This is a genomic window from Amycolatopsis sp. NPDC004747 (assembly GCF_053601335.1).
Genome location: NZ_JBSGBQ010000019.1, coordinates 46,881 through 102,870, shown reverse-complemented (window position 1 = coordinate 102,870; position 55,990 = coordinate 46,881). Strand labels below are relative to the sequence as shown.

Genomic DNA, 55,990 nt, shown 5'->3' with positions numbered 1-55,990 from the left:
GTGGTGGCGGCCCTCGGCGGGGCCGCGCACGCGGCGCTCGGCCGCGGCGAGCCGGTGCCCGCCGAACGAGCGAGCCGCGACGCGGGTGACCTCGGCACGCTGATCCGGCTGTTCCTGCTGGGCGGCACCGAGCCGGAAACCGCCGTCAAGGCCGCCTTCGCGCCCCTTTCCCCCGAAGACGCCGTTGCCGCCGGCGTGCTGTGGGCCGTCGACGGCGGCTACCGGGCCGCGCTGGACATCCGGCCGCACGGCGACGACGAGGGTTCCTGGTGGGTGGTCGCCGACCTCGACGCCGACCTGCTGGGCCACACCGTGCCCGAGGACCACGTGCTCGGCGTCGGCCACGCGTCGCTGTCGCTGATCCGCGCGACCAGCCGCCGCCCGGTCGGCACCCTGCTCGACCTGGGCACCGGCAACGGCGTCCAGGCACTGCACGCGACCCGGCACGCCGAGCGCGTCACCGCCACCGACGTCTCCTCGCGCGCCCTCGCACTGGCCGCGGCGACCTTCCGGCTGAACGAACTGGACGTCGAGCTCGTCCGGGGCGAGTGGTTCGCGCCGGTCGCGCGGCGGAAGTTCGACCAGGTCGTCTGCAATCCCCCGTTCGTGGTCGGCCCGGCGCGGGTCGACTACACCTACCGCGATTCCGGGCTGGCCGGCGACGACGCGAGCGCGCTGGTCGTGCGGCAGCTGCCCGGCTTCCTGAACGACGGCGGCACCGGCCACCTGCTCGCGTCCTGGCTGCACACCTCCGGCGAGGACTGGGCCGACCGGGTGAGCCGCTGGCTGCCCGCCGAGACCGACGCCTGGTTCGTGCAGCGCGACGTCGCCGATCCGGCGCTGTACGTCGGCACGTGGCTGCGGGACGCGGGCCTCGACCCGCGCTCGCCCGAGGGCCGGGCGAAGGCGGCGGCATGGCTCGACTGGTTCGCCGCCAACGACGTCCGGGGCATCGGCTTCGGGTTCGTCACGCTGCGGCGCGCGGCCGGGCGGACGCCGACCGTCGTGTGCGAGGACCTGCGGCAGGCCTACGACGACCCGCTGGGCCCGGAGGCGGCGGGCTGGCTGGACCGCGTGGAATGGCTGCGCGAGTCGGGGGATTCATTGCTGAATGTCCGTTTTGTGGTGCCCGACACGGTTTTGCTCGAGAGCGTCGAAGAACCCGGCGACGAAGGCTGGGCGACGACCGTCCGGCGGCTGCACCGCACCGACGGGCCGGGTTGGCAGCACGAAGTCGACGACCTGGCCACGAGGTTGCTCGCGGGCTGCCGCGGCGCGCTGCCGCTGGAGGACCTGATCGAGCTGCTCGCGGCCGCTCAAGGGCTGGCGGCCGAAGAGCTGGCGGCCGCGGCGCTGCCCGTCGTCCGGGAGCTCGTCCGGCACGGGATGCTCGTCCCGGCGGGCCGGTGAGGGCGGTCGCGGCCCGCGTCACGCGGGCGGACGTGACGGTCGGCGGCGAGGTCGTCGGCGCGATCAACGAGCCGGGTTTGCTTGTGCTGCTGGGAATTCACGTCGACGACGACGCGGCGAAGGCCGCCGTGATGGCTCGCAAACTGCACGAACTGCGGGTGCTGCGCGACGAGGAATCATGCGCCACGGCGAATGCGCCGCTGCTCGTGGTGAGCCAGTTCACGCTCTACGGCGACACGAAGAAAGGGCGGCGGCCGTCGTGGACCCAGGCGGCCCGGCCGGAGGTCGCCGAGCCGTTGGTGGACGCCGTCGTGGCCGAGCTGCGCGGCCGCGGCGCCACCGTGGCGACGGGCAAGTTCGGCGCGATGATGGCGGTGTCGAGCGTGAACGACGGCCCGTTCACGGTTCTCGTAGAGGTCTAGACCACTTCGGAGTGGTTCACTTCTTGACCCGATTCATATGGAATTCTCAGGTTCCCCGGTCACGGAACGTTCTCAGGAAAAGCTCAGCCTTGATTCAGCAACCGGATCGCTCCCGCAGCCGTCTTCTTCTATGACGAGCCGGGAACGTTTTGGGAACCCGGAGCGTTGTGCCAGATGTCCAGCCAAGCCGGCCGGACCGGCGTACCGGGATCCACAGGCCCCGGTCCGCGGGTACGCACCCGGTGGACGACCGCAGCAGCACGTTCAGCCCGTGACCGGGGAGGCAGAATGTCAGTCCAGACTCTCGAACGCGAGTCGCGCGGGATTCGCGAGCGCATCCCGGCTCAGACGACCGAGGAGCCGTCGATGGGCGTGGGGGCGCTCACCGACGCCGACCTCGACGCCCAGAGCCCCGCCGCCGACCTCGTGCGCGTCTACCTCAACGGCATCGGCAAGACGGCCCTGCTCTCCGCGGCCGACGAGGTCGAGCTGGCGAAGCGCATCGAAGCCGGCGTGTTCGCCCAGCACATGCTGGACACCGCCGAGGAGCTCACGGCCAAGCGCCGCACCGAGCTGGCCGCGCTGGTCCGCGACGGCCACGTGGCGAAGAACCACCTGCTGGAAGCGAACCTCCGCCTGGTGGTCTCGCTCGCCAAGCGCTACACCGGCCGGGGGATGCCGCTGCTCGACCTGATCCAGGAGGGGAACCTGGGTCTGATCCGCGCGGTGGAGAAGTTCGACTACTCCAAGGGGTTCAAGTTCTCGACGTACGCCACCTGGTGGATCCGGCAGGCGATCACCCGGGGCATGGCGGACCAGGGCCGCACCATCCGGCTGCCGGTCCACCTGGTGGAACAGGTGAACAAGCTGGCCCGCATCAAGCGCGACCTGCACCAGCAGCTCGGCCGCGACGCGACGCACGAGGAGCTGGCGGCCGAGTCGGGCATCCCGGCGCACAAGATCTCGGACCTGCTCGACCACTCGCGTGACCCGGTAAGCCTGGACATGCCGGTCGGCACCGAGGAGGACGCCCCGCTGGGCGACTTCATCGAGGACTCCGAGGCCACGGACGCGGAGAGCGCCGTGATCTCGGGCCTGCTGCAGGACGACCTGCGCCGCGTCCTGGCGACGCTGGACGACCGCGAGCAGCACGTGATCCGCCTGCGCTACGGCCTCGACGACGGCCAGCCGCGCACGCTCGACCAGATCGGCAAGCACTTCGGGCTGTCCCGCGAGCGCGTCCGCCAGATCGAGCGCGAGGTCATGTCGAAGCTGCGCCAGGGAGAGCGGGCCGACCGGCTCCGCGCGTACGCCAGCTGATCCGTTTCACAGAAGGGCGGGTGCCTCGTGCACCCGCCCTTTTCTGCGTTCCCGCAACCCGCTGACCAGGCGTTCGGCGCGAACGGAGATTTTTCCACGAAAACGGGGTTTCACCGTTCACGCGCCTGGGTAGCAACCCTCCGGCAGCACCCGTTCGGCGCGTTGACTTATGACCTGCGTCACGCCAGCCTCGTCTGAGGCGCCACCGGAGCGACCGTGCCGGCCACAGGCCCAGCAATCGGGTGTGCACGCACCCGGGCGCTTTCCCCGGGAGGTCGGGTCCGTCGGGGTGGACCCGGCCTCCCGACCATTTCGCCACACCGAACGGACGACACGCGTACCCAGACGGACGACTCGCGCACCTGAACGGACGACACAACCGGGGCACGACAGCGACCCGGTCACGTGGGGTGGCCCACAGTGACCGGATCCTTCTGTCCGGCAAAAGAACGTCCTGCGTAGGGTGGACCGATCCCGGAGCTGGCAAAGGAGCCTGGCAGTGCCGTCCACCACGTTTCAGCACACAGAAGTCCTCCCGCTGGGCAAGGACACCACGACCGAATACCGCTTGGTCACCGACGAGGGCGTCGAGACCGTCGAAGCCGCCGGGCGCACCTTCCTGAAGATCGCCCCGGAGGCGCTCACCACGCTGGCCCGCACCGCCATCACCGACATCCAGCACCTGTTGCGCACGTCACACCTGCAGCAGCTGCGCGCGATCGTCGACGACCCCGAAGCGTCCGGCAACGACCGGTTCGTCGCCATGGACCTGCTGCGCAACGCCGCCATTTCGGCCGGCGGGGTCCTCCCCATGTGCCAGGACACCGGGACCGCGATCGTCATCGGCAAGCGCGGCGAAGGCGTCCTCACCGGCGGTGACGACGAGCGGGCCCTCTCCCGCGGCATCTTCGACGCCTACCAGCAGCTGAACCTGCGGTACTCGCAGATGGCACCGGTCAACTTCTGGGACGAGCGCAACACCGGGACCAACCTCCCGGCTCAGGTCGAGCTCTACCACAAGGACGGCCAGAACGACCCGGCCTACGAGTTCCTCTTCATGGCCAAGGGTGGCGGCAGCGCCAACAAGACGTTCCTCTACCAGGAGACCAAGGCCGTCCTGAGCCCGAAGCGGCTCGCACGCTTCCTGGACGAGAAGCTGCGCAGCCTCGGCACCGCGGCCTGCCCGCCGTACCACCTGGCGATCGTCGTCGGCGGCATGTCGGCCGAGTTCAACCTCAAGGTCGCGAAGCTCGCCTCCGCGCGCTACCTCGACAACCTGCCCACCGAGGGCTCCGAGCTCGGCCACGCCTTCCGCGACCGGGACCTCGAGCAGCAGGTGCTCGAAATGACCCGGCAGTTCGGCATCGGCGCGCAGTTCGGCGGCAAGTACTTCTGCCACGACGTCCGCGTCATCCGGCTCCCCCGCCACGGCGCGAGCTGCCCGGTCGGCGTCGCCGTCTCCTGCTCCGCCGACCGGCAGGCCAAGGCCAAGATCACCGCCGACGGGGTGTTCATCGAACAGCTCGAGCGCGACCCGGCCCGGTTCCTGCCCGACGTCACCGAGGAGGACCTCTCCGACGACGTCGTCGCCGTCGACCTCAACCGGCCGATGGCCGAGATCCGCGCCCAGCTCTCCCAGCTGCCGGTCAAGACGCGGCTTTCGCTCACCGGGCCGCTGGTCGTCGCCCGCGACATCGCGCACGCCAAGATCGCCGAGCGCCTCGACGCCGGCGAGGAGATGCCGGACTACTTGAAGAACCACCCGGTGTACTACGCGGGCCCGGCGAAGACCCCCGAGGGCTACGCGTCCGGTTCGTTCGGCCCGACCACGGCCGGGCGGATGGACTCCTACGTCGAGCAGTTCCAGGCCGCCGGCGGCTCCCTGGTGATGCTGGCCAAGGGGAACCGTTCGAAGCAGGTGACGAACGCCTGCCAGGCCCACGGAGGCTTCTACCTCGGCTCGATCGGCGGCCCGGCGGCGCGGCTGGCGCAGGACTGCATCAAGAAGGTCGACGTCCTCGAGTACGCCGAGCTCGGCATGGAAGCCGTCTGGAAGATCGAGGTGGAGGACTTCCCGGCCTTCATCGTCATCGACGACAAGGGCAACGACTTCTTCGCCAGCACCGGCGATCCAGTGCTGCAGATCAGCTTCCGCTAGACGAGCAATGCGTAACTCGGTCGGTGGCCGGGTGATGCCCCAGATCATGGAGCTGGGTGGTCATCCCGTCGCCTGAGGCCGTCAAATCACTTTGAGCCGGGCCCGCAACCCAAAGACCAACACGAGCTGACAGCGCAAGCTTGCGGGCCCGGCTCAAAGTGATAGGCCTCAATCAGGCGACGGGATGACCACCCAGCGGCCCACCCCTCCAGAAGGCGAGGTGGCAGCGGCAGCCGTGGTCATCCCAGAGCCTGCCCGTCCGGCGAGGACATGCTTTTCTGCTAAGGCCGCGGCAGAAGTGTCCTCTCTGCCGCGGCAGAACGGAACGAAGAAGGGGGACACCGGCCCGCCGCCGGTGTCCCCCTTCTCCGTGCGCTCAGCCGACGCGCTCGATCCGCGCGCGCCGGATGAGGAACTTGCCGGGCTCCCGGACCTGTTCGAACGCCGCGTTGTTGAGCAGCGTGCAGCTGCCCGACACCGACGTCACCTCCACCGTCGTGGACTTCGAGTTGTCCAGGTTGGTCACCTTCAGCTTGGTCCCGGCCGGGAACTGGTTGCTGGACGCGGCCGGCGCGCCGCCCTCGCCCGAGAGCGTCACCGTCGAACCGGGGCAGACGACCTGGCCCACCGCGCCACCGTCGCCCGCGGCCGGTTTCTCCTGCTTCTTCTGCTGCCCGGGCGCCTGCGCCTTGCCGGGCGCGTTGCCGGAGTTCCCGGGCGCGGCCGCGGCCTGGCCGTTGTTCGCCGCGACGTTCGCCGTGCAGCCCGCAACTTGCCGCCGCTGCTGGATCAGGTCCACCACGGCCTGCCGGTTGGCGATCCGCGCGGCCGACTGCGCGTCCGGGTTCGCCTGCTGGCCCGCGATGAAGTTCAGGTTGTTCTGCAGGGCGGTGTCGAGCCCGCCGCAGTTCTCCTTGGGCGCTTCGGCCGCGTTGCCCGCGGGGCTGCTCAGCGCGATGGCGGTCGCGGTGATACCGGAAACACCCAGCAACGCGGCCAATCCGACGGTCGCCTTCTTGCGGTGCCGGCCACTGCTCAACCGGGGCATGGGCCCCTCCTCTCTGATCGCCACCTCACTCGGGGACACGGGCCGGTCACGGCGGCGGTTCAGCGGGAGCGCGGACAATTTTCGACAACTTCGACGCTGAGCGGACCACGCTCAGTCCGTGGTCCGGACCACGGCGCGGCGGTTGTCCACTGCGGACGGCAAGCGGCCCCCGGGGACGTTCCCCGGGGGCCGCGGTCCGGACCGCTACTTCGGCGGCGTGGTCTTCAGCACCACCGTGCGCTGGTCCAGCGGCGCGGCCAGGGTGACCGAGATGACCGGGTACCGGATGTCCATCGTGCACATCTGGTTGGTCTGGGCCTTCGTCTCGCTCAGGTTCACCACGACGTGGTCGCCCGCCTGTTCGGCCGCCTCGCCCAGCGCGTGGCCGCAGCCGCCTTCCTGGGCGCGGATGTTGAGCACCGTGCCGCCGTTGGCGGTCCAGACCTCGCGCGGGAACCCGGCGGGGAGTGCGGTCGCGTCGATCTTGTCCGCCGGGACCGGGGTGCTGCCCTCGGGCACGGTCAGCCGGGGCTTGCCCGGCGGGTTGGGCTCCGGCGGCGCCGGGAGCACCGATCCACTCGGCGACGACGACGCCGGTGCAGGTACCGACACGCTGCCGGTCGAACCCACGGGCTGATTGGCGGGGATGTCCCGGCCGGCACAGGCCGTCACCACCAGCAGGAGCGCGCCTGTTCCGACCACCTTCGCTGAGTACCTCATGCCCCCAAGACGGAACGGGGGCGCCCGGGGGTTGCACCGGAAATGGTCTGGGAGGGCGTTCCCGGGCATCCCGGGACCGCCCTCCCAGCGTCGGTGGTGGTCAGCCCTGCCGGAGGACGACCGTGCGCGTGCCGAGCGGCTCCGCCAGCGTCAGCGGGACCTTGATCTCCTTGATGTAGTCCGGGCACATCTGGCCCTTGGGCGCCGAGAGCACGGTGATCAGCACGACCACCTGCTGGGCCGTCTGCTCGCCGACGCGCGCCGAGATGCGGCGGCAGCCACCCTCCTCGGCCTGCAGGATCACCGTCTTGCCGTCGAGGCTGCGGGTGAGGCTGCGCGGGTAGCCCTCGGGCAGCGCGCGGGCGTCGACCTGGGACTCGGCGATGACGTCGTCGCCCGGCGCGATGCCCTGCGTCGGGCGCCCGACCGTCTGGGACGGCGGCGGGCCGAGCGTGGGCGTGACAGTCCCGGGCGCGCTCGCCGACGTCGTCGGCGTCTCGGGTGCCGGGGTGGTGCCCGCCGGGGCGCCGGCGCCGGAATTCGCGGCGCAGGCCGTCGCCGTGAGCAGCAGCAGGCCCGCGCCCAGCAGTTTCACCGTGGTAGGCATACCTGCCAGACGGAGTGCACCGGCCCGAGGTTGCATCGGTTCACCGATGAGCCACCCGGTCCAGCCGAGTCGTGAAGCTCAGCCGGTCGCCGCGGTACAGCGACCGCACCCGCTCGAACGGCACCCCGTCCGGGCCCCACGAGACGCGGTGGGTCAGCAGCATCGGCAGCGCCGGGTTCGTCCCGATCAGCAGCGCCTCGCGCGGCGTGGCCAGCACCGTCTCGACCCGCTCCTCCGCACCGGCGGGCTCCACGCCGAGCTGCTCGCTCAGCGGCTGCTCCGGGGTGAACACCTCGAGCAGGTCCGGGCATCGCGACGCCAGGAGATATGTCGACTCGAGCCCGACGCGCTCGTCGCCGGCCAGCAGGACCCGCTCGAGGTGGAACACCTCGGCGTCCGGCGTCACCTGGAGGTCGGCGGCCAGTGCCCGGCCGGCCACGCGCCGCTCCAGGGTGATCACGCTGCGGCCCGGCCGGATGCCCGGCCGCCGTCCCGCCGGGACCAGCGGCTGGACGAGCTTCGGGCCGGCGATGTACGTGCCGCTCCCCTGCCGACGGCTGAGCCTGCCCTCGAGCACGAGCTCCGCGACCGCTTGCCGTACGGTCGCCCTCGACACTTCGAACCGTTCGCACAATTCCCGTTCCGTGGGCAGCGCCGCGCCTTCGCCGAGTTCCTCGATCACCGCCAGCAGTTCGACCTTGACCGCGTAGTACCGCGGGACGCGGCCGTGCTCGGGAATCCCGTCGAGGACGGGACCGTCGGCGGACAGGCGGGAATGGCGCGAAGGGGCGGGCACGGAACCGACCCTATTCGGTTTCCGGTGCGCCGTGGTTCGCTGTGGCACGCAACACGGCCGACCGCTGGAGGATCACCCGGATGCCCCCGACTTCCCTCAACCGCAGGCTCGGTCTCGCCGACGCCGTTTTCCTGGGCCTGGGCTCGATGATCGGGGCCGGGGTGTTCGCCGCGTTCGCCCCGGCCGCGCGCGCCGCGGGGGCCGGATTGCTCATCGCATTGGTCCTCGCGGCCGTCGTCGCCTACTGCAATGCGACGTCTTCGGCACGGCTCGCCGCGATTCACCCGGAATCCGGCGGCACTTACGTTTACGGCCGGGAAAGGCTCGGTGAATTCTGGGGATATCTCGCCGGGTGGGGATTCGTCACCGGGAAGACGGCCAGCTGCGCGGCGATGACGCTGACCGTCGTCGCCTACGCCGCGCCCGGGCTCGGGCAGCCGTGGCGCGGGCTGCTCGCGGTCGCGGTGGTCGCCGCGCTCACCGCCGTCAACTACTTCGGCGTGCACCGCTCGGCGCTCGCCACCCGGGTGATCGTGTCGGGCACCCTGCTCGTGCTCACCGCGGCCGCGGTGGCGATGGCCACCGGGCCGTCCGCCGGCGGCCCGCTCGTCGCCTGGCCGGGCGGCGGGGGCGTGCTCGAAGCGGCCGGGCTGCTCTTCTTCGCCTTCGCCGGGTACGCGCGGCTCGCCACCCTCGGCGAGGAGGTCCGCGACCCGGCCCGGACGATCCCCCGCGCCATCCCGCTCGCCCTCGGCATCACCCTCGTGGTGTACGCCGCGCTCGCGGTGCTGCTGCTCGTCCGGCTCGGCCCGGCCGCGCTCGCCGCGAGCCCGGACCCGATCGCCGCGGCCGTCCCCGGGTGGCTCGCGCCGGTCGTCCGGGTGGGCGCGGCCGTCGCCGCGCTCGGCTCACTGCTCGCGCTCATCCTCGGCGTCTCGCGCACGACGCTGGCGATGAGCCGCGACGGCCACCTCCCCCGCTTCCTGGCCGCCGTGCACCCGCGCTACCGGGTGCCGCACCGGGCCGAGCTCGCGGTCGGGCTCGTCGTCGCCGTGCTCGCCGCGTCGATCGACCTGCGCGCCGCGATCGGCTTCTCGTCCTTCGCCGTGCTGACCTACTACGCGATCGCCAACGCCGCGGCGTTCACGCTGCGCGGGACGGCCCGGCCGGTCGCCGTCCTCGGCCTCGCCGGCTGCGTGGTGCTCGCCTTCAGCCTGCCGCTGCCTTCGGTGCTGGCCGGCTGCGGTGCACTCTTGCTGGGCGGTCTGGCCTACGGCGTTCGTCGGATCCGCCGGTGAGAAATCACCCAACCGCCCGAAAGATCCGAAGAAAGTCGGTTGTCCCGGTCTGCGCGCACCTGGTGTAGTCGTGGGGCCACCGTCGGCACCTGCTTCCACTGTGGACACTGGAAGGACTGATCCCCTTGGCTCCCAAGCGCTGGTTCACCCTGCTCAGAAACGCCACCACCACGCTGGCCGCGGTCGCCGCGGCCGCGTCGTTCGCCACCCCCGCGATCGCCACCGCGGCCCAGCCGCCGTCCACGAACGTCGTCGGCGGCACCCGGGCCGCCCAGGGCGAATTCCCGTTCATGGTCCGGCTTTCCATGGGCTGCGGCGGGGCGCTGTACACCAAGCAGATCGTCCTGACCGCGGCGCACTGCGTCAGCCGCACCGGGTCGAACACCTCGATCACGGCGACCGTCGGCGTGGTCGACCTGCAGAGCACCAGCGCGCAGAAGATCAAGTCCACCTACGTCTACCGGTCCCCGACGTACGGCAGCTCGACCGGCGGCGACTGGGCGCTGATCAAGCTGGCCAGCCCGGTGAGCGGCCTTGCGACGCTGCCGATCGCGACGACGTCGGCGTACAACACCGGCACGTTCACCGTGGCCGGCTGGGGCGCGGCGACCGAAGGCGGCTCGCAGCAGCGGTACCTGCTCAAGGCGACGGTGCCGTTCGTCGACGACGCCACCTGCGCCGCCCAGGGCGGCAGCTACCCCGACCTGATCCCGAGCGCGGAGATCTGCGCGGGCAACCTCGCCTCCGGCGGTGTCGACACCTGCCAGGGCGACTCCGGCGGCCCGATGTTCCGCAAGGACAACGCGGGCGCCTGGATCGAGGTCGGCATCGTCAGCTGGGGTGACGGCTGCGCCCGGGCGCACGCCCCCGGCGTCTACACCGAGGTGAGCACGTTCGCGTCGAAGATCGCCGCGGCCGCCGCCACGCTGTAACCGCTTCCGCACGACGAAGAGGCCCCGCCGCGGCGGGGCCTCTTCGCTCGTCTTCAGCGGGTCTTGTCCAAGCGGGACAACGCTTCTTCGTAACCGGACACGAGCTCGGCCACGACGTCGGCGACCGGGCGGACGCTGTTCATCCGGCCGACGATCTGCCCGACCGGCATCGACACCAGGCCGGGGTCGTTCGTCGCGTGGATCCGGTTGTGCGCCGGGGAAACCAGCAGGTTCTGCAGCGGCATCGGCAACGGCTCGGGCGCGTCGGGCGCGGCCCACGCCTCGGTCCAGCGGGTCTTGAGCAGCCGGGCCGGCTTGCCGGTGTAGATCCGCGTGCGCACGGTGTCGGACGACGACGCCGCCACGAGCGCCTGCTGGATCGCTCCCGAGGTCGCCATGGTCTGCAGGTACTCCTCGGTGGTGAGCCACGTCGAGCCCATCCAGACGCCGGACGCGCCGAGCGCGAGCGCCGCGGCCACCTGGCGGCCGGTCCCGATCCCGCCCGCGGCGAGCACCGGCACGTCGACCGCGTCGACGATCTCCGGCACCAGCACCATGGACGCGATCTCGCCGGTGTGCCCGCCGGCCTCGTAGCCCTGCGCCACCACGAAGTCGACGCCGTTTTCGACGTGCCGCACCGCGTGCTCGGCCTTCCCGGCCAGCGCCGCCACCGGTACGCCCTTGTCGTGGCACTGGCCGATCACGTCGGCCGGCGGTGAGCCGAGGGCGTTGGCGATCAGCTTGATCGGGTGGTTCAGCGCGACCTCGACGTGCGAGCGGGCGACCGAATGCAGCCAGCCGAGCACGCCCGCGCGCTCGTCGGTGTCGTCCGGCAGGGGCGGGACCGAGAGCTCCTTCAGGACGCGGTCGACGAACGCGCGGTGCCCGTCCGGGATCATCTTCGCGAGGTCGACCTGAGTGCCCTCGGCGGGAATCTTCGCCGGCATGACGATGTCGACGCCGTACGGTTTCCCGCCGGTGTTCTCGTCCATCCAGGTGAGCACCCGGTCGAGCTCGGCGGCGTCGTTGAACCGCACGCAGCCGAGCACGCCGAGCCCGCCGGCGCGGCTGAGCGCCGCGGCGACGTGCTCCGACGGGGTGAACCCGACGATCGGCAGGTCGATGCCGAGCCGGTCGCACAGGGGTGTCCGCACTGGTGCTTTCCTCTCAGACGGGCTGGGCCGTGGCCGGTTCGTGCCCGGCCGCGTAGCGCTGGGCCCACGGGTAGTCCGGTTTGCCGCTGGGCGAGCGGCCGATCTCGTCGGCCAGCCAGATCGTCCGCGGCACCTTGTACCCGGCGATCTCGCCGCGGACGTGCTCCTCCAGCGCCGCCAGGTCCGGCGAAGCGCCTTCGCGGAGCTGGACGACGGCGGCGACGCGCTGGCCGAGCCGCTCGTCCGGGACGCCGATGACGAGCGCGTCGAAGACGTCGGGGTGCGACTTGAGCGCCCCTTCGACCTCCTCCGGGTAGACCTTCTCGCCGCCGGTGTTCACGCACTGCGAGCCGCGGCCGAGCAGCGTGACCGTGCCGTCCTCTTCGTAGCGGGCGTAGTCGCCCGGCACGACGTACCGGACGCCGTCGACCTCGACGAAGATCTTCTTGCTCTTCTCGGGATCGCCGTAGTAGCCGAGCGGGACGTGCCCGCGGCGGCCGATCAGCCCGGTCGCGCCCGGCTTCTTCTCGACGATGTTGCCGTCTTCGTCGAGCAGCACGGCGTCCTGGCCGAAGTTCACCCGCGGGCCGGCGCTGTGGTCGGCCCCCTTGGCGACCGCGCCGATCCCGGTGAAGCCGCTCTCCGACGCGCCGATCGCGTCGGTGACCAGCGCGTGGGGCGGCACGAGTTCGACGAACTGCTGCTTCACCGACTGCGAGAACAGCGCGGCGTGGCTCGACACGGCGACGATCGACGAAGCGTCGTAACCGCCCTCGTAGTAGGCCTCGATGAGCGGCCGCGCCATCGCGTCGCCGACGATCGTGAGGACCTGGACCTTGTGCTCCTGCACGGCTTTCCAGATCTCGTGGGCGTCGAAGCGCGGCACGAAGATCACCGGGCTGCCGGTGAACAGCGCACCGAACGCGGCCCACTGCGCGGCACCGTGGATCAGGGGCGCGCACGGCAGCCGGCTCAGGCTGCCCAGCTTGCCCTGCTCGGCGAGCGTCCACTCGTCCGGGACGTACTCGCCGGTGACGAAGTTGATCCCGCCGCCGAGCGCGCGCCAGACGTCCTCCTGCCGCCAGAGCACGCCCTTCGGGTAGCCCGTGGTGCCGCCGGTGTAGAGGATGTAGAGGTCGTCGCCGGAGCGCTCTTCGAAGTCGCGCTCGGGGGACTGCTCGGCGAGCGCCGTCTCGTAGTCGACGCCGCCGTAGCGCGCGTAGTCGCCGTCCTCGCCGTCGTCGATCACGACAACGTGTTGCAGTTTCGGCGCTTCGGGCAGCGCCGCGGCGACCTTGTCGGCGTAGCTGCGCTGGTGCACCAGCGCGACGATCTCGGCGTCGTTGAAGAGGTAGACGAGCTCGCCGTGCACGTACCGGTAGTTGACGTTGACGGCGATCGCGCGCAGCTTGTACGCCGCGATCATCGCCTCCAGGGCCTCGATCGAGTTGCGGGAGTAGACCCCGATGTGGGATCCGCGTCCCACGCCGTGCGCGGCGAGGTGGTGGGCGAGCCGGTTGGACCGCGCCTCCAGTTCGGCAAAGGTCACTTGCCGGTCGCCGCACACGACCGCGACGCGCTCCGGCACGGCGTCGACGGCGTGCTCCAGAAGATCCGCGATGTTGAGTGCCACGCCCTCAAAGTAGAACATGTTATCGTTCTGGGCAATGGCACTGCTCCTTCAGGAGGTCTTCCGTGGGTGAACCGCACGCGCTGGTGTCGCAGGAGGGGCAGACCCTCGTCGTCACGATGAACCGGCCCGAGGCGCGCAACGCGATCACCGGCGAGATGATGTCGATCATGGTCGACGCCTGGGACCGCGTCGATTCCGACGACTCGATCCGCAGCTGCGTCCTGACCGGCGCGGGCGGCGCGTTCTGCGCGGGCGCGGACCTGAAGTCGATGTCCCGCAACTCGCCTTCGGAGTCGTTCGCGTCGGGCAAGTTCGACCCTTCGCGCATCCCGGGGCTGCTGAAGGGCCGCCGCCTGACGAAACCGCTGATCGCCGCGGTCGAGGGCCCGGCGATCGCGGGCGGCACCGAGATCCTCCAGGGAACGGACATCCGGGTGGCCGGCGAGTCGGCCCGCTTCGGGGTGTCGGAGGCCCGCTGGGGCCTGTTCCCGATGGGCGGCTCGGCGGTCCGGCTGCCGCGGCAGATCCCGTACACGGTGGCCGCGGACATCCTGCTGACCGGCCGTCACCTGTCCGCCGCCGAAGCGCTGGCGATCGGCCTGATCGGGCACGTGGTGCCGGACGGGACCGCGCTCGAGAAGGCACTGGAGCTGGCCGCGCTGGTCAACGCGAACGGGCCGGTGGCGGTGCGGGCGATCCTCCGGACCATCCGCGACACGGAGGGGCTGCACGAGGAAGAGGCCTTCAAGCTGGACTCGCAGTACGGGATCGAGGTGTTCGCGTCGGAGGACGCCAAGGAGGGGCCGCGGGCGTTTTCGGAGAAGCGGAAGCCCGACTTCAAGGGCCGCTGACTGAGAACACGTTCTATAGATATCCAGGCGCTCCGCGGAGGAACCTTGTCGCCAGAACGAGAACATGTTTCACTCAAGGACGTGACCGAGACACCGCTTGCGGCACCGCTGAACGTCGGCTTCGACTACACCCGCTCCACCGGGCCCGTCCTCGGGCGGTTCGTCACCGCGCTGCGTGACCACCGCATCGAAGGCGTCCGCGGCAGTGACGGCCGGGTGCACGTCCCGCCGGTCGAGTACGACCCCGTCACCGCCGAACAGCTCGGCGAATTCGTGCCGGTCGCCGAAGAGGGCACCGTCGTGTCCTGGTCGTGGTGCCCGGAACCGCTCGACGGGCAGCCGCTGAGCCGGCCGTTCGCCTGGGCGCTGGTCAAGCTCGACGGGGCCGACACGCCGATGCTGCACGCCGTGGACGCCGGTTCGCCGGACAAGATCCACAGTGGACAGCGGGTGCGCGTGCGGTGGGCCGAGGAGACCGTCGGGCACATCCGCGACATCGCCTACTTCCTGCCGGTGGACGCTCGCGACACCACGCCGACCGAGCCCGCTCCCCCGGTCGCCGACCGCGAGGAAGGCGCGCCGATCAGCGTCGTCATCACGCCGGTGCACCTCAAGTACATGCACTCGGCCTCGCCCGAGGAGAGCACCTACCTGCGCGGGCTCGCCGAGGGGAAGATGATCGGCCAGCGCTGCCCCGCCTGCGGGAAGGTCTACATCCCGCCGCGCGGCGCGTGCCCGACCGACGGCGTGCCGACCACCGAAGAGGTCGAACTCCCTGACACCGGCATCGTCACCACGTTCTGCATCGTCAACGTCCCGTTCCTCGGCCAGCGGATCAAGCCGCCGTACGTCGCCGCCTACATCCTGCTCGACGGCGCCGACATCGCCTTCCTGCACCTCGTCCTCGGCTGCGCCGCCGAAGACGTCAAGATGGGCATGCGCGTGCGCGCCGCCTGGAAGCCGCGCGAGGAATGGTGGACGTCGCTGGAGAACATCAGCCACTTCGAGCCGACCGGCGAGCCGGACGCGGCTTACGAAACCTTCGCCCACCACCTGTGAGGTCCTGATGCCAGACGTCGCCATCGCGGGGTTCGCGAAGGCCCCCAACGTCCGCGAAACGCCGGGCACCACCAACGGCGTGGAGATGCTCGTCCCGATCTTCGCCGAGGTCTTCGCGCAGACCGGACTGTCCAAGCAGGACATCGGGTTCTGGTGCTCCGGCTCGTCGGACTACCTGGCCGGGCGCGCGTTCTCCTTCATCGCCGCGGTCGACGCGATCGGGGCGTTCCCGCCGATCCACGAGTCGCACGTCGAGATGGACGCCGCCTGGGCGCTCTACGAGGCGTGGCTGAAGATCAAGATGGGCGAGGTGGAGACCGCGCTCGTCTACGGCTTCGGCAAGTCCAGCGCCGGGCAGCTGCGCCGGGTGCTCGCCCTGCAGCTCGACCCGTACGTCGTCACGCCGCTGTGGCCGGACTCGGTGTCGATCGCCGGGATCCAGGCACGGCTGGGCCTGGAGGCCGGGCTCTGGTCCGAAAAGGACCTCGCCGAGGTCGCCGCCCGCGGGACCGGCCAGGACGTCGCCGAACTGCTCGACACGCCGTACTACGCGGATCCGTTGCGCAGGCACGACATCGCGCCGATCACCGACGGCGCCGCCGTCGTCGTCCTGTCCACTGTGGAACGCGCGCGGGACATCGTCGACCGGCCGGCGGTGCTCACCGGCATCGAGCACCGGGTCGACTCCCCCGTGCTCGGCGCCCGCGACCTGACGCGCTCGCCGTCCACCGAAGCGGCGGCCAAGGCGCTGGACCTCGACGGCGTCGACCTCGCCGAGCTGCACGCGCCCTTCACGCACCAGGAGCTGATCCTGCGCACCGCGCTCGGGCTCGGCGACGGCGTCAAGATCAACCCCTCCGGCGGGGCGCTGGCCGCGAACCCGATGTTCTCCGCCGGGCTCGCCCGGATCGGCGAAGCGGCGGTCCGGATCCACAACGGCGAATCCCGCAAGGCCGTGGCGCACGCGACGAGCGGCCCGGCCCTGCAACAGAACCTGGTGACCGTGCTGGAGGCCCGATGACCAAGCAGCTCACCGCCGTGCTCGGCACCGGCCAGACGCACCACCGCGCGAAGCGGCAGGACGTGTCGATGCCGGGCCTGCTGCGCGAGGCGATCGACCGCGCGATGCTCGACGCCCAGGTGGAGTGGGCCGACATCGACGCCGTCGTGCTCGGCAAGGCCCCGGACCTGTTCGAGGGCGTCATGATGCCCGAGCTGTTCCTCGCCGACTCGCTCGGCGCGACCGGGAAACCGCTGCTGCGCGTGCACACCGCCGGTTCGGTGGGCGGCTCGACGGCGCTGGTGGCGGCGTCGCTGATCCAGGCGGGCGTGCACCGGCGCGTGCTCACGGTGGCCTACGAAAAGCAGTCGGAATCGAACGCCATGTGGGGCCTGTCGATCCTGCCGCCGTTCCAGATGCCGGTCGGGGCCGGCGCGGGCGGCTACTTCGCGCCGCACGTGCGCTCCTACATCCGCCGTTCGGGGGCGCCTGAGCACGTCGGGGCGATCGTCGCGGCGAAGGACCGGCGCAACGGTGCGCTCAACCCGTATGCGCACCTGCGGCAGCCGGACATCACCGTCGAGTCGGTGCGGGCGTCGCAGATGCTGTGGGACCCGATCCGCTACGACGAGACGTGCCCGTCGTCCGACGGCGCGTGCGCGATGGTGCTCGGTGACGAGGCCGCCGGGGACGCCGTCGAGGGCGGCGCGGCGTGGATCCACGCGACGGCGATGCGCACCGAGCCGACCACCTTCGCCGGCCGTGACCAGGTGAACCCGCGGGCCGGGCGCGAGGCCGCGGCGGCGCTGTGGGCCGAGGCCGGGATCACCGACCCGATGTCCGAAGTGGACGTCGCGGAGATCTACGTGCCGTTCTCGTGGTTCGAGCCGATGTGGCTGGAGAACCTGGGTTTCGCGCCCGAGGGCGAGGGCTGGAAGGTCACCGAGAAGGGCGAGACGGCGATCGGCGGCCGGCTGCCGTGCAACCCCTCGGGCGGCGTGCTGTCCTCCAACCCGATCGGCGCGTCCGGCATGCTGAGGTTCTCCGAAGCGGCGAAACAGGTCATGGGCCGGGCCGGGGACTACCAGGTGGACGGCGCGCGCCGCGCGCTCGGGCACGCCTACGGCGGCGGGTCCCAGTACTTCTCGATGTGGCTGGTCGGCTCGGAGAAGCCCGGCTCGTGAGTGGGAAGCAGGTTAGAACACTGTTGTTCACTCACGACGGCCGCGGCGCAGGCGGAGCGCGAGCAGGGTGCCGAGCACGCCGGTGACCACGCCGACCGTGGCGGGCACGGCGATCGGCGGGTCGACCACGACCGTCGGCTCCAGCACCACCGGCGCCGGCGGCTGGACCGGCTTCGGGGGCGCGTCCGAGCCGGTCGCCGTCCACGCCGTGACGTAGACCAGCAGCCGGGCGACGAGCGAGATGAAGAAGATCAGGCCGATGACCGAGCCGAACGCGATCCCGGTCGGCGAGTCGCCGATGAGCCGCAGGTAGAACCCGCCGGCCAGCTTCAGCACCTCGAACCCGACGGCCATCGCGACCGCGCCGCGGACCGCGCTGCGCACGCCGACCTTCTGCCGCGGCAGCCGGGTCAGCACCCAGAGGAACACCAGCCAGTCCGCGGCCAGCGACAGCGGCACCGAGGAGGCGGAGACGAGCTGGTGCCCCCAGCTCGTGTCGTCCAGGCCGGCGAGCCGGAGCAGCCAGCCGCCGAGCGCGGTGCCGGAGATGGTGAGGGTGAACGACACGATCAGCGCCGCGCTCAGGCCGAGCAGCGCGAGCAGGTCGACGAGGATCAGCCGCAGCAGCGACTGGTCCGACCGGTTCTGCCCCCAGAGCGCGGTCAGCGAGTCCCGCACGGCGTTCATCCAGTTCCAGCCGGAGTAGAGGCCGATGGCCAGGCCGAGCACCCCGACGCTGGTCCGCTGCTCGACGAAGCCGGTGAGCAGTTCGGTGGCCTTGTCACCGAGCGCGCCGGGCAGCGTGGACACGATCGCGTGCACCAGCGTGTCGAGCAGGTGCGGCTGGGTGGCCAGCACGAACCCGGCGACCGACGAGGCGACCATCAGCAGCGGCACCAGCGACAGCAGGCTGAAGTAGGTGATCGAGGCGACGTAGTGGTAGCCGCCGGACTCGATGTAGCGGTTGGTCGCGCGGGCGATGTGGTCCAGCCACCGGTACCGGGCGCGTGCCCGGGCCCAGAGGCTCGGCGCCGTGGGGGAACTCTTCACCAGGACTGTCTACCCAGCCGGGGCCGTCTTTGCGCAGGCAACACGCGGGATCAACCCAGAACGACCAGCCCGGACCCGTCGTCGGCGGGCAGCGCGGCGTCCGTCGTGGCGAAGACGGTGCTGCCCAGGAAGTCGAGTTCGCCGCCGAGCGTGGCGAGGAACGCGGTGTCGGCGGCGTCGCGGCCGGTGGAGATCCGGAGCATGGTCTGCCGCGGCGCGAGCCGGGTGGCGTCGAAGACGTACCAGTGCCCCTCGACGGCGGCTTCGAAGACGGCGTGGAAGTCCATCGGCGCGAGCCCGGGCGCGTAGACGCCGACGTAGCGCGCCGGGATGTCGAGGAAGCGGCACAGGGTGATGCAGGCGTGCGCGAAGTCGCGGCAGACGCCTTCACCGGCGAGGAGGGTGTCGATCGCGTCGTCGGTGGGCCGGCTCGCGGCGACCACATAGGACAGTCGCTCGTGGACGTGCCGGACGACGGCTTCGACCTGCCTGCGCGGGTTCTTGAGCCGGCCGAGTTCCGGCGGCACGATCCCGCCGACGCGGTCGGACGGGCAGTACCGGCTCGGCCGGGTGAACACGGCGACGTCGGCGAGCGTCACGGGCTCGGGTTCGGGCTCGGTCAGCACGCGTTCGGCGTGGTAGGTGACGCGGTGCTCGCCGTCGGGGAGCTGGAAGACCTCGGCGCGGGTGCCGTGCTCGAACTCGACGGGCTCGCTCTCGCCGTGCCAGGAAACGCTGAGTTCCTCGACGTCGGCGTGCGCCGCGGAGACCGAGATCGCCGCGGGGCCGGGCTTGGTGACGCGGATGGCGAACTCGACGTCCACGGTCGCTCGCACTGCCATCGGGCCATGATGCCAGTTCCTGGCAGAATCGCCGGATGGCGGACATCGTGGTGTTCCACTCCGTGCTGGGCCTGCGGCCCGTCGAGCTCGGCTTCGCCGGCCGGCTGCGGGCGGCGGGGCACCGGGTGACCACCCCGGACCTCTACGACGGCCGGACGGCCTCGACCCTCGACGAAGGCTTCGCGCTGAAGGACGCCGTCGGCTGGGAGGTCATCACCGGGCGGGCCCTGGACGCCGTGCGCGACCTGCCCGCGGAGGCCGTGCTCATCGGTGTGTCGATGGGCGCCGGCGTCGTCCAGACCGTGCTGCCGCACCGGCCCGGCACCGCGGGCGTGCTCTTGGTGCACGCCGTGGGCGCGTTGCCGGCCGAGGTCCGCGCGGGCCTGCCGGTGCAGGTCCACGTGGCCGACCCCGACCCGATCGCGCCGCCGGCACAGGTGACGGCCTGGCGCGAAGCCGCGGCGCGGTCGGGCGCCGATGCCCGGGTGTACACCTACCCGGGCATCGGCCACTTCTACACCGACACCGGCGGCCCGGAGTACGACGCGGCCGCGGCCGCGCTCACCTGGGACCGCGTCGAGGAGTTCCTCAGCCGTAGCTGACCGGGTAGTGCTTGATGCCGTTCAGCCAGCTCGACCGCAGCCGCACCGGGGGTGCCGCCTCGGTGATGTTCGGCATCACGTCCGCGATCGCGTTGAAGATCAGGTCGATCTCCAGCCGGGCGAGGTTCGCGCCGATGCAGTAGTGCGAACCGGTTCCGCCGAAGCCGACGTGCGGGTTGTCCTCGCGGAGGATGTCGAACTTCTCCGGGTCCTCGAAGACTTCGTGGTCGAAGTTGGCCGAGCTGTAGAACATGCCGACGCGGTCGCCCTTGCGGATCTGCGCGCCGCCGAGTTCGGTGTCGCGGGTGGCCGTGCGCTGGAACGCGACGATCGGGCTGGCCCAGCGGACGATCTCGTCCGGCGCGGTCTTCGGCCGCTGCTCCTTGAACAGCGACCACTGGTCCGGGTGGTCCAGGAACGCCTTCATGCCGTGGGTGATCGCGTTGCGCGTGGTTTCGTTGCCGGCCACCGCGAGCAGGATGACGAAGAAGCCGAACTCGTCCGAGCCCAGCGATTCGCCGTCGACGTCGGCCTGGACGAGCTTGGTGGCGATGTCGTCCATCGGGCACTTCCGCCGGTCCTCGGCCATGTTCCAGGCGTACCCGACGAGCTGGGCGGACGCCTCGAGGGGCGCGACCTCGTACTCCGGGTCGTCGTAGGCGACCATCTGGTTGGACCAGTCGAAGATCTTGAGCCGGTCGTCCTGCGGGATGCCGATCAGCTCGGCGATCGCCTGCAGCGGCAGCTCGCACGCGACGTCGGTGACGAAGTCGCCCGACCCCTTCTTGCGCGCCTCGTGCACGATCCGCTCGGCGCGGTCGCGCAGCGTGTCCTCGAGCTTCGAAATGGACCGCGGCGTGAAGCCCTTCGACACGATCCGCCGCAGCTTGGTGTGCTGCGGGGCGTCCATGTTGAGCAGCACCAGGCGGTTGGCCTCGAGGTTGTCCTCGGTCATGTTCTCGTCGAAGCGGATGATCGCGGTCTTCTCCCGCGACGAGTACAGCGTGCTGTCGCGCGAGACCTCCTTGACGTCCGCGTGGCGCGAGACGACCCAGTAGCCGTCGTCGCGGTAACCGGCTGTGTTGTGCTTCTGGGGATTCCACCACACCGGGGCGGTCCGCCGGAGTTCGGCGAACTCGGCGACGGGAAGTCGCTCTGCCAAGAGATCGGGATCGGTGAAGTCGAACCCGGCGGGGATGAGCGGAGCGGCCACGTTGCCTCCCACGGTTCGGCTTGGAACACGTTCTAGGTTGGATTGAAGCATACGGCGTTAACCAAGGGAAGGCCGTAAGTGAAACCCGTTTACTTAACCGATGAGGCCAGGTGAGCGTGCGCTCACCTGGCGGAGATCAAGAAGGGGTCGAGCCTGCGGAGACTTGCGCAAAACAATAACTTGTTCTACTTTTTGGATCAGTGAACAGTGTTTCCCGACGAAAGGGACGACATGGGCGTGCCGGTCATCGTCGAAGCCGTGCGGACCCCCATCGGCAAGCGGAACGGGTTGCTGGCCGGCCTGCACGCGGCCGAGCTGCTGGGCGCCGCGCAGCTCGCCCTGCTGGACCGCGCCGGGATCGACCCGGCCCTCGTCGAGCAGCTCATCGGCGGCTGCGTCACGCAGGCCGGTGAGCAGTCGAACAACGTCACGCGCACGGCGTGGCTGCACGCGGGCCTCCCCGAGACCGCCGGCGCGACGACGATCGACGCCCAGTGCGGCTCGGCGCAGCAGGCCACCCACCTGGTCGCCGGCCTGATCGCGGCGGGCGCCATCGAGGCCGGCGTCGCGTGCGGGGTCGAGGCGATGAGCCGCGTGCCGCTGGGCACGAACCGGGCCGGCGCCTCCCCGCGGCCGTCGTCGTGGTCGATCGACCTGCCCAACCAGTACGGCGCGGCCGAGCGGATCGCGGTCCGCCGCGGGCTGACGCGGGCCGACGTCGACGCGTTCGGTGCGGCGTCCCAGCACAAGGCGGCGGCCGCCTGGGCGGCCGGCCACTTCGACCGCGAAGTGGTGCCGGTGAAGGCACCGGTCCTTTCCGCCGACGGCACACCGACCGGCGAGACCCACCTCGTCTCGCGGGACCAGGGCCTGCGCGAAACGACGGTCGAAGGCCTCGCCCGGCTGAAGCCGGTGGTCGAGGACGGCGTCCACACGGCGGGCACGTCGTCCCAGATCTCCGACGGCGCGGCGGCCCTGCTCCTGCTGGACGCCGACCGCGCGCAGGCGCTGGGCCTGCGGCCGCGCGCCCGAATCGTCGCGCAGGCGCTGGTCGGCGCCGAGCCGTACTACCACCTCGACGGCCCGATCCGCGCGACCGAACGCGTGCTGTCCCGATCCGGGATGACCGTCGGCGACATCGACCTGTTCGAGGTCAACGAGGCGTTCGCTTCGGTCGCGTTGTCGTGGCAGCAGGTGGTTTCCCCGGACCCGGACCGGGTCAACGTCAACGGCGGCGCGATCGCCCTCGGCCACCCGGTGGGCAGCACGGGAGCCCGGCTGCTGACGACGGCGTTGCACGAACTGGAGCGCCGGGACGCCTCGACGGCGCTGGTGACGATGTGCGCGGGCGGCGCACTGGCCACCGCGTCGATCATCGAACGGCTCTAGCCCGGCGCGCATCGACCACCACGCCGTCGGGTGAACGGGTTGTGCTTCACTTCGAGGCATGATCTCGGAAAGCCGTTGCCCGGTGGAAAACGGTGAGCTCCTCGTCCGCCGCGGCGGCGAGGGCCCGGCACTGTTGCTGATCGCCGGCGGCACCGGATCGGGCGAGGCCTACCGCGCGCTGGCGAAGCAGCTGTACGCCGAGTTCACCGTGATCACCTACGACCGCCGCGGCCATTTCGGCAGCACGGACAGCACGACCGGGCCGGTCCCGGTTTCCCTGCAGGCGGACGACGCGCTGGCGGTCCTCGACCACGCGGCCGGGGGCCCGGCGCGGGTGTTCGGCTCGAGCGCGGGCGCGCTGATCGGCCTCGAGCTCGTCGCCCGCCACCCGGACCGCGTGACGACCCTGGTCGCGCACGAACCTCCGGCCGTCCACCTGATGCCGGACGCCGGCGGCTGGCTCGAAGCGGCGGCGGAACAGGTCCGGCTGGCCCGTTCGGGTGAGCTGATGACCGCGGTGACGCGCTTCGCGGACGCGATCGCCGGCGCGGCACTGCCGAACCTGCCGAACCTCCGCCTCCCCCACGAGGCCGAGTGGATCCGGTTGTTCGACCGCGAGCTGACGGAGTTCTTCGACTACCTGCCGGACCTGCGGGCGCTGCGGAAGGCGAGCACCGAGATCTTCCCGGTGGCGGGCGAGGGCAGCCGGGGCCGGTACCACTACCAGCCGGCGAAGATCCTGGCGCTGGAGCTGGGGCTGCCGTTCACGGAGCTGCCGGGCTCGCACCTGGCGCCGCAGCGGAACCCGGCGAAGTTCGCCGCGGCGCTGAAGGACCTGCTGAACCCCGAGGCCTGACCGGCGACGCGCGTGCTCGGACGGACGACACGCGTGCCTGGGCGGACGACACGCGTGCTTGGGTGGACGACACGGCGTCAGACCACCCGGATGCCGTCCTTCCAGACCTCCCGGATGTTCGACGCGAGCGCCGGGAAGTCGTACGGATCGCCGTCCACCACCACGACGTCGGCCCGCAGGCCCGGTTCCAGCCGGCCCAGCTCGCCGTCCAGGCCCATCAACCGGGCCGCCGACGAGGTCGTCGCCTCCAGGACGTCCCCCGGCGGCATCCCGCACGCCGCCATCAGGGCCAGTTCCTCGAGGTTCGTGCCGTGCGGCCCGACCCCGCTGTCGGTGCCCATCGCGATCCGGACGCCGGCCGCGTACGCGCGGCGGACCGAGTCGCGGTGGACCTCCACCACTTCGCGCGCCTTCGCCACCACCGCCGCCGGGAGGTCGACGCCCGCGTCGGCCGCGCGGACCACGTTGACCGGGGCGATCAGCGTCGGGACCAGCCAGGTTCCGTGGCCGAGCATCAGCTCGATCGCTTCGTCGTCCAGGTAGATGCCGTGCTCGATCGAGCGCGCGCCCGCGCGGATCGCGTTCTTGATGCCCGCCGCGCCCTGGGCGTGCGCCATCACCGGGCGGCCCTGCATCGCCGCCTCGGTCACCAGGACGTCCAGCTCCTCCGGCGTGAACTGCGAGTGCCGGGGGTCGTCGCGCGGGGACAGGACGCCGCCGGTCGTGCACACCTTGAGCACGTCGGCGCCGGCGCGCAGGAGCGTCCGGGCCACCCGGCGCATCTCGTCGGGGCCGTCGACCGTGGTCTCCGGACGGCCCGGGTGCGGGACCATCAGCGGCACGCAGAGGCCCGACGGGTGCCACGCGTCGCCGTGGCCGCCGGTCGGGCTGATCAGGCCGATGGAGATCTGCAGGCGCGGGCCGGGGATCAGCCCGTCGTCCACCGCCTGTTTGATGCCGAGGTCCGCGCCGGCGGCGTCGCGGACGGTCGTGATGCCCAGTCCCAGCGTCGCCCAGAGGTTCCGGGCGGCTTCGTAGAACTGGTAGGAGAACGGCTTCTGGACCCGGGCCAGGAGCCCGATGTCCGAGATCGTGACGTGCACGTGGCAGTCGAAGAGCCCGGGCAGCAGCACGGTGCCGGTGCAGTCGACGCCTTCGTCGCCGTCGAGGCCGGTACCGACGTCGACGATCCGGCCGTGTTCGACCACGACGTCGGCCGGCGCCGGGTCCGCGCCGGTGCCGTCGAAGACCGAGCCGCCGGTGAACACCGTGCGCGTCACGCCGCCTCCAGGAGAGCTGTCCGCGGCGCCGCCACGACGGCCGGCGCGACCACGAAGATCAGCGTACTCGCGACCGCAACCCGTGCCAGGGGCTAGTGGCTCCACTGTGGACGATCAACCGGGGGTGCGATCCCATCTCGGGACGCGACGCGGGGCGTCGGAGGTTCTGCTGATCAGGCGAGAGCCGGGGTGGAGCCGCCATGCTCGCCGAGGAGGACCTCGAACCGGCCGGCGCGCTGCGGGGTCGAGCTGATGGGCGGTCGGCTTCGCGGGCCGGGTGCTGCTGGGTTTCTGGGCCGCGGTCCCCGTGCCGGAGCACGGGGACCGCAGCGTTCACCGGTCCGGGGAATGAGGGGGGTGAGGTGGAGGGAAGCATCCCCCGGGACCGGGGTTCATGGGGAGCCGCGAGGGCGGAGCCGGCCAGGTGACCGAGGGGCGGCTACCGGCGGGAGCCTCGGGGCGGGATTCGCGTGATTGGAGGCGGATCTCGCGTGGTTGGAGGCGGATCTCGCGTGATCAGGGGCGGTACTCGTGGACTGGAGGGGCATCTCACGTGATTGAGGAGGCATCACGCGTGATTGGAGGGGCATCTCGCGTGATCAGAGGCGGTACTCGTGGACTGGAGGGGCATCTCACGTGATTGAGGAGGCATCACACGTGATTGGAGGGGCATCTCGTGGGCCGGGCGTATCTGGAGGGTCGGGTCGCGGGTCGGGACGGTCGGGTTGCGCACCTGGAGGGTCGGGTCGGGGGTCGGGAGGGTCGGGTGGCGTACCGGGAGGGTCGGCTGGTGGGTGGGGAAGGGTTCCGGCGCGGTGGACTCGGGGGGTGAGGTGGAGGGAAGCGTCCACCGGCCGGAACTCGCGGGCGGGAGCGACTCCCGCCTTCTCCTCCTTCGCTGATCCGGCCGGGCCGGATCGGTGGGGGTGAAGAATCCCGGCCCGGTGGACTTGGGGGGGTGAGGTGGAGGGAAAGCGTCCACCGGACCGGGGATCAAGACACGAGACACAACGTCCCGCGATTCCTACAAGGGTGGTGCAACCGGCCCGGCGGACTCGGGGGGTGAGGTGGAGGGAAGTGTCCGCCGGGCCGGGGATCGAGGGGCGGGTCAGTACCCGCCGGGGGTGGTTGCCGATGCCTGCCGGACCGCGGGCCTTCCGGCCGGGTCTGCCTTGCAGCCATTGGGTTCCAGTGCGAACCACGTGCCGCCCGCGCCGTGGCCGCTCGCCTGGCCCGGGGCGGCGTCCGCGGTGTAGGTGTACACCGGCCAGCCGCCGACCGTCACCTGGCTCGTGCCGTCCGCTCGGCCGATGCGGCCGACCAGTCCGGCGGCGACGCCGTCGGCCGTGGTGATGCGGCCGTCGGCGCGCAGCGGTGGCCACTTCCGCGTGCAGGCTTCGTCACAGGTGGACTTTCCGGAGTTCCGGCCGTCCTTGGTGAACAGGTACAGCGTGCGGCCGTCGGCGTCGGTGAGGACGCGTCCGAGGCCGTCGATCTCCGCGGTGCCCACGGTGGGCGCGCCGCTGGGCTGCCCGGTGGACTGGTCCGCGCCCGCCTTCTGCCCCGTCGGGGTGATCGCCGCCCAGTCCGCGCCGGCCGACCGGCCGAGCGCGATGCCCGGCCCGGTGTCCTTCGCGTACCGGTAGACCGGCCAGCCGCCGACCGTCACCTGCCGTCGGCCGTCGGGCCGGGTGACCAGGCCGACCAGCTGGGCGTCCACGCCGGCGGCGAGCGCCGGGCCGTCGGAGACCAACGGTGGCCACGTCATCGCGCACGGACCGGCGCAGGTCGCCTTCGACGGCTCGGCCGTGTCCTTCGCGTAGCGGTAGAGCGTGTGCCCTTCGGCGTCGGCCAGTACCGTGCCCAGGCCGTCCACAGTGGACGAAATGAGCCGGACCGGGGAGCCTGCCGGAACCGCGCCCGCCGGCTGCTGCTGCGCCCCGAGCACCACCGGCTGGACGGCACCGGACGTGGCGTACGGGTTGGTCCCGCAGGCCGCGACCAGCGCGAGTCCGGCAATGGCGATCGGTGCGGCGACAGCCGGGCGAGCACGGTTCATCGGAAGTTCTCCTTCCCGCTTGCGAAAGGGGTTATTCGGCGCAGGCCTTGCCCGAGTTGACGCAGTTGACCAGGCGGCCCATGATCTGCTTGCTCATCACGTTCGCGAAGTCGTCGTGGTCGGACTTCGGGTTGTGCTCTTCCTGCGCGAAGGCGTCCACTTTGTACTGCTTCTTCTGCTGGACGTCCTGCGGGACGTTGTACACCAGGGTGACCTGCAGCTGCGGCACGTTCTTGAAGCCCTGCGGGCACTTGCCCTGCTGGTCGCCGAACACGATGTGGCTGCGGTGGTCCTTGCTGTCGGTGTTCTTGCCGTCCCAGCAGTTCGGGAAGGCGTGGATCCGCTCCACCTTGCTGCCCTGCGGGCAGATCGGGTACTTGTCGGTCAGCCGGTCCTCGAACCCGGTGCAGGTCCAGCTCGGCCGGGCGTTCTTCGGGCCGTTGGTGCTCTGCTTGGCGTCACCGTAGAGGATCTTCAGGCCCAGCGGCATCGCGACGACGTTCTGCGCGCCGCCACCGATGAACTTGAGCGTCGCCGACTCCGGCTCGAGGATCTCGCCGTCGTTGTCGCCGACCTCTTCGTTCGCACCCTGCGGGCCGCCGAGCTCTTCCTGCTGCTGGCCCTGGTCCTTGTTCTGGTCCTTGTTCTGCTGGTCCTTGTTCTGGTCCTGCTGCTGGTTCTTGTTCTGGTCGTTCTTGTTCTGGTCCTGCTGCTGACCGTTCTGGTCCTGCTGCTGGTTGCGCTGGCGCCGCTGGCCGTCCTGCTGCTGACCGCCGTTCTGGTCACCCTGCTGCTGCGCACTCCGACCCGACTGGCCGCCGCCCTGGCTGTTGCGCTGGTCCTGCGCGTCCTTGGCGTCCTGCTGGCTCTTGTCCTGCTGGACGTCGCCGGTCTTGCCCTGCTGCTGTTGCTTGGCCTTCTGGTTCTTGTCCTTGTTGGTCGCTTCGTCTTCGCGGTCGATGCGGATGACGGGCCAGAAGTACGCCGACTTGTCGCCGTTCTTGCAGGTGGTACCGCCGGCGAGCAGGCTCTTGAGGCTCGAGTCGGCGTCCGTCGTCACGTTGCCGACGTAGTCGTGCAGGTGCTGGGCACCGTTCTTGATCCCCGGCTGCGCGATGAAGTTGTCGGGGTTGTGGTGCGAGCCGTCCGCGTTCGTTCCACAGTTGACGGTGAACGAGCCCTGGACACCCTTCTTCTTCAAGGCCGCGTTCACGTTGCTGCCGGCGGGAACCTTGGTGATGTCGATGAAGAACGACGGATCAGCGGGGTCCGCGCTGGCTTCGCCCGTGCGGCCCGCGGTGACCGCGACGGCGAGTGCGCCGACGGCGATCGCCAGGCCGATCGCGCCCATCGCGATCTTGGTTCGGCGGGCAACGCGGTGTTTGCCCGTCACGGGGGGCCGAGAATTCCGGGCCATAGACTAGTTCACCTCGTTCGTTTTTCCGGGCGCGCGCTTCAGCAGCGCGGCAGCCCGGGCAAGAACTACCGTTGATTGAGCTTTTGAGATCTCACGGAACCCGTCGGGGATGCTTGCGGTTCCGGCTGTCGGGATGCATCGGGGGATGCATTGGGGGATACGGACATGAGCGGCCCGAGGTTCAAAAGCGACCGGCCCGTTATCTGTTCGTTATCTACCGGAACGCAACCGGACAGCATTTACCCAGGTCACGGCGGTTCACCGAAAGAAAGAGCTTCAGCGCTGGACGACGACGAGCACGGTGCCGTCCTCGCCACGGACCTCGAACCGGCTGATCTGGTCCATCGCCAGGGAGACCGAACCCTGCAGCCGCAGCGGTTCGGGCGAGCCGGGGATGCCGAACCCCTTGGGCGGCACCGACCAGCTGGAGACGACGCGCTCGGTACCGGTCGCCGGGATGGCGACCAGCTGGCACTTCACCGGCCCGACGATCCCGCGCAGTTCGAGCTCGACGCGGCTGCCCCACTCCACCGGCGAAACGGTGACCAGGGCGCTGACGGCGGACCCGCCGCTGCCGCGGCCGTAGGTCTGGCCGCCGCCGGGCTGGCCCTGGGCGCCTCCGGGCGGCGCGGTGGACGTCGCCGGGACGCTCGTCGCCGGCGGCGGCTGCTTGCTGCCGGGGGCGGCGAGCGAAGCGGGCGGGACGGCGTCGGCCGGCCGGACCGCGAGGGTCACCAGCGGGCCGGCGATCACGGCCGCCGCGGCCGCGGCCCCGGCGAGGATGCCGATCCGGCGACGGCGGCGGCGCTTGACCGCGGCCTCTTCCATGAGGCCGCGCAGCACCCGCGGGCCCGGCGAGAGGGTGCGCGGGCCGGGGGCCGGCATCGGGGGCTCCGGCCAGCTGCGCTTCACCAGGTCGAGGACGTCCGGCAGCTGGTAGAGCTCGATCAGGTCGAGCTGGCAGTGCGGGCAGTTCATCAGGTGGGCTTCGAACTGGGTGTTCTCGGCCTCGCTGAGGACGCCGAGCACGTAGGCGGCGACGTCGGTGTGTGCGGATCCGGCCACGCTCAGTTCACCCCCGCTCGCGCAAGGCCCGGCGCAGCGCGCGGACGGCGTGGTGGATGCGGGACTTGACGGTGCCCGGCGGCACACCGAGGGTCGCCGCGACCTCGTTCACGGTGCGATCGCGCAGGTAGGTCTGCTGGATGGCCTCCCGCTGCTCGGGCGAAAGGCCCTGCAGCGCCTCGTAAACGATCATCGCGGCGAGCGTCCGGTCCGATTCGTCGGACACCGCGATCGCGTCGGATTCGATCTCCTCGATCTCCTGGGGCCGGGCACTGCGGCTGCGCCAGCCGTCGATCACGATACGCCGGGCCACCGTGAACAACCAGGCACGCAGCATCTCGGGCTGGCGGTCGAGCTTGTCGGCGTTCCGCCACGCCTTGATCAGGGTCTCCTGCACGACGTCTTCGGCCCACTGCCGGTCGTGGCCGGTCAGCCGCAGCGCGAACGCCATCAGGGACCCGCCGAACTCCTGGTAGAGCGCCTTCGCCAGATCGTCGTGACCGCCGTCGGGTTCGACGACGGCGTCCTGATCCGCAACAGATCTCAGCGCTCGGGTGTGCCGTCCCACGCGGGACATCCTGGTGGGCCGGACGGCCCACGTCCAGTACTTCCCGCCCCCGAACCAGGGGCAAAACTTTTTTGAACCGTTTCCGGACCGTGTCCGTATCCCCTACCGAAGACCCCGACCAGGCGTTGTCCCCCGCAACGCTCCGCATCCACGCCGGACCGAATGTCCACTGTGGATCTTTCGCGCCCTTTTCCGTTGCACTACCGGCAACAGCGCGTAGTCATGCCCCACGGAGGAGCAGTGATCCGCATTCCCCGCCCGGTGGTCCCCGCCGCCGTGTGCCTCTCCGCACTCGCCTTGCTCACTGCCTGTACCGCCAGCGCCGCCACCTCGGGTGGCGGGTACGGCGCCGCCGGGATGCAGATGCCCGGCATGCAGCAACAGCAGGGGCAAATCGTCCTGCCGATGCCGCAGAGCATCACCGCCGACCCGAACAACCCGGCGAAGAGCCAGCTCAGGGCCGCGAAGACGTTCGACCTCGGCCTCCTGCTCGTCGACGGGACCGGGTACACGATCTACCGGTACGACCGGGACACCCCCAACCCGCCGCGGTCGAACTGCAACGGTGCGTGCGCGACCAAGTGGATCCCGGTCAAGGCCGGCGGCAACCTGCCGGCGATCGACGTCGACCAGTCGCTGATCGGCCAGATCACCCGCGCCGACGGCACCCAGCAGCTCACCCTCGCCGGCTGGCCGCTGTACCACTTCACCGGCGACGAGGAACCGGCCGACACCTCCGGCCAGGGCCTCGACCAGGCGTGGTACCCCATCGCGCCGGACGGCAAGAAGATCACGTTGACCCAGGACGAGTGGAGGCAAAATGCGTTCGGCGTCTGAGCTCGCCGGGTTCGACTTCGAACCCGCCTCCGTTCTCGAGCGTGCCCGGCCGGTGGTCCGGATCCTGTTCGTCGTGGCGCTGGTGCTGGCGCTGCTCGCGCCGGGCTCGGCCTCCCTCGCGCAGACCACCGCGGTCTCCGACACCGACGCGGTGCTGCTGACCAAGGTCCGCCAGGCGGGCCTGTGGGAAATGCCCTCCGGCATGATGGCCATGGAGAAGGGCAGCCCGATCGTCCAGAAGGTCGGCTTCGCGATCATGATGGACCACGGGCGCCTCGACGTGGCGACCCGCGCGCTGTCGCAGAAGCTGAACTCGCCGGTGCCCGACCAGCCGTCCGACGAACAGCGCGGCTGGCTGGCCGAAGAGATGAACGCGTCCCCGGGGCCGGAGTTCGACCGCATCTTCGCCAACCGGCTGCGCGCGGCGCACGGCCAGGTGTTCGCGATCCTGGCGCAGCTGCGGGCCGGGACCCGCAACGACGACGTGCGGGCCTTCGCCACCGTCGGCAACCAGGCCGTGATGCGGCACATGACGATGCTCGAAAGCACCGGGATGGTCGACTACACCGCGCTGCCCGCCCCGGCGGTCTCCACGACCGCGGCGCCCGTGGGCCAGCCGCTCGGCCTCGACACGTCCCAGATCGCCGTGGTGGGGGCGCTGTTCCTCCTGCTCGGGGGCGGCCTGTTCTACGCGCTGCGCCAGATCAAGAGCAACCGTGGCCGCGCCAGGACGGCCCGGCCGGCCACCGCGAGAACCGGGGGTAGCCATGGTTGAGACCTGGCACGACGCAACGATCTTCCTCACCCAGCAGTTCCAGCCGAAGACCGACCCGGCCGCCCGCGGCCTGGCCGCCTTCGCCGCCCGGACATCCTACGGGGCGGCGATGCTGACGCTCACCTGGGGCGTGCTCACCGCGACCGGCTGGATCCGCTCGGTCACCGGCCGGAAGGGCCTGCGCAGCACCCACATGGTGCTGGCCACCGCGACGATCATCTTCGGCGCCGTGCACGCGCTGGGCTTCACCTACCTGACGGTCCAGCCGTACAGCTTCGCGTACATGTTCATCCCGTTCGGGTCCGGCCAGGAAGCGCGCCACATCGCCGGCATCGTCGGCTTCGAGGTCATGTTCGCCATCTTCCTCACCGCCGGCCTGCAGCGCTTCACCTCCTACCGGCGCTGGCTGTGGCTGCACCGCTGCGCGTACCCGGCCGTGGGGCTCATCGCGGTCCACTCCTGGTTCGGTGCCATCGCCAACGGCCACCTTTCGGTGACCTGGCTGGGCGGCATCACGCTGCTCGTGCCGGCCGTGACGGTGTCGATGCTGCGGTTCATGCCGGCCCGCACGCTGGAGCGGATCGGCCTCGTGGAAGAGCAGGTGGCCTGAGATGCCCTTCCGTCTGCCCGGCGGCGGGCCCCGGATCAGCGTCGACAACGACCGCTGCGAGCTCTACGGCATCTGCGCCATGGAGGCGCCGGACGTGTTCGACCTCGGCCAGGACGGCCGCCTGCGCTTCCACACGCGGCTGCTGGACGAAACCACCATTGAACAGGCGAAGATGGCCGCCCGCTGCTGCCCGATGCAGGCGGTCGTGATGAGAGGGGACCTGGATGGCTGACGGCGACCGGATCGTCATCGTCGGCGCGGGTGTCGCAGGGTTGCGCGCCGCGGAGCGACTGCGGGAACAGAAGTTCGACGGCGAGATCGTCCTGATCGGCGACGAGGCCCGGCGGCCCTACCACCGCCCGATGGTCTCCAAGGCGCTGGTGATGGGGACCGAACGGCCCAGCGACGTGGGCCTTTCACACTACTTGCCGGACCTCGACGTGCACTGGCGCCTCGGGGCGCGGGTCACGCACCTGGACACCACCGAGCGGGTCGTGCACCTGCCCGGCGGGGAGTCCCTCTGGTACGACGGCCTGATCGCCGCGACCGGCGTCTACCCGCGGCACCTGCCCGGGGCGCCGCGGCACGACCCGCGGGTGCGGATCCTGCGCACGGTCGAGGACTCGATGGCGGTGCGGCGCTGCCTCAACGCCAGCAAGAAGCCGGCCGTGGTGATCGGCGCCGGCCTGATCGGCAACGAGTTCGCCGCGAGCATGCGGCACATCGGCCGGGACGTCACCCTGATCGGGCACGCGAAGGCGCCGCTGCACCGCTTCGGCGACCGCGTCTCCAGCGGCATCGTCGAGGCGCACCACGAGCACCGCGCGAACCTGGCGATGCGCAGCGAAGTCCGGCACTGGATCAGCACGAAGGACACCGTCGGGCTGCACCTGACGAACAACCAGCTGCTGGTCGCCAGCGTCGTCGTGCTCGCCATCGGCAGTGTCCCGTCGGTCGACTGGATGCGCGGCTCCGGCCTCGACATCAGCGACGGCGTCCTCTGCGACTCGAAGCTGTTCGCCGAGGGCGCCTCCGACGTCGTCATCGCCGGCGACATCGCGCGCTGGCCGAACCTGCGCTTCGACGAGACCCCGCGGCGGGTCGAGCACTGGATCAACGCCGTCGAGTCGGCCCGGCACGCGGCGGACAACCTGCTGATGGGGCACTCGAGCGCGAAGCCGTTCACCCCGCTCCCCCGCGCCTGGTCGACGCTGTACGACACCCGGCTGCAGATGTGCGGGATGCCGTCGCTGGCCGAAGACACCGTGTCGCTGGCCGACGGCATCACCGGGTTCGTCCGCGACGGCAGGCTCGTCGGCATCTCTTGCTGGGACAAGCCGCGGGCGATGCTCGACTGGATGGCCGAGCTCGACCGGCGGCTGCCCGCACCGGACTACGTGCCGGAGCCGGAGCCCGCGCCCGTCGCGGAGGTCCCCGAGGTGCCGGTGGTCGAACCGGCGCTCGCCGCGCTGGCGGCCGAGGTGCCGCCGGAGTTCGACAGCGGCTTCGACCACCAGGCCTTCGAGCGCGAGTTCGAGAGCGAGTTCGCCAACGACATCCCGACGACGGCGTTCCCCGCGCAGTCGCTGCCGGCCCCGCCGACCACGGCGTTCGCCGCGCAGCCCGGCGCCGCGCTGCCGACCATGGCCATCCCGATGGGGAGGTAGAGAAAGCCGGGACGCCGGCTGCGCGCGGCGGCCGCCGTCCCTTGCCGGCCACCACACTCCCTCCGCGGCTGGGTGGTGTGGTGGCCGGCCCCAGCGTCCCCCTGCCCGCCTCGCGTTGGAAAACCGAGCGCCCGGCGGGCCAGGAGAGGGCCATCCCGAGGGAACCCGACGCCCCCGGGGTGGCCTTCTTCCGGCGCACCGGGCGGGGGCCCGGGGTCGAGCGCCGCGGCGGGTCACTCCGCTTCGGCGCACGGAGCGTGGAAGTCCTTCCGGTGGACGGGTATGCCGCCGGAAGGAACGCCACGGTCCGGCAGCACCGGTGCACGGCCGTCCCGGGGGCACGGGAACTCCCGGGGCGGTCTTCACCGTCGTCGCCGCGACCACCACGCCTCCCCCGCGACCAGACCGCCGAGGACGAGCACCGCCACCCCGGCGACGCGCAGCCCGGCGTCGGTGCCCGAGACGAACGCCGTCACCACGTCGGCCGCGCGGGGAGCACGGACGAGGGCTTCGGCCACCGTGTGCGCGCCACGGGCCTCCGGCGGCAGCGAGGCCGCGAAGCGAGCGGTGGACACGGTGCCGACCACGGCGACGCCGAGTGCACTGCCGAATTCACGGGTGGTGGCCTGCAGTCCGGTGCCGACGCCCGCCTGGGCAGGCGGCAGTGCGCCGGCGATCACGCCCGAGAGCGTCGGCAACGCCAGCGCCACCCCGATCCCGGTCACGACGAGCCACGCCGCGTACCCGGCGTACGGGGTTCCGGTGCCGCTCGTGGACAACCCGAGCAGGCCGCCGCCGACGAACGCGAAGGCGCCCCCGAGGGTGGCGCCGAAGCCGATCCGCCCGGCCAGGCGCGGCACGTACCGTCCACCGAGGACGATCGGCACCGTCAGCGGGACGATCCCGAGCCCGGTCGCCAGCACGCCGAACCCCTTGGCGTACTGCAGGAACGACGCGTTGACGTAGAACAGCGCGAACATGCCGAAGAAGATCGCGGTCATGCCGAGGCAGGCGCTGCGCAGGCCGGCGATCCGGAACAGCCGGGGGTCCAGCAGCGGGTGCGGGGACCGCAGCTCGACGAACACCCAGGCCGCGAACAGCACGGCGGAACCGGCGAACGCGGTCACGACGACCACGCTGCCCCAGCCCGCCTCCGGGCCCTGGACGATCCCGAGCAGCAGCGCGACCGACGCGCCGGTCAGCAGCACCACGGCCAGCGGGCCCACCGGGCGGTCGTGGCGCGCCGACACCGGTGCGAACCGGGCGGCCAGCGCGGCGAGTCCGAGCGAGACCGGCACAGCGGCGGCGAAGAGCCAGCGCCACGAGCCCGCCGTCAGGACGAGCCCGCCACCGACGTTGCCGGCGACGCCGCCGATCCCGGTCATCGACGCCCAGGTGGCGATCGTCGCCGGCTTGCGCGCGGCGGGCACGGCGTGCAGCAGGACGGCCAGCGAGTTGGGCAGCACCGCGGCCGCGCCGAGCCCGGTGAGCGCCCGGCCGGCGAGCAGCACGGCGACGTCCGGGGCCAGTGCCGAGAGCAGGGCGCCCGCGGCGAACAGCCCGAGCCCGGCGAGCAGGACACCCTTGCGGCCGAACCGGTCGCCCGCGGCCCCGGCGGGGATCACCAGGCAGGCGAACACGATGACGTAGGTGTCGACGATCCAGACCAGCGCGGGCGCGGACGGGTGCAGGGTGCTCGAGGCGAGCAGCGGAACGGCGAGGTTGGTCGCCGCGACCATGCCGACGACGAGCACCACCGCGGCGGACATGAGCGCGAGGAGCCCGCGCTGCACTCGTCGGCCGGACGCGGGTTCGCGGAGCTGAGTGGTCATGACGCCGACGGTAGGAACCGCGGGCTGCTGCACGCCACGCAACTTTGGCAAGGCTGTTTTGCGTACGCTGCAACAATGGCCGACCAGCTCGATCTGAACCTCCTGCGCGTGTTCGACGCGCTCCTGCGGGACGGCAGCGTCACGGCCGCGGCCGAGCGCCTGCACCTGTCGATCCCCGCGACCAGCCGGGCGCTGGCCCGGCTGCGGCGGGCGATGGGCGACCCGATCCTGGTGCGCGCGGGCCGGGGTCTGGCGCCGACGCCGTTCGCGCTGCGCACCGCCCCGCGGGTGCGCTCGCTGCTGGAGGAAGCGGCGGCCCTGGTCAACACCGACGTCTCGCCCGCAACGCTCGAGCGCACCTTCACGATCCGCATCAACGACGGCGTGGCCGCGACGCTGGCCACGGCGGCGGCCGACGCCACGGCGGCGGCCGCCCCGGGCGTCACCCTGCGCTTCGTGGCCGAAGGCACCGAAAGCACCGAGGCCCTCCGCGACGGCTCGATCGACCTGGACATCGGCGTCGGCGGGCACCCGGCCCCCGACATCCGGACCGCGGTGCTCTACCGCGACCGCCTGGTCGCCGCGGTGCGCGCGGACAGCCCGCTGGGCCGGTCCCGCAAGCCGGCGCTGGCGCAGCTGTGCCGCCACCCCCACGTCGCGGCCTCCCGCCGCGGCCTCGCCCGCGGCCCCCTGGACGACGCCCTCGCCGAGGCGGGCCTGCAGCGGCACGTCGCCGCCGTCGTGCCCACGGCCGCGGTGGCCGCCCTGGTCGTCGCGTCGAGCCCGTACGTGGGCCTGCTGCCGCAGCGCCTCGCCGAGCAGTACGCCGGCCTGCTCGGCCTCCGCTGGTTCCCGGTGCCCGCCGACCTGCCCGAACTCGAGGTCCGCCTGTCCTGGCACGCCCGCCTCGACGCCGACCCGCCCCAGCAGTGGCTCCGCACCACCCTCCGCGACGCCCTCCGCTGACCCGTGTCGACCCTCCAGGTACGCGAGTCGTCCATCCAGGTACGCGAGTCGTCCGCCCAGGTACGCGAGTCGTCCGCCCAGGTACACGAGTCGACGCGAAGCGCGCCCCGGAGCGGGTCCGGTGTGGCACGATTCATCCGTGACCAGCACGTCCACGGAGCAGTACCTGCGCGACCTCGCGTTGCTGCGGCGGGTGCGGGACCGGATCGACCGGGAGTACGCCCAGCCGCTGGACGTCGAGGCGCTGGCCCGTGGGGTGAACATGTCGGCCGGGCACCTCAGCCGGCAGTTCCGGCGTTCCTACGGTGAGTCACCGTATTCGTACCTGATGACGCGGCGGATCGAACGCGCGATGGCCCTGCTGCGCACGGGTGAGCTGAGTGTCACCGAGGTCTGCTTCACGGTCGGCTTCTCGTCGCTGGGCACCTTCAGCACCCGGTTCGCCGAGCTGGTCGGGATGCCCCCGAGCGTCTACCGCGAGCAGCAGGCCGAGGCCACCGTCGGCATGCCGCCGTGCGTCGCCAAACAGGTCACCAGACCGATCAGGAATCGAGAAGCGCGGCCGTCGGCGGCCACCTAGGGTGACGACCATGGACGTCACCATTCACTCGAGCTTCCTCCCGCACACCGACCCGGAAGCGTCGCTCGCCTTCTACCGCGACCTCCTCGGCTTCGAGGTCCGCCAGAACGTCAAGTACGGCGACATGCAGTGGATCACCATCGGCCCGCCGAACCAGCCGGACACCGCGATCGTGCTGACGCCGGTGGCCGCGACGCCCGGCCTGACCGACGACGAGCGCCGCATGATCAACGAGATGATGGCCAAGGGCACCTACGCGAGCGTCAACCTCGCCACCAAGGACCTCGACGCCCTGTTCGCCAAGCTCGAGGCGGGCAACGCCGAGGTCGTCCAGGAGCCGGTCGACCAGCCCTACGGCATCCGCGACTGCTCGTTCCGCGACCCGGCGGGCAACCTGCTCCGCATCCAGGAGCTGCGCTGACCACGACCGCCCCCGCGCTCGGCTACCGCGAGGTGCTGCGCGACCGGCGGATCGCCGGGCTCCTGCTGGGGGACCTGCTGGCCAACGTCGGCACCGGGATGCTCCTGGTGGCCATGCCCGTCCAGACGCTCTCCCTCCACGGCGACGTCCCGAAGGCCATCGCCGTCGGGCTGGTGGAGGCCGCGCCGTTCGTCCTGTCCACCGTGCTCGCGCTGGCCATCGGCCTGGGCCGGGTGCGGGTGCCGCCGCGGACCTTGCTCGTCGCCGACTGCGTGCTGCGGTCGGGCACCTTCGCCGTCCTCGGTGTCCTGGCCGTCGCCGGCCGGCTGACGCTGCCGGTGCTGGTCGCCGGGCTCCTCTTCGGCGCGACGTTCCGGCTCGCCGGGTCGAGCAGCCGCCGCCTGCTGGCGACGTCGGCCGCGGGCGAAGCCGGGCGCTTCTCGGTGAACGGCCTGCTGGGCCTGAACACGACGTTCGCGCTCTACATCGCCGGACCGGTCCTCGGTGGCGTCGTCGTGGCGACCGGCGGTGCGGGCTTCGCGCTCTTCGTCGACGCCGCCGGCGCCCTGATCCTGCTGGCCGCCACGCTCGCGTGCGTGCCCCGCGGCACGGAAAGCCCGGACGCGCTGCGCGACGGGGCGAGCCACGAGTCGGGCTGGCGGATCCTGCGCCGCCGGCCGGTCGCCGCGCGGCTGCTGGTGGTCGAGTTCTTCTTCAACTTCCTGTACATGCCGGTCGAAGTGGCGCTTCCGCTGTACGTGGGCGGGTCGCTGCACGCCGGCGCGTCCGGGCTGGGGGTGCTGTGGGGTGCGCTCGGGGCCGGCGCGTTCCTCGGCGCCGCGCTCGTCGGCCGGCTGCGGAACCTGCCGCAGCGGCCGCTGCTGGTCGCGATCATCGGCCTGTGGGCGCTGTGCCCGATCGCGCTGGCCGTCACCGGCGACCTCACCGTGGCCCTGCTCGTCTTCGGCCTGGGCGGCCTGGTGTACGCGCCGTTCACGCCGGTCGCCTACAGCTTCCTGCAGTCCGGGCTCGCCCCCGGTGAGCAGCAGCAGGTCGTCACGCTCTGGACGACCGGCGCCACGGTGGCCGCCCCGCTCGGGCTGGCGCTGGGCGGGCCCCTGATCGAGCTGACCGGCAGCACCGGCGGCCTCGCGCTGTCCGGCGTGCTGACCCTCCTGCTGCTCCCGATCGCAGCCCGGGCGGTGCTCGGCCGCCAACCGGAAAGGATTCCGACATGTGCCTCAGCCTGAAGGCCGCCGCGCACAACCACCTGCGCGAATTGGCGCTGCTGCGCCGCATTCGCGACCGCATCGACCGGGAATGCGCCGCTCCCGTCGACGTCGAATTGCTCGCGAAAACAGCGAACCTGCCCGTCGCGCAATTCATCCGCCGTTTCCGGGACGCCTATGGCCTTTCCCCCGACGAATACCGGCAGGCCGCCGAGGCCCGAACGAAAACCTGGAGCACCCGATGACCAAGCCGCACGTGGCCGACAGCCACGACCTGATCCGCGTCCACGGCGCGCGCGTGAACAACCTCAAGGACGTCCACGTCGAGCTGCCCAAGCGGCGGCTGACGGTGTTCACCGGGGTCTCCGGCTCGGGCAAGAGCTCACTGGTGTTCAGCACGATCGCCGCCGAGTCGCAGCGGCTGATCAACGAGACCTACAGCACCTTCGTGCAGGGCTTCATGCCGACGCTGGCGAGACCGGACGTCGACGTGCTCGACGGCATCACCACCGCGATCATCGTCGACCAGGAGCGGATGGGCGCCAACCCGCACTCCACCGTCGGCACCGCCACCGACGCCAACGCGATGCTGCGCATCCTGTTCAGCCGGCTGGGGACCCCGCACATCGGCTCGCCGCAGGCGTTCTCGTTCAACGTCGCCTCGATCAGCGGGGCGGGCGCGGTCACCATCGAAAAGGGCGGCCGGCAGATCAAGGAGCGGCGCAGCTTCAGCATCACCGGCGGCATGTGCCCGCGCTGCGAGGGCCGCGGCAAGGTCAACGACATCGACCTCACCGCGCTGTTCGACGAGAACAAGTCGCTCAACGAAGGCGCGATCACCATCCCGGGCTACAGCATGGAGGGCTGGTACGGCCGCATCTTCCGCGGTTCCGGCTTCTTCGACCCGGACAAGCCGATCAAGAAGTTCACCAAGAAGCAGTTCAACGACCTGGTCTACAAGGAACCGACGAAGATCAAGGTCGAGGGCATCAACCTGACCTACTCGGGGCTGGTGCCGGCGATCCAGAAGTCCTTCCTGTCCAAGGACGTCGACGCGATGCAGCCGCACATCCGCGCGTTCGTCGAGCGGGCGGTGACGTTCCAGACCTGCCCGGACTGCGACGGCACGCGCCTTTCGCCCGAGGCGCGGTCGTCGAAGATCGACGGGATCAGCATCGCCGACGCCTGCGCGATGCAGATCAGCGACCTCGCCGCGTGGGTGGGGAAGCTGTCCGAGCCGTCGGTCGCGCCGCTGCTGGACGCGCTGAAGCACACGCTCGACTCGTTCGTCGAGATCGGCCTCGGCTACCTCTCGCTCGACCGTCCATCCGGGACGCTTTCGGGCGGGGAAGCCCAGCGCACCAAGATGATCCGCCACCTCGGGTCGTCGCTGACCGACGTCACCTACGTCTTCGACGAGCCGACGATCGGGCTGCACCCGCACGACATCCAGCGCATGAACGACCTGCTGCTGCAGCTGCGCGACAAGGGCAACACGGTGCTGGTCGTCGAGCACAAGCCGGAGGCGATCGCGATCGCCGACCACGTCGTCGACCTCGGCCCGCGCGCCGGCACCGAGGGCGGCGAGATCGTCTTCGAGGGCACTGTGGACGGTCTGCGCTCCAGCGGCACGCTGACCGGGCGGCACCTGGACGACCGCGCGTCGCTGAAGCCGTCGGTGCGCAAGCCGTCGGGCTTCCTGGAGATCCGTGGCGCTTCCACGCACAACCTGCAGGAGGTCGACGTCGACATCCCGCTCGGCGTGCTGGTGGTCGTGACCGGCGTGGCGGGCTCGGGCAAGAGCTCGCTGATCCACGGCTCGGTGTCCGGCGGCGAGGGCGTGGTGACGGTCGACCAGACCGGCATCCGCGGCTCGCGCCGGAGCAACCCGGCGACGTACACGGGGCTGCTGGAGCCGATCCGCAAGGCGTTCGCCAAGGCCAACGGCGTCAAGCCGGCGTTGTTCAGCGCGAACTCCGAGGGCGCGTGCCCGAACTGCAACGGCGCCGGCGTGGTCTACACGGACCTGGGCATCATGGCCGGGACGGCGACCCCCTGCGAGGTGTGCGACGGCAAGCGGTTCAACGCCGACGTGCTGGAGTACACCTTCGGCGGGCGGGACATCAGCGAAGTGCTCGGGATGCCGGTTTCTTCGGCGTTGAAGTTCTTCGCTTCCGGTGACGCAGCCCTCCCGGCGGCGCACAAGATCCTCACGCACCTGTCCGACGTCGGCCTGGGGTACCTGACGCTGGGCCAGCCCCTGACGACGCTGTCCGGCGGCGAGCGCCAGCGGATCAAGCTGGCGACGCACATGGCGGAGCAGGGCGGGGTGTACGTGCTGGACGAGCCGACGGCGGGCCTGCACCTGGCCGACGTCGAGCAGCTGCTGGGCCTGCTGGACCGCCTGGTGGACGCGGGCAAGTCGGTGATCGTCATCGAGCACCACCAGGCGGTGATGGCCCACGCGGACTGGATCGTCGACCTCGGGCCGGGCGCGGGTCACGACGGCGGGCGGGTCGTGTTCGAGGGGACGCCGGCGCAGCTGGTCAAGGCGCGGAAGAAGACGCTGACGGGCAAGCACCTCGCGGAGTACATCGCGTAGCAGTTCAAGGGGCGCCGACGATCGAGTTCACGTGCTGACCTCGATCCGGCGGCCCTTGCACCGCGCACGCGCCGCCGACCGTGGAGCCGCCCGGGTCGAGGCCATCAAGACCGGCTTGGGCGTCGGTGCGGGGACGGCGGGCATCTTCGCGCTGCTCCTCGCCGTCCGACGGCAGATCCACCAAGAGCACACGGCGGCGGACACGATTCTCGACGCCACCGAAAAGCGCGTCACGGAGCTGTACACCAAAGCCGCCGACCAGCTCGGCTCCGGCAACGCGGCCGTCCGGCTCGCCGGCTCCCGGACGGGCTGGCCTTCCGGAACGGAAGGCTGGTGAAGTTCTAGCCGTATACCAGCGCGGCCGGTAGGGCTGGCCCCCGCAAACCGCCTGGGGCGCGCAGGATTCCGGCACCGGCCCCGGACGCGAAGACTCGGGTGGGTGACCACCACCGAGAACAGCGTCGGCAGCGACTTCGCCCGGCTGAGCCACCGCGTCACCGCCGCCGGCCTGATGAAGCGCCGTCCCGGCTACTACACCGCCCGGATCGCCGTCGTCACCGGGTTGTTCGCCGCCGGCTGGGTGACCTTCGCGCTGCTGGGGAACTCGTGGTGGCAGCTCGCCGTCGCGGGCTTCATGGCCGTCATGTTCGGGCAGATCGCCCTGCTCTCCCACGATCTCGCGCACAAGCAGGTCTTCCGGCGACGGCGGCCCACCGAAATCGCCGGGCTGCTCGCCGGGAACCTCGGCATCGGGATGAGCTACGGCTGGTGGATGGACAAGCACACCCGCCACCACGCCAACCCGAACCACGAGGAGCTCGACCCCGACGTCGATCCGGACATCCTCGTCTGGTCGAAGGACCAGGCCCGGGCGGATCTCGGACCAGTGCCGCGGTTCATCGGGCGGTACCAGGCCTTCCTGTTCTTCCCGCTGCTCACCCTCGAAGGCCTGAACCTGCACTGGTCCGGCATCCGGGCGGTCGGCAAGCCGGGGTTGCGCCGCCGGAAGGTCGAAGCCGCGCTGCTCGCCGGGCACTTCGTCCTCTACGCCGGCGCGCTGCTCACCGTGCTCGGCCCCGGGATGGCGCTGCTGTTCTTCGCCGTCCACCAGGGACTGTGGGGTGTCTACATGGGATCGATCTTCGCCCCCAACCACAAGGGCATGCCGACGCTGACCGGGCGCACCGAGCTCGACTTCCTCCGCAAGCAGGTGCTGACCTCGCGCAACGTCCGCGGCGGCCTCGTCACCGACGTCGCCCTCGGCGGCCTCAACTACCAGATCGAACACCACCTGTTCCCGAGCATGCCGTCGCCGCACCTGCGGCGGGCGCAGCCGATCGTCCGGGCCTACTGCGCCGAGCTGGGTATCCCGTACCTCCAGACGAGCCTCGTCGAGTCCTACCGGCAGGCCCTCACCCACCTGCACGAAGCTGGGGCCCCTCTCAGGAACCGTTCGTAGACTCGGGGCATGAAGATGACGATCGCCGCTCTGCGGGACCTGCCTGCGGCCTTCGGCGCGAAGGCCACCGGCGCCCGGGCCGAGCGGGTCCGCACCTCGCCGCAGTTCGACGGCAAGGTGTTCCGCAACGCGGCGCCGCGGCTCCCGATGACCGCGGCGTCGATGCGGACCATCTTCCGCGAAATGTTCTTCGGCGAGCACCGTGAGCTGCGCAAGCCGGCCGGCGCGGTGCCGCTGGTCTCGTCGGCCCCGGTCGAGTCGACCGGCGGCCTGCACCTGACCTGGTACGGCCACGCGTCCACGCTGGTCGAGCTCGACGGCGCCCGCGTGGTGCTCGACCCGGTGTGGAGCGACCGCGTCTCCCCCGCGGCGTTCGCCGGCCCGCGGCGGCTGCACGAGCCCCCGGTGCCGCTGTCCGGCCTCGGCCGGATCGACGCCGTGGTGATCTCGCACGACCACTACGACCACCTGGACCTCGCCACGGTCCGGGAGCTGGTGGCCGCCTCCGACGCCCCCTTCCTCGTGCCCCTCGGCGTGGGCGCGCACCTGGAGCGCTGGCACGTCCCGGCCGGCCGGATCATCGAGCTCGACTGGCACGAAGAAGCGACGGTGGCGGGCGTCCGGTTCGTCGCGACGCCGGCCCAGCACTTCTCCGGCCGCGGCATCACCAACGACGACACGCTGTGGACGTCGTGGGCGCTGCTGGGCCCCGAGCACCGGGTGTTCTACAGCGGCGACACGGGCTACTTCGCCGGGTTCGCGGCGATCGGCGCGGAGCACGGCCCGTTCGACGCGGCCCTGATCCAGGTCGGCGCGTACGCCCCGCACTGGCCGGACATCCACATGACCCCGGAGGAGGGGGTGGCGGCGGGCCTGGACGTCCGGGCGAAGCTGCTGGTCCCGGTGCACTGGGCGACGTTCCAGCTGGCGATGCACCCGTGGGGCGAGCCGGCCGACCGCGTGTGGGCCGAGGCCAAGGAGGCCGACCTCCCGCTGGCGATCCCCCGCCCGGGCGAGCGCATCGACGCAGCCGAGCCCCCGGCGGTCGACGGCTGGTGGCAGGCGCTGTGAAGCTGAAGCTGGACCTGCACGACATCTACAACCGCGGCGGCGAGATCGACCGCGCGCTCAAAGCGATCATCGACGAGGCCGTCGCCAAGAAGGCGCCGCTCGTCGAGATCATCCCCGGCAAGGGGTCCGGGCAGCTGAAGAAGCACGTCCTGCGGTTCCTCGAGCGCAAGGACGTCAAGGCGCTTTACCACCGGGTCGAGAAGGACAAGGACAACTTCGGGCGGTTGTTCGTGCACTTCCGCTGGAAGTGAGTCAGAAGCGGCTGTCGTGGCGGGCTTCGGACCACGCCCGGTCCCACGCCGCCGCGTGGAAACGGGTCAGCACGAACCGGACGGCCGCGTACAAACCCACCAGGGCTCCCGTGATCGCCGCCCACAGGAAGACCGCCGCGAAGACGCCGTCCACCGCCAGCGTCGAGGTCGACAGGGGCTCCGCCGCCAGCTCGCCGCGCTCGTCCAGCCAGATCGGGACGCGGGTGCCCGCCGGGCTGCCGGGGTCGGCCAGGACGTCGCCCGTGTGGCGGGCGCCGCGGGCGTCGAACCAGGCCGCCGGGACCGTCGCGCCCGCCGCCGGGGCGCCGGCACCGTCGGTGCTGTACGGCTGTCCCGACGCCTCCGCGAGGGAGACCGCCGTCGCCGGGTGGCGCGTGGTGCGCTCCTCGGCCGCGCGGGTGGTCTGCGCCGCGTACGTCTCCGAACCGAAGGCCGCCGCGAACGGGATCGCGAGGAACGCGCCGACGATGGCCAGGAGCAGCAGGAAGGCTTCGACGCGGTCGCCCGCCCGGGCCACGGGGTTGCGACCGGGGCGTACCCGGCGCCCGAACCGGGCGATCCGTCCGCTGAGCCCACGCATGCGCGACTCACTCCTCCCGGGAAGATGTCTTCTCGGTAACAGTGTGCGCGCCGGGGCTCGACTTTCTCTTGCGAATGGGATGCGGCCCACCTGTGAAACCCTGCACAACCACCCGGTGGGGTCAGTGCGGTTACAGCCAGTCGTCGGGACGGGGCCAGGGCAGCATCGCCGCGAGCGCGTCGCGGGGCGGCTCGGTGACGGCGTAGCGGCCGCGGTGGAACAGCAGCGGGCGGGCTTCCGACGGCGCGCCCAGCGCCGTCACCCGGCCGATCACCACGTAGTGGTCACCCGCTTCGTGCACGGCTTCCAGCGCACAGTCGATCCAGGTCAGCGCGCCGTCGAGCAGCGGCGCGCCGGACGGCGCGGGTGTCCAGCCGAACCGGGCGAACTTGTCCTCGCCGCGGGCGCCGAACACCGCGCTGACCTCCTGCTGGTCCTCGGCCAGCACGTTGACCGCGAACCGGCCCGCCGCGGCCAGCACCGGCCAGGTGCGCGACGTGCGCGCCGGGCAGAACAGCACCAGCGGCGGGTCGAGCGACAGCGCCGCGAACGACTGGCAGGCGAACCCGGCGAGGGTTTCGCCGTCACGGCCGGTGACGACCGTGACGCCCGTGCAGAAGTGCCCGAGCACGCTCCTGAACTCGGTCTGGTCGACCGCCACGGACGTCATGCGCCCGGGGGCCGCGCGCCGACCGAGAAGTCGTGGCCCCACAGCGACACCGCGGTGCTCTCGCGCGCGATCCAGTTGTCGTCGTCGACCTGACGGCCTTCGCAGCCGAACTCGACGTCGAAACCACCCGGGGTCTTCATGTAGAAGGACAGCATCAGGTCGTTCACGTGCCGGCCGAGGGTGGCCGACATCGGCACCTTCCGCCGGATCGCCCGGTCGAGGCACAGGCCGACGTCGTCGGTGTTCTCCACCTCGACCATCAGGTGCACGATCCCGGACGGCGTCGGCATCGGCAGGAACGCCAGGCTGTGGTGGCGCGGGTTGCAGCCGAAGAACCGCAGCCACGCCGGTGGCCCGTCGGCGGGCCGCCCGACCAGCTGGGGCGGCAGGCGCATCGAATCGCGCAGCCGGAAGCCGAGGACGTCCCGGTAGAACCGCAGCGACGCCTCGTCGTCCTTTGTGGACAAAACGACGTGGCCGAGGCCCTGCTCGCCGGTGACGAACTTGTGGCCGTACGGGCTGACCACCCGCCGGTGCTGCAGCGCGACGCCGTGGAACACCTCCTGGGTGTTGCCGGACGGGTCGTCGAAGCTGATCAGCTCGTCGACGCGGCGGTCGGCCAGCTCTTCGGGCGTGCCCTCCTTGTACGGCACCGACGCGCTGTCCAGCCGCGACCGGATCTCGACGAGCTCGCCGGCGTTGGCCGCCTCCCAGCCGGTGACGGCCAGGCGGTCCGCCGCACCCGGGGAGATCACCAGCCGCGCCGGGAAGTCGTCCATGCGCAGGTAGAGCGCGTCCGGGTTGGTGCCGCTGCCTTCGACCATGCCGAGCACCTTGAGGCCGTACTCGCGCCAAGCCGCCATGTCGGTGGCTTCGATGCGAAGGTAGCCCAGTGACCGGATGCCCATCAGGAACCCCCGAGGAAGTCGAGGGCCAGCCGGTTGAACTCGTCGAACTTCTCCAGCTGGGCCCAGTGCCCGCAGCCGCCGAACACGTGCAGCTGCGCGCGCGGAATCGTCTTGAGTGCCACCAGCGCGCCGTCCAGCGGGTTGACGCGGTCCTCACGCCCCCAGACCAAGAGTACGCGCTGGCGCAGCCGGTGGGCTTCGCGCCAGAGCAGGCCCTCTTCGTAGGTTTCCGGCTGCGCGAACGACATCCCCATCGCGCGCATGGCGGCCAGCGACTCCGGGGTGTTCGCGGCGGCGAAGCGTTCGTCGATCAGCTCGTCGGTGACCAGCGCCTGGTCGTGGACCATGATCCGCAGGAACGCCTCCATGCGCTCCCGGCTGGGGTGCGCCGCGAACCGCCCGAGGTTCTTGACGCCTTCGGTCGGATCGGGCGCGAACAGGTTGACGCTCAGCCCGCCCGGCCCCATCAGCACCAGCCGCCCGGCGCGTTTGCCGTGGTTCAGCGCGAACCGCACCGCCGCGCCCCCGCCGAGGGAGTTGCCGACGAAGTGGGCGCGTTCGACGCCGAGCGCGTCCATCAGCCCGGCGACGGCGTCCGCGCTGTGCCGGAAGTACTGCGGGTGCTCGGTCGGCTTGTCCGAGCGCCCGAAGCCGGGCTGGTCGACCGCGATGGTGCGGTAGTGCTTGGCGAACTCCGGCAGGTTGCGCCCGAAGTTGCTCCACGCCGACGCGCCGGGCCCGCCGCCGTGCAGCAGGATCACCGTCTCCGCGTGCTCGGCGCCGGCTTCGTGGTAGTGCAGCTTCAGGGAGCCCGCCTGGACGTACTTGCCTTCGGGAGCGGCCATCAGTACATCGCGTTCTCGACGGGGAGCCCGAAGGCACCGGTGCCGTACATGACGTACGCGCGCTCGGCGTCGTTCGCCGCGTGGACGCGGCCCGCGTGCGCGTCGCGCCAGAAGCGCTGGATCGGCGTACCCCGCTGGATCGCGCGGCCACCGGAGTTCTCGAAGAGCCGGTCGATCGCCGCGATCGCGCGTTCGGTGCCGCGCACCTGGTCGCGCCGGACGCGCAGCCGCAGGTCGACGGGCAGCCGCTCCTCGCGCTTGGCGAGCTCGTAGAGCTCTTCGATGTTGCGGGTCAGCTGCAGCCAGGCCGCGTCGATCTCGCTGGCCGCCTCGGCGATCCGCACCTTGGCGAACGGGTCCTCTTTGGACTGTTCGCCGGCGTACGCGGCCCGGACGCGCTTGCGCTGGTGCTCGACGTGCGCGTCGTAGGCGCCCTGGGCCATGCCGATGATCGGCGCGGTGATCGTGGTCGGGTGCACCGAACCGTACGGGAGGCGGTACAGCGGGCCGGGGTTGACGGCCTGGCCCGGCACCTTGCACTTCGACGTCGCGATGAAGCTCAGCGCCCGGTGCTGCGGCACGAAGACGTCCTCGACGACGATGTCGTTCGAGCCGGTGCCGCGCAGGCCGATCGTGTCCCAGACGTCCACAATGGAGTAGTCGGCGATGGGCAGCAGGTAGGTGCAGAAGTCGACCGGCTTGCCGTCTTTGAACGCGGGTCCCCCGAGCAGCACCCACGTGCAGTGGTCGGACCCGGAGGAGAAGCTCCACCGGCCCGACAGGCGGTAACCGCCGTCGACGACCTCGGCCTTGCCCATCGGCGCGTACGAGGAGGAGATCCGCACGTCCTGGTCCTCGCCCCAGACCTCCTGCTGCGCCTGCGCGTCGAACAGCGCCACGTGCCACGGGTGGACGCCGAGGATGGAGCCGACCCAGCCGGTGGACCCGCACGCGCTCGCGATCAGCTTCACCGCGGTGTAGAAGCTCACCGGGTCGGCTTCGAAGCCCCCGTGGAGCTTCGGCTGCAGCAGCTTGAAGAACCCGGTCTCCTGCAGGGCCTTGACGGACTCCTCGAGGACGCGGCGCGCGTCCTCGGTGTCCTGGGCCCGTTCCCGCAGGACCGGCAGGAGGTCCCGGACCCCGGCGATCACCTGCTCGCTCATGCGCAGTCCTCTCTCTTGCTCACTGCGCCAAGACTAGAACACGTTCTCGTTTTTGTCGAGAACACCCTGCGCCAGAGCACTGTTGATCCCCGCTCTACGGCCCGAAAACACGCAGTCGGCCAGGGACAGCCCGCTCACGTAGGACCTGGAACAGATTCCCACGGCGGTGCGGCCGGCGGCGTACAGCCCGGGAATCGGCGCGCCCGCCGTGCTCCGCACCGCGCCGGTGTCCTCGTCGACGACCAGCCCGCCGAGGGTGAGCATCGGCGTCGGGTACCCGAGGTTCGGCCGCACCGAGATGTCGATGAGCGAGTACGGCGGGTTGTCCAGGCGCCGCACGAACTCGGTCGGCTTGCCCACCGGATCGCGGTCGCCGTGGTAGGCCTCGACGCTCGCGCGCAGCCCCTGGGGGTCGACGCCGGCCCGGCGCGCCACCTCTTCGACGGTCGCTCCGGTGACGCGGCCGCGCCGCAGCAGGTACCGCAGCTGCAGCCCCTGGAACCACTGGCTCTGCGCCTTCGTGTCCCGCCGCGCCTCGGCCACGATCGGCGCGTCGACCAGCAGCCAGCCCCGGCTCCCGTGGCCCTCGATCAGCCGCTCGCCGACGGCGGCGCCGTACCGGGACTCGTCGATGACCCGCCGGCCCGCGGCGTCGACGATGATCCCGCCGAGGAACGCGCTCGGCGGCGTGATGAACCGCCACGCGGAGATCCGGCCGAGCTCTCCGGTCGCGCCGCCGGCCTCGACGCCCATGCGGATCCCCGAACCGTCGTCGGCGGACGTGCCCAGCGGGAGCCCGCCGCGGTACGCGGGCGCGTGCTCGCGGACCATCTCGCGGTTCGCGATGAAACCGCCCGCGGCGAGCACGACCCCCCGCCGGGCGGAAATCCGCAGCTCACGGCCGTGCGCGCGTTCGAACCGCTCGACCCGCCGGTGCAGCGACCGGCGCAGCGAGGGCACGTAGATCCCCGGCTTCGCGGCGTACTGCGCGAAGCGCTGGTGCCGCGCCCGCACCGACGCGGGCGCCTCGCCCAGCGTCTCGGTGACGACCCCGGTGACGCGGCCCTCGCCGTCGCGGAGCAGCTTCCGGACGGTCGTCTGCGTCAGGACCCGGATGCCGCGGGCGCGCACGGCCGCCTTGAGCCGCGCCATCAGCATCTTCCCCGAGGTCCCCGGCCCCTTGACGCGGTGCCCGCGCGGCGCGGGCTTCGCCGCGTCCCGGAATCCGCCGGCCGCCTCGCTGCCGGAGTAGTAGAGGTAGTGCGCGTCGCTGGGGTACGACGTCTTGTACGGGCACAGGCTGCCTTCGAAGGGCACGCCGTTGCCCTCCAGCCAGGTGATCATCTCGCGGCTGCCCTCGCAGAACCGCCGCAGCGTCCGCTCCGAGACGACGTCCCCGGTTTCCTGGCGCAGGTAGGCGTACATCGCGTCGACGGAGTCGTCGACGCCCGCGTCGAGCTGCTGCCCGGTCCCACCACCGGCGTAGACCACCCCACCGCTGACCGCGCTGGCTCCCCCTCCGGCGAAGCGCTCGACGATGATGACGTCGGCGCCCGCATCGGCCGCTTCGAGGGCGGCACAGGCGCCGGCCGCTCCGAACCCCACGATGACCACGTCCGCGACGAGTGCGTCCATGGTGGTTACCCTAGAACTGAAACACGTTCTCGTCTATGGTGACCAAAAGCGGCTCTCAACTGGATACTCGGTCTGTGGAACACGTTACAGGTGAGGTGACATGACGGAGCAGTTCGACGTCGTCGTGGTCGGCAGTGGCGCCGCCGGGATGACCGCCGCGCTGGCTGCGGCCCACCACGGCCTGAGCGTGGTGGTCCTGGAAAAGGCCCCCTGCTTCGGCGGCTCCACCGCACGCTCTGGCGGCGGCGTCTGGCTGCCCGGCAACCACGCGCTGCGCGCGGCCGGGATCGAAGAGCCTCCCGAACGGGCGCGCGAGTACCTGGCCTCGATCGTCGGCGACGTCGTCCCGGCCGTCCGGCGCGACACGTTCCTCGCGCACGGCCCCGAGGTGCTGAAGTTCGTCTGCGACCACACGCCGCTGAAGTTCCGCTGGGTCCGCGACTACAGCGACTACCACCCCGAAGCCCCCGGCGGGCGCCCCGGCGGGCGGTCGGTCGAGCCGGTCGCCTTCGACGGGAACCTCCTCGGCGCCGAGCTGGCCCACCTCGAACCGCCCTACAGCGCTCCCCCGATGGGCGTGCCGATCACCCAGGCCGACTACCGCTGGCTGAGCCTGCTGGCCCGGCACCCGCGCGGCGCAGTCCGGCTGCTGTCGCTGGGCCGGCAGTGGCTCGTCGGCAAGCTGCGCGGGCAGCGGCTGTTGAGCATGGGGCAAGCGCTTGCGGCCGGCCTGCGCGTCGGGCTCGCCCAGGCCGGGGTCGAGGTCCGGCTGAACACGCCGTTGGTCGATCTCCAGGTCGACGGCGACCGCGTGACCGGCGTCGTCACCCCGCACGGTGTCGTCCACGCCCGGCGAGGCGTGCTCCTCGGCAGCGGCGGCTTCGAGCGGAACCTCGAGATGCGCGAGAAGTACCAGCGCGCGCCGATCGGCGTCGACTGGACCGTCGGCGCGGAGGCCAACACCGGCGACGGCATCACCGCCGGCCTCAAGCTGGGCGCCGCCGTCGACCTGATGGACGACGCCTGGTGGGGTCCGTCGCTGCCGCTCACCGGCGGCCCGTGGTTCGCGCTCGCCGAGCGGTCGCGGCCACGCAGCATCATGGTCGACGCGCAGGGGAAGCGGTTCGTCAACGAGTCGGCGCCGTACGTCGAGGCCGTGCACGCGATGTACGGCGAGGGCGACGGGCCGGGGCAGCACATCCCGACCTGGCTGGTGTTCGACCAGCGCTACAAGGACCGGTACATGTTCACCGGCATCGGGCCGCGCCAGCCGCTGCCCGGCCGCTGGTTCAAGGCGGGCATCGCGGCGAAGTCGTCGTCGGTCGCCGGGCTGGCCGCGAAGATCGACGTCCCGGCCGCCGCCTTGGAAGCGACGATCGAGCGGTTCAACGGCTTCGCGCGCCGCGGCGTCGACGAAGACTTCCACCGCGGCGTCAGCAAGTACGACCACTACTACGGCGACCCGCGCAACAAGCCCAACCCCAGCCTCGGCCCGCTCGACAAGGCGCCGTACTACGCGGTGAAGATCGTGCCGGGCGACCTCGGCACCAAGGGCGGGCTGCGCACCGACGAGCACGCGCGGGTGCTGCGCGAGGACGGCTCGGCGGTGCCGGGGCTGTTCGCCGCGGGCAACGCCGGCGCGGCCGTGATGGGCCGGACGTACGCCGGGCCCGGCGCGACCATCGGCCCGGCCATGGTGTTCGGCTACCTTGCGGCGACGCGGCTGGCGCACGAAGATCAGGGGACCACGGGAGGGCAGCGATGACGCAGGATTCGGTACGCACCATCTACGCCGGTGAGCCGCCGACCCGGTTCGCCCGCGGCTGGCACTGCCTCGGCCTGGCGGAAGGCTTCCGCGACGGGCAGCCGCACGCGATCACCGCGTTCGGCACGAAGCTCGTGGTGTGGGCGGATTCGGCCGGCGAGCTGCACGTGCTCGACGGCTACTGCCGGCACATGGGCGGCGACCTCACCCAGGGCAGCGTCAAGGGCGACGAGGTGGCCTGCCCGTTCCACGACTGGCGCTGGAACGGCAAGGGCAAGTGCGTCTCGATCCCCTACGCCAAGCGGGTTCCGCTGCGCGCGCGGACGCGGTCGTGGACCTCGGAGGTGCGGAACGGGCAGCTGCTCGTGTGGCACGACCCGGAGGGCAACCCGCCGCCGGAGGAGCTGGCGATCCCCCGGATCGAAGCGGCCCACAGCGACGAGTGGAGCAACTGGACCTGGGACGAGATCTTCATCGACGGCTCCAACTGCCGGGAGATCATCGACAACGTCGTGGACATGGCGCACTTCTTCTACATCCACTACGCCTACCCGACGTACTTCAAGAACGTCTTCGAAGGCCACATCGCCACGCAGTACCTCAACACCAAGGGCCGTCCGGACATGGGCATGGCCTCGAACTACGGCGGCGAGGAAAACCTGCTGCGGTCGGAAGCGTCGTACTTCGGGCCGTCGTACATGATCAACAAGCTGGTGAACTCGTTCCAGGGCTACGAGATCGAGAGCGTGCTCATCAACTGCCACTACCCCGTGACGCCGACGTCGTTCGTGCTGCAGTACGGGATGAAGGTGCGGAAGCCGCCGGGCGTCTCCGGCGAGCACGCGGACAAGATCGCCGCCAAGCTGGCCCGCGGGATCGGCGCCGGGTTCCTGCAGGACGTCGAGATCTGGAAGCACAAGACGCAGATCGACAACCCGCTGCTGTGCGAAGAGGACGGTCCGGTCTACCAGCTCCGCCGGTGGTACCAGCAGTTCTACGTCGACGTCGCCGATGTCACCGAGGACATGACGCAGCGGTTCGAGTTCGAAGTGGACACCACGAAGGCCAACGAGGCGTGGGCGGCGGAGGTCGCGGAGAACCTGGCGCGGCAGAAGACCGAGGCGGAAGTGTGACCACCGCCGAACAGACCGAGTTCCTCTCGGGCGGGCTGCGGCCGCACGCGTGCCGCAGCTGCGGGACGTGCGTGCTGGTGAAGAAGAACAGCATCCAGCACACGAGCATCCAGTGGACGACCCGGCCCGCCGAAACCTGCCCGGTGTTCGCGGACGCGGAGGGGCCGTCGGCGCTGCTCGACACGTGCCCGAAGCTGGCCGACAGCATCGGCGACGCCGTGCGCGAGGGCACGCTGGCGGTGGCCGATGGCTGAGCGGGTCTACACGCTGACCGTCGCCGACGTCGTCGTCGAAACCGAAGACGCGCGGTCGGTGGTCTTCGAGGTCCCGCCCGAGCACGCCGAGGCTTTCACCTACGCCGCCGGGCAGTTCCTGACCTTGAAGATCCCCAGCGAGCAGACCGGTTCGGTGGCGCGGTGCTATTCGCTGTCGAGCGCGCCGCACGAGAACCGCGTGCAGGTGACGGTCAAGCGGACCGACGGCGGGTACGGGTCCGGCTGGATCTGCTCGTCGCTGCGGCCGGGGATGCGGGTGGACGTGCTGGCGCCGGCCGGGGTGTTCTGTCCTTCTTCGGCCGACGAGGATTTCCTGTTGTTCGCCGGCGGCAGCGGCATCACCCCGGTGATGGCCATCCTCAAAACGGCTCTGGAGACGGGTTCCGGCCGGGCCGTGCTCGTGTACGCCAACCGCGACGAGCGTTCGGTGATCTTCGCGGGGGAACTGGCGTCGCTGGCCAAGCGCTTCGGCGACCGGCTGGTCGTCATCCATTGGCTGGAGAGCGTCCAGGGGCTGCCGGAGGTCTCGCAGCTGCGCGGGCTGGCTTCGGCGTACACCTCGCACGAGGCGTTCCTGTGCGGGCCCGCGCCGTTCATGGCGGCCGTGCGGGAGGCGCTCGGCCGGCTCGGCGTGCCGCGCGACCGGGTGCACGTCGAGAAGTTCACCTCGCTGACCGGGAACCCGTTCGAGGCCGGTGCGCCCGAGCCCGAGCCGGAGTCCGACGAGGCCCCGGCGGCGCTGACGGTGACCCTCGACGGACAGACGCGGTCGATGGTGTGGCCGCGGCAGCGGAAGCTGCTCGACCGCCTCCTGGAAGACGGCTTGGACGCGCCGTACTCCTGCCGCGAGGGACAGTGCAGCGCGTGTGCGTGCCGGATCGTCTCGGGCGAGGTGAAGATGCTGCACAACGAGGTGCTGGACGCCGAGGACATGGCGGACGGCATCGTGCTGGCCTGCCAGTCCCTGCCGGTCACCGACGAGGTCTCGATCAGCTACGAATAGGAGTCTGCGCGTGCCCATCGATCCCGACGTCGCCATCGGTGCCGAGATCGGCGAGGTGAGCTTCGCCTGGACGTCGTCGGACGTGCTGCTGTACCACCTGGCCCTCGGCGCGGGCCCGGACGAGCTGCGGTACACCTACGAGCGGGACCTGGTGGTGCTGCCGACGTTCGCGACGGTCGCGGCGAACCTGCGCGTGTTCGACCCGCCGGCGGTGTCGTTCCCGGGGGTGAAGATCGACCTGGCGAAGGTGCTGCACGGCAAGCAGGAGATCACGCTGCACCGGCCGATCCCGACGTCGGGGAAGGCGGTGGCGCGGTCGCGGATCGCGGACGTGTACGACAAGGGCAAGGCCGCGGTGGTGGTCCAGGAGGTCGCGGTCACGTCGTCGGCCGGCGATCCACTGTGGACGGCCCGGTCCGGCATCTTCGCCCGCGGCGAGGGTGGTTTCGGCGGCTCGCGGGGACCCTCGGACCGGATTTCCTGGCCCACGGGGGCGCCGGACGTCGTCTTGGAGGTCCCGACGCTGCCGCAGCAGGCGCTGCTGTACCGGCTGTGCGGCGACCGGAACCCGCTGCACGCGGACCCGGAGTTCGCCCGGGCGGCCGGGTTCGACCGGCCGATCCTGCACGGGCTGTGCACGTACGGGATCGTGGCCCGGGTGCTGGTGAACGAGTTCCTCGGCGGCGACCCGGCGCGGGTGGCGTCGTTCGCGGCGAAGTTCGCCGGGGTGGTGTTCCCGGGCGAGACGCTGCGGATCCGGGTGTGGCGTTCGGGTGACCGGCTGCTGGTGACGACGTCGGCGGTGGAGCGGGACGACGCGCCGGTGCTGGCGGACACGGTGCTGGTGTCCACTACCTGAGCCGGGTTGTCCGAGCCGCTACCGTGGTGGGGTGACTTCGATGCCGGAATACTTCGTGGTGCGCGGAACGGTCGAGCCGGGCGACCGGCGCGGCCGCGAGCTGGGCTTTCCGACGGCCAACATCGCCCTGCGCGACCAGGACGGCTCCCTGGGCGACGGGGTGTGGGCGGGCTGGATCGGCCGCCCGGACGGAACGAGGCTGCCGGCGGCGATCTCGGTCGGCCGCCGCCCGACGTACTACGGAGCGGACGGCTACCGCCTGCTGGAGGCCCACGTCCTGGAGTTTTCGGGCGATCTGTACGGCGAGACGCTGGTGGTGTGGCTGGGCGCCCACCTGCGCGACCAGGAGAAGTACGCCTCGGCGGAGGACCTGATCACGGCGTTGAAGAACGACATCGCGGCGGCCGCCCAGTGGACGGCGGCGAACCCGTCGGCTTCGCTTCCCTCGCCGGGGGACAGCGCCCTGGGCGAGGTGCGGCGGATCGCGGGCTGAAGCCTTCCGCAGCCGCCCTCGCCGCCCGGAATTGTCGGTGGTCTCCGGTAACGTGAAATCCGGGGGTCCCCCGGGCCGGGGACCTCTCCGCGCCGCGCTCACAAAGCCGAGGCGAGCAACATGTAGCCCATTCCGGCGCCCATGACCGCCCGGCACACCGCGCGCGAAGCCTGCCCGGAACCCACCGCGCCAGGCGGGCCGGAGCCACCCGCGGCAGCCGAGCCAACCGCAGCCGAGCCGGAGCCACCCGCGGCCGCCGCCACCGAGCCCGGGCCAGAGCGAACCGCAGCCGAGCCGGCCCCACCCGAACCCGCCGCCACCGAGCCCGGGCCAGAGCGAACCGCAGCCGAGCCGGCCCCACCCGAACCCGCCGCCACCGAGCCCGGGCCAGAGCGAACCGCAGCCGT

The 55,990-nt window shown here is 71.4% G+C and carries 55 protein-coding genes (1 of these 55 running past the window's edge); 34 read left to right on the top strand and 21 right to left on the bottom strand.

Annotation, left to right across the window (positions count from 1 at the left end):
* From ACWEGE_RS28930 to ACWEGE_RS28915, 4 genes are all read left to right on the top strand, one after another.
* On the top strand, window positions 1-1,410 hold the 3' portion of the coding sequence (locus ACWEGE_RS28930) for a DUF7782 domain-containing protein (protein ID WP_449663595.1). It extends 93 nt beyond the left edge of the window; 1,410 of the gene's 1,503 nt are visible here — the last part of the coding sequence; the start codon falls outside the window, past its left edge; the stop codon is at window positions 1,408-1,410.
* Window positions 1,407-1,832 (top strand): D-aminoacyl-tRNA deacylase, encoded by a 426-nt coding sequence (gene dtd, locus ACWEGE_RS28925; protein WP_449663594.1) that lies wholly within the window; start codon window positions 1,407-1,409, stop codon window positions 1,830-1,832. The genes ACWEGE_RS28930 and dtd overlap by 4 nt, the downstream gene beginning before the upstream one ends.
* Before the next feature lie 288 nt (window positions 1,833-2,120).
* Window positions 2,121-3,152, top strand: coding sequence for a sigma-70 family RNA polymerase sigma factor (locus ACWEGE_RS28920; protein WP_449663593.1), 1,032 nt, complete (start codon window positions 2,121-2,123; stop codon window positions 3,150-3,152).
* Window positions 3,153-3,651: 499 nt separating this feature from the next.
* A complete protein-coding gene (locus ACWEGE_RS28915; RefSeq protein ID WP_449663592.1) occupies window positions 3,652-5,310 on the top strand; it encodes a fumarate hydratase in 1,659 nt (552 codons plus the stop codon).
* Window positions 5,311-5,686: 376 nt separating this feature from the next.
* Here ACWEGE_RS28915 and ACWEGE_RS28910 read toward each other — a convergent pair whose 3' ends face one another.
* The 4 genes from ACWEGE_RS28910 to ACWEGE_RS28895 all read right to left on the bottom strand — a co-directional run bounded on the left by ACWEGE_RS28910 (window position 5,687) and on the right by ACWEGE_RS28895 (window position 8,481).
* The gene (locus ACWEGE_RS28910) at window positions 5,687-6,358 is read right to left on the bottom strand and encodes a hypothetical protein (protein ID WP_449663591.1); all 672 of its coding nucleotides are present in this window, start codon (window positions 6,356-6,358) and stop codon (window positions 5,687-5,689) included.
* Between the two features lie 204 nt (window positions 6,359-6,562).
* Complete coding sequence (locus ACWEGE_RS28905; RefSeq protein WP_449663590.1) at window positions 6,563-7,060, bottom strand: hypothetical protein; 498 nt, start codon at window positions 7,058-7,060, stop codon at window positions 6,563-6,565.
* Between the two features lie 118 nt (window positions 7,061-7,178).
* Window positions 7,179-7,685: a hypothetical protein gene (locus ACWEGE_RS28900; protein ID WP_449663589.1), complete on the bottom strand. Its 507-nt coding sequence runs from the start codon at window positions 7,683-7,685 to the stop codon at window positions 7,179-7,181.
* Between the two features lie 40 nt (window positions 7,686-7,725).
* Window positions 7,726-8,481, bottom strand: coding sequence for a GntR family transcriptional regulator (locus ACWEGE_RS28895; RefSeq protein WP_449663588.1), 756 nt, complete (start codon window positions 8,479-8,481; stop codon window positions 7,726-7,728).
* Window positions 8,482-8,561: 80 nt separating this feature from the next.
* Here ACWEGE_RS28895 and ACWEGE_RS28890 point away from each other — a divergent pair, with 80 nt between their 5' ends.
* Window positions 8,562-9,779, top strand: a complete 1,218-nt coding sequence (locus tag ACWEGE_RS28890; protein ID WP_449663587.1) for an APC family permease — start codon at window positions 8,562-8,564, stop codon at window positions 9,777-9,779.
* A gap of 125 nt (window positions 9,780-9,904) precedes the next feature.
* The gene (locus tag ACWEGE_RS28885) at window positions 9,905-10,711 is read left to right on the top strand and encodes a S1 family peptidase (protein ID WP_449663586.1); all 807 of its coding nucleotides are present in this window, start codon (window positions 9,905-9,907) and stop codon (window positions 10,709-10,711) included.
* Window positions 10,712-10,764: 53 nt separating this feature from the next.
* Here ACWEGE_RS28885 and ACWEGE_RS28880 read toward each other — a convergent pair whose 3' ends face one another.
* The gene (locus ACWEGE_RS28880; protein WP_449663585.1) at window positions 10,765-11,865 is read right to left on the bottom strand and encodes an NAD(P)H-dependent flavin oxidoreductase; all 1,101 of its coding nucleotides are present in this window, start codon (window positions 11,863-11,865) and stop codon (window positions 10,765-10,767) included.
* 13 nt (window positions 11,866-11,878) lie between these two features.
* The gene (locus ACWEGE_RS28875) at window positions 11,879-13,498 is read right to left on the bottom strand and encodes an acyl-CoA synthetase (RefSeq protein ID WP_449663584.1); all 1,620 of its coding nucleotides are present in this window, start codon (window positions 13,496-13,498) and stop codon (window positions 11,879-11,881) included.
* 62 nt (window positions 13,499-13,560) lie between these two features.
* Between ACWEGE_RS28875 and ACWEGE_RS28870 the strand changes: the two genes are divergently transcribed.
* From ACWEGE_RS28870 to ACWEGE_RS28855, 4 genes are all read left to right on the top strand, one after another.
* Window positions 13,561-14,349 (top strand): crotonase/enoyl-CoA hydratase family protein, encoded by a 789-nt coding sequence (locus ACWEGE_RS28870; protein ID WP_449663583.1) that lies wholly within the window; start codon window positions 13,561-13,563, stop codon window positions 14,347-14,349.
* Between the two features lie 81 nt (window positions 14,350-14,430).
* Entirely contained in the window at window positions 14,431-15,408 is a 978-nt protein-coding gene (locus ACWEGE_RS28865) for a Zn-ribbon domain-containing OB-fold protein (RefSeq protein WP_449663582.1), read from the top strand.
* A gap of 7 nt (window positions 15,409-15,415) precedes the next feature.
* Window positions 15,416-16,429: a thiolase domain-containing protein gene (locus ACWEGE_RS28860; RefSeq protein WP_449663581.1), complete on the top strand. Its 1,014-nt coding sequence runs from the start codon at window positions 15,416-15,418 to the stop codon at window positions 16,427-16,429.
* Window positions 16,426-17,592: a thiolase domain-containing protein gene (locus ACWEGE_RS28855; RefSeq protein ID WP_449663580.1), complete on the top strand. Its 1,167-nt coding sequence runs from the start codon at window positions 16,426-16,428 to the stop codon at window positions 17,590-17,592. Before ACWEGE_RS28860 ends, ACWEGE_RS28855 begins: the two co-directional genes overlap by 4 nt.
* Window positions 17,593-17,619: 27 nt before the next feature.
* On the opposite strand, the gene ACWEGE_RS28850 is transcribed toward ACWEGE_RS28855, so the two are convergent.
* Window positions 17,620-18,645, bottom strand: coding sequence for a YhjD/YihY/BrkB family envelope integrity protein (locus ACWEGE_RS28850; protein WP_449663651.1), 1,026 nt, complete (start codon window positions 18,643-18,645; stop codon window positions 17,620-17,622).
* Between the two features lie 47 nt (window positions 18,646-18,692).
* The gene (locus ACWEGE_RS28845) at window positions 18,693-19,484 is read right to left on the bottom strand and encodes a transglutaminase-like domain-containing protein (protein ID WP_449663579.1); all 792 of its coding nucleotides are present in this window, start codon (window positions 19,482-19,484) and stop codon (window positions 18,693-18,695) included.
* 35 nt (window positions 19,485-19,519) lie between these two features.
* On the opposite strand from ACWEGE_RS28845, the gene ACWEGE_RS28840 reads away from it, so the two are divergent.
* A complete protein-coding gene (locus ACWEGE_RS28840) occupies window positions 19,520-20,086 on the top strand; it encodes a dienelactone hydrolase family protein (protein WP_449663578.1) in 567 nt (188 codons plus the stop codon).
* Here ACWEGE_RS28840 and ACWEGE_RS28835 read toward each other — a convergent pair.
* On the bottom strand, window positions 20,073-21,299 hold the full coding sequence (locus ACWEGE_RS28835; protein ID WP_449663577.1) for a cytochrome P450: 1,227 nt from the start codon (window positions 21,297-21,299) through the stop codon (window positions 20,073-20,075). The two genes, ACWEGE_RS28840 and ACWEGE_RS28835, sit on opposite strands and share 14 nt — an antisense overlap.
* A gap of 231 nt (window positions 21,300-21,530) precedes the next feature.
* On the opposite strand from ACWEGE_RS28835, the gene ACWEGE_RS28830 reads away from it, so the two are divergent.
* Window positions 21,531-22,688, top strand: a complete 1,158-nt coding sequence (locus ACWEGE_RS28830; RefSeq protein ID WP_449663576.1) for a steroid 3-ketoacyl-CoA thiolase — start codon at window positions 21,531-21,533, stop codon at window positions 22,686-22,688.
* A gap of 58 nt (window positions 22,689-22,746) precedes the next feature.
* Complete coding sequence (locus tag ACWEGE_RS28825; protein WP_449663575.1) at window positions 22,747-23,544, top strand: alpha/beta fold hydrolase; 798 nt, start codon at window positions 22,747-22,749, stop codon at window positions 23,542-23,544.
* Window positions 23,545-23,621: 77 nt separating this feature from the next.
* Here ACWEGE_RS28825 and ACWEGE_RS28820 read toward each other — a convergent pair whose 3' ends face one another.
* The 5 genes from ACWEGE_RS28820 to ACWEGE_RS28800 form a co-directional block, all read right to left on the bottom strand.
* Entirely contained in the window at window positions 23,622-24,824 is a 1,203-nt protein-coding gene (locus ACWEGE_RS28820) for an amidohydrolase family protein (RefSeq protein WP_449663574.1), read from the bottom strand.
* Between the two features lie 1,108 nt (window positions 24,825-25,932).
* Window positions 25,933-26,883, bottom strand: a complete 951-nt coding sequence (locus tag ACWEGE_RS28815) for an SCO0930 family lipoprotein (RefSeq protein WP_449663573.1) — start codon at window positions 26,881-26,883, stop codon at window positions 25,933-25,935.
* Window positions 26,884-26,914: 31 nt separating this feature from the next.
* The gene (locus ACWEGE_RS28810) at window positions 26,915-28,300 is read right to left on the bottom strand and encodes a DUF1996 domain-containing protein (RefSeq protein WP_449663572.1); all 1,386 of its coding nucleotides are present in this window, start codon (window positions 28,298-28,300) and stop codon (window positions 26,915-26,917) included.
* A 276-nt stretch (window positions 28,301-28,576) separates the two neighbouring features.
* The gene (locus tag ACWEGE_RS28805) at window positions 28,577-29,365 is read right to left on the bottom strand and encodes a zf-HC2 domain-containing protein (RefSeq protein WP_449663571.1); all 789 of its coding nucleotides are present in this window, start codon (window positions 29,363-29,365) and stop codon (window positions 28,577-28,579) included.
* Window positions 29,366-29,372: 7 nt separating this feature from the next.
* Complete coding sequence (locus ACWEGE_RS28800; RefSeq protein ID WP_449663570.1) at window positions 29,373-29,933, bottom strand: sigma-70 family RNA polymerase sigma factor; 561 nt, start codon at window positions 29,931-29,933, stop codon at window positions 29,373-29,375.
* A gap of 240 nt (window positions 29,934-30,173) precedes the next feature.
* Here ACWEGE_RS28800 and ACWEGE_RS28795 point away from each other — a divergent pair, with 240 nt between their 5' ends.
* From ACWEGE_RS28795 to ACWEGE_RS28775, 5 genes are read left to right on the top strand one after another with little or no spacing between them, the layout of a single operon-like run.
* On the top strand, window positions 30,174-30,770 hold the full coding sequence (locus ACWEGE_RS28795; RefSeq protein WP_449663569.1) for a hypothetical protein: 597 nt from the start codon (window positions 30,174-30,176) through the stop codon (window positions 30,768-30,770).
* Window positions 30,754-31,545, top strand: coding sequence for a DUF4142 domain-containing protein (locus tag ACWEGE_RS28790; protein WP_449663568.1), 792 nt, complete (start codon window positions 30,754-30,756; stop codon window positions 31,543-31,545). The genes ACWEGE_RS28795 and ACWEGE_RS28790 overlap by 17 nt, the downstream gene beginning before the upstream one ends.
* Entirely contained in the window at window positions 31,538-32,155 is a 618-nt protein-coding gene (locus tag ACWEGE_RS28785; protein WP_176176038.1) for a ferric reductase-like transmembrane domain-containing protein, read from the top strand. The genes ACWEGE_RS28790 and ACWEGE_RS28785 overlap by 8 nt, the downstream gene beginning before the upstream one ends.
* 1 nt (window position 32,156) lies before the next feature.
* A complete protein-coding gene (locus ACWEGE_RS28780; protein ID WP_013224408.1) occupies window positions 32,157-32,387 on the top strand; it encodes a ferredoxin in 231 nt (76 codons plus the stop codon).
* Entirely contained in the window at window positions 32,380-33,822 is a 1,443-nt protein-coding gene (locus ACWEGE_RS28775; protein ID WP_449663567.1) for an NAD(P)/FAD-dependent oxidoreductase, read from the top strand. The genes ACWEGE_RS28780 and ACWEGE_RS28775 overlap by 8 nt, the downstream gene beginning before the upstream one ends.
* A 362-nt stretch (window positions 33,823-34,184) precedes the next feature.
* Here the strand turns inward: ACWEGE_RS28775 and ACWEGE_RS28770 are convergent, their stop codons facing one another.
* Complete coding sequence (locus tag ACWEGE_RS28770) at window positions 34,185-35,591, bottom strand: MFS transporter (protein WP_449663649.1); 1,407 nt, start codon at window positions 35,589-35,591, stop codon at window positions 34,185-34,187.
* Window positions 35,592-35,729: 138 nt separating this feature from the next.
* Here ACWEGE_RS28770 and ACWEGE_RS28765 point away from each other — a divergent pair, with 138 nt between their 5' ends.
* The 10 genes from ACWEGE_RS28765 to ACWEGE_RS28720 all read left to right on the top strand — a co-directional run bounded on the left by ACWEGE_RS28765 (window position 35,730) and on the right by ACWEGE_RS28720 (window position 44,233).
* Entirely contained in the window at window positions 35,730-36,620 is an 891-nt protein-coding gene (locus ACWEGE_RS28765) for a LysR family transcriptional regulator (RefSeq protein ID WP_449663566.1), read from the top strand.
* 139 nt (window positions 36,621-36,759) lie between these two features.
* Entirely contained in the window at window positions 36,760-37,200 is a 441-nt protein-coding gene (locus ACWEGE_RS28760) for a helix-turn-helix transcriptional regulator (protein WP_449663565.1), read from the top strand.
* 10 nt (window positions 37,201-37,210) lie between these two features.
* A complete protein-coding gene (locus tag ACWEGE_RS28755) occupies window positions 37,211-37,621 on the top strand; it encodes a VOC family protein (protein WP_449663564.1) in 411 nt (136 codons plus the stop codon).
* Between the two features lie 32 nt (window positions 37,622-37,653).
* On the top strand, window positions 37,654-38,871 hold the full coding sequence (locus ACWEGE_RS28750) for an MFS transporter (RefSeq protein WP_449663563.1): 1,218 nt from the start codon (window positions 37,654-37,656) through the stop codon (window positions 38,869-38,871).
* A complete protein-coding gene (locus ACWEGE_RS28745) occupies window positions 38,856-39,095 on the top strand; it encodes an AraC family transcriptional regulator (RefSeq protein ID WP_449663562.1) in 240 nt (79 codons plus the stop codon). Before ACWEGE_RS28750 ends, ACWEGE_RS28745 begins: the two co-directional genes overlap by 16 nt.
* Complete coding sequence (locus ACWEGE_RS28740) at window positions 39,092-41,452, top strand: ATP-binding cassette domain-containing protein (protein ID WP_449663561.1); 2,361 nt, start codon at window positions 39,092-39,094, stop codon at window positions 41,450-41,452. The genes ACWEGE_RS28745 and ACWEGE_RS28740 overlap by 4 nt, the downstream gene beginning before the upstream one ends.
* A 31-nt stretch (window positions 41,453-41,483) precedes the next feature.
* On the top strand, window positions 41,484-41,789 hold the full coding sequence (locus ACWEGE_RS28735) for a hypothetical protein (protein WP_449663560.1): 306 nt from the start codon (window positions 41,484-41,486) through the stop codon (window positions 41,787-41,789).
* Window positions 41,790-41,891: 102 nt separating this feature from the next.
* Window positions 41,892-42,911 (top strand): fatty acid desaturase family protein, encoded by a 1,020-nt coding sequence (locus tag ACWEGE_RS28730; RefSeq protein WP_449663559.1) that lies wholly within the window; start codon window positions 41,892-41,894, stop codon window positions 42,909-42,911.
* A gap of 9 nt (window positions 42,912-42,920) precedes the next feature.
* A complete protein-coding gene (locus ACWEGE_RS28725) occupies window positions 42,921-43,982 on the top strand; it encodes an MBL fold metallo-hydrolase (RefSeq protein ID WP_449663558.1) in 1,062 nt (353 codons plus the stop codon).
* The gene (locus ACWEGE_RS28720) at window positions 43,979-44,233 is read left to right on the top strand and encodes a Smr/MutS family protein (protein ID WP_449663557.1); all 255 of its coding nucleotides are present in this window, start codon (window positions 43,979-43,981) and stop codon (window positions 44,231-44,233) included. Before ACWEGE_RS28725 ends, ACWEGE_RS28720 begins: the two co-directional genes overlap by 4 nt.
* A 1-nt stretch (window position 44,234) precedes the next feature.
* On the opposite strand, the gene ACWEGE_RS28715 is transcribed toward ACWEGE_RS28720, so the two are convergent.
* From ACWEGE_RS28715 to ACWEGE_RS28690, 6 genes are all read right to left on the bottom strand, one after another.
* On the bottom strand, window positions 44,235-44,834 hold the full coding sequence (locus tag ACWEGE_RS28715) for an Rv1733c family protein (protein WP_449663556.1): 600 nt from the start codon (window positions 44,832-44,834) through the stop codon (window positions 44,235-44,237).
* 130 nt (window positions 44,835-44,964) lie between these two features.
* Window positions 44,965-45,504, bottom strand: a complete 540-nt coding sequence (gene hsaB, locus ACWEGE_RS28710; protein ID WP_449663555.1) for a 3-hydroxy-9,10-secoandrosta-1,3,5(10)-triene-9,17-dione monooxygenase reductase subunit — start codon at window positions 45,502-45,504, stop codon at window positions 44,965-44,967.
* Window positions 45,501-46,412 carry an iron-dependent extradiol dioxygenase HsaC gene (gene hsaC, locus ACWEGE_RS28705; RefSeq protein ID WP_449663554.1) on the bottom strand — a complete coding sequence of 304 codons (912 nt, stop codon included), beginning with the start codon at window positions 46,410-46,412 and terminating at the stop codon, window positions 45,501-45,503. The genes hsaB and hsaC overlap by 4 nt, the downstream gene beginning before the upstream one ends.
* Window positions 46,412-47,257 (bottom strand): 4,5:9,10-diseco-3-hydroxy-5,9,17-trioxoandrosta-1(10),2-diene-4-oate hydrolase, encoded by an 846-nt coding sequence (hsaD, locus tag ACWEGE_RS28700; RefSeq protein ID WP_449663553.1) that lies wholly within the window; start codon window positions 47,255-47,257, stop codon window positions 46,412-46,414. Before hsaD ends, hsaC begins: the two co-directional genes overlap by 1 nt.
* Window positions 47,257-48,420: a 3-hydroxy-9,10-secoandrosta-1,3,5(10)-triene-9,17-dione monooxygenase oxygenase subunit gene (gene hsaA / locus ACWEGE_RS28695; protein ID WP_449663552.1), complete on the bottom strand. Its 1,164-nt coding sequence runs from the start codon at window positions 48,418-48,420 to the stop codon at window positions 47,257-47,259. The genes hsaD and hsaA overlap by 1 nt, the downstream gene beginning before the upstream one ends.
* 33 nt (window positions 48,421-48,453) lie before the next feature.
* Entirely contained in the window at window positions 48,454-50,055 is a 1,602-nt protein-coding gene (locus tag ACWEGE_RS28690) for an FAD-binding protein (protein WP_449663551.1), read from the bottom strand.
* 100 nt (window positions 50,056-50,155) lie between these two features.
* Here ACWEGE_RS28690 and kstD point away from each other — a divergent pair, with 100 nt between their 5' ends.
* The 6 genes from kstD to ACWEGE_RS28660 are packed head-to-tail and all read left to right on the top strand — an operon-like array spanning window position 50,156 to window position 55,583.
* Window positions 50,156-51,820, top strand: coding sequence for a 3-oxosteroid 1-dehydrogenase (gene kstD, locus ACWEGE_RS28685; protein WP_449663550.1), 1,665 nt, complete (start codon window positions 50,156-50,158; stop codon window positions 51,818-51,820).
* Window positions 51,817-52,953, top strand: a complete 1,137-nt coding sequence (locus ACWEGE_RS28680) for a Rieske 2Fe-2S domain-containing protein (protein ID WP_449663549.1) — start codon at window positions 51,817-51,819, stop codon at window positions 52,951-52,953. Before kstD ends, ACWEGE_RS28680 begins: the two co-directional genes overlap by 4 nt.
* The gene (locus ACWEGE_RS28675) at window positions 52,950-53,207 is read left to right on the top strand and encodes a hypothetical protein (RefSeq protein WP_449663548.1); all 258 of its coding nucleotides are present in this window, start codon (window positions 52,950-52,952) and stop codon (window positions 53,205-53,207) included. The genes ACWEGE_RS28680 and ACWEGE_RS28675 overlap by 4 nt, the downstream gene beginning before the upstream one ends.
* A complete protein-coding gene (locus ACWEGE_RS28670) occupies window positions 53,200-54,231 on the top strand; it encodes a 2Fe-2S iron-sulfur cluster-binding protein (RefSeq protein ID WP_449663547.1) in 1,032 nt (343 codons plus the stop codon). Before ACWEGE_RS28675 ends, ACWEGE_RS28670 begins: the two co-directional genes overlap by 8 nt.
* A gap of 10 nt (window positions 54,232-54,241) precedes the next feature.
* The gene (locus tag ACWEGE_RS28665) at window positions 54,242-55,090 is read left to right on the top strand and encodes a MaoC/PaaZ C-terminal domain-containing protein (protein ID WP_449663546.1); all 849 of its coding nucleotides are present in this window, start codon (window positions 54,242-54,244) and stop codon (window positions 55,088-55,090) included.
* A 40-nt stretch (window positions 55,091-55,130) separates the two neighbouring features.
* The gene (locus ACWEGE_RS28660; protein ID WP_449663648.1) at window positions 55,131-55,583 is read left to right on the top strand and encodes a riboflavin kinase; all 453 of its coding nucleotides are present in this window, start codon (window positions 55,131-55,133) and stop codon (window positions 55,581-55,583) included.
* Window positions 55,584-55,990 lie beyond the last annotated feature (407 nt).

Excerpts from the sequence above, each read along its gene's own strand:
- ACWEGE_RS28815 (WP_449663573.1), bottom strand. The coding sequence starts at position 26,883 with ATGAACCGTGCTCGCCCGGCTGTCGCCGCACCGATCGCCATTGCCGGA.
- ACWEGE_RS28660 (WP_449663648.1), top strand. The coding sequence starts at position 55,131 with ATGCCGGAATACTTCGTGGTGCGCGGAACGGTCGAGCCGGGCGACCGG.
- ACWEGE_RS28770 (WP_449663649.1), bottom strand. The coding sequence starts at position 35,591 with ATGTCCGCCGCGGTGGTGCTCGTCGTCGGCATGGTCGCGGCGACCAAC.
- ACWEGE_RS28725 (WP_449663558.1), top strand. The coding sequence starts at position 42,921 with ATGAAGATGACGATCGCCGCTCTGCGGGACCTGCCTGCGGCCTTCGGC.
- hsaC (WP_449663554.1), bottom strand. The coding sequence starts at position 46,412 with ATGGGCATCCGGTCACTGGGCTACCTTCGCATCGAAGCCACCGACATG.
- ACWEGE_RS28780 (WP_013224408.1), top strand. The coding sequence starts at position 32,157 with ATGCCCTTCCGTCTGCCCGGCGGCGGGCCCCGGATCAGCGTCGACAAC.
- ACWEGE_RS28845 (WP_449663579.1), bottom strand. The coding sequence starts at position 19,484 with ATGGCAGTGCGAGCGACCGTGGACGTCGAGTTCGCCATCCGCGTCACC.
- ACWEGE_RS28670 (WP_449663547.1), top strand. The coding sequence starts at position 53,200 with ATGGCTGAGCGGGTCTACACGCTGACCGTCGCCGACGTCGTCGTCGAA.
- kstD (WP_449663550.1), top strand. The coding sequence starts at position 50,156 with ATGACGGAGCAGTTCGACGTCGTCGTGGTCGGCAGTGGCGCCGCCGGG.
- ACWEGE_RS28790 (WP_449663568.1), top strand. The coding sequence starts at position 30,754 with ATGCGTTCGGCGTCTGAGCTCGCCGGGTTCGACTTCGAACCCGCCTCC.
- ACWEGE_RS28765 (WP_449663566.1), top strand. The coding sequence starts at position 35,730 with ATGGCCGACCAGCTCGATCTGAACCTCCTGCGCGTGTTCGACGCGCTC.
- ACWEGE_RS28855 (WP_449663580.1), top strand. The coding sequence starts at position 16,426 with ATGACCAAGCAGCTCACCGCCGTGCTCGGCACCGGCCAGACGCACCAC.
- hsaA (WP_449663552.1), bottom strand. The coding sequence starts at position 48,420 with ATGAGCGAGCAGGTGATCGCCGGGGTCCGGGACCTCCTGCCGGTCCTG.
- hsaD (WP_449663553.1), bottom strand. The coding sequence starts at position 47,257 with ATGGCCGCTCCCGAAGGCAAGTACGTCCAGGCGGGCTCCCTGAAGCTG.
- ACWEGE_RS28910 (WP_449663591.1), bottom strand. The coding sequence starts at position 6,358 with ATGCCCCGGTTGAGCAGTGGCCGGCACCGCAAGAAGGCGACCGTCGGA.
- ACWEGE_RS28715 (WP_449663556.1), bottom strand. The coding sequence starts at position 44,834 with ATGCGTGGGCTCAGCGGACGGATCGCCCGGTTCGGGCGCCGGGTACGC.
- ACWEGE_RS28775 (WP_449663567.1), top strand. The coding sequence starts at position 32,380 with ATGGCTGACGGCGACCGGATCGTCATCGTCGGCGCGGGTGTCGCAGGG.
- ACWEGE_RS28890 (WP_449663587.1), top strand. The coding sequence starts at position 8,562 with ATGCCCCCGACTTCCCTCAACCGCAGGCTCGGTCTCGCCGACGCCGTT.
- ACWEGE_RS28690 (WP_449663551.1), bottom strand. The coding sequence starts at position 50,055 with ATGGACGCACTCGTCGCGGACGTGGTCATCGTGGGGTTCGGAGCGGCC.
- ACWEGE_RS28680 (WP_449663549.1), top strand. The coding sequence starts at position 51,817 with ATGACGCAGGATTCGGTACGCACCATCTACGCCGGTGAGCCGCCGACC.
- ACWEGE_RS28825 (WP_449663575.1), top strand. The coding sequence starts at position 22,747 with ATGATCTCGGAAAGCCGTTGCCCGGTGGAAAACGGTGAGCTCCTCGTC.
- ACWEGE_RS28830 (WP_449663576.1), top strand. The coding sequence starts at position 21,531 with ATGGGCGTGCCGGTCATCGTCGAAGCCGTGCGGACCCCCATCGGCAAG.
- ACWEGE_RS28740 (WP_449663561.1), top strand. The coding sequence starts at position 39,092 with ATGACCAAGCCGCACGTGGCCGACAGCCACGACCTGATCCGCGTCCAC.
- ACWEGE_RS28785 (WP_176176038.1), top strand. The coding sequence starts at position 31,538 with ATGGTTGAGACCTGGCACGACGCAACGATCTTCCTCACCCAGCAGTTC.
- hsaB (WP_449663555.1), bottom strand. The coding sequence starts at position 45,504 with ATGACGTCCGTGGCGGTCGACCAGACCGAGTTCAGGAGCGTGCTCGGG.
- ACWEGE_RS28840 (WP_449663578.1), top strand. The coding sequence starts at position 19,520 with ATGGCGGACATCGTGGTGTTCCACTCCGTGCTGGGCCTGCGGCCCGTC.
- ACWEGE_RS28745 (WP_449663562.1), top strand. The coding sequence starts at position 38,856 with ATGTGCCTCAGCCTGAAGGCCGCCGCGCACAACCACCTGCGCGAATTG.
- ACWEGE_RS28810 (WP_449663572.1), bottom strand. The coding sequence starts at position 28,300 with ATGGCCCGGAATTCTCGGCCCCCCGTGACGGGCAAACACCGCGTTGCC.
- ACWEGE_RS28755 (WP_449663564.1), top strand. The coding sequence starts at position 37,211 with ATGGACGTCACCATTCACTCGAGCTTCCTCCCGCACACCGACCCGGAA.
- ACWEGE_RS28920 (WP_449663593.1), top strand. The coding sequence starts at position 2,121 with ATGTCAGTCCAGACTCTCGAACGCGAGTCGCGCGGGATTCGCGAGCGC.
- ACWEGE_RS28860 (WP_449663581.1), top strand. The coding sequence starts at position 15,416 with ATGCCAGACGTCGCCATCGCGGGGTTCGCGAAGGCCCCCAACGTCCGC.
- ACWEGE_RS28900 (WP_449663589.1), bottom strand. The coding sequence starts at position 7,685 with ATGCCTACCACGGTGAAACTGCTGGGCGCGGGCCTGCTGCTGCTCACG.